Raw genomic sequence first — 57671 nt, 5'->3', positions numbered from 1 at the left:
GCATAGAACCTGGCGCGTTTACCGATAAAAGAGAATGTGTAGAAATTACGTTTAAAGATGATAAAGTCATTGCCGTAAGACCTTATCAAAAAGAAATAACTTTCGATAATGAAAAATAATAAATCTATACTATATATTGTCGTTATTATTGTTGGACTCGTTGTTGTGAATGCGATTTCAAGTTCAGTGTATCAACGTTTCGATTTAACAAAAGACCATCGCTATACGCTTTCGGATGCTTCAAAATCATTAGTCAACGACTTAGATTCTCCGTTAATTATAGATGTTTTTTTAGAAGGTGATTTTCCATCTGAATTCAGATTACTTCAAACTGAAGTCAAACAGATTGTAGATGAATTTCAATTAGCATCTAACCAAATATTTGTCAATTATATTGATCCTGTTAAAGATGAAACCACACGCCAACAATATATTGAACAACTTACAAATGCTGGCTTAGAGCCATATATTAATACAGATAATAGCACAGGCAAAGTCACTCAAGACATTATTTTTCCATGGGCTTTTGCGAGTTATAAAGATGAAACGCTTAAAATTCCACTTTTAAAACGAAGTATCACTCAAGGTTTACAAGAACAAATTAACAATTCTGTGCAGGCTTTAGAATATGCATTCGCAGACGGTTTTAGTAAACTGGTCAATGCAAAAGCTAAAAAGATTGCAATTTTAAAAGGTAACGGTCAGTTAGATGATTTATACATCGCTGATTTTCTAAAAACAGTAAAACCATATTATAATTTAGGGCAGTTTACCCTAGATAGCGTAGCAACCAATCCGCAAGGGACATTAGATAAGCTTAAATATTATGATTTAATAATTGCTGCTAAACCAAGCCTACCTTTTACCGAAAATGAAAAGTTAGTTTTAGACCAATATACCATGAACGGTGGTAAAAGTCTATGGCTCACAGAATCTGTTGCTATGGATAAAGACAGTTTGCTAAATGACGCTGGTACTGGAGTTTCAATTATGCGGGATTTACAACTGAATGATTTTTTCTTCAAGTACGGGGTAAGAGTGAATCCAACTTTAGTAAAAGACCTCTACTCTGCCCCAATTATGTTGTCGATTGGTGAAGGTAGTCAAGCCCAAATGCAACCTGTACAATGGCAATATTCGCCTCTAGCAGCATCTAATCCTAACCATTCAATTACCAAAAATTTAAACTTGGTGAAATTTGATTTTGCGAGTCCGATTGACACTTTAAAAAATAATATTAAAAAATCAATCTTATTACAAAGTTCACCAAAATCGAAACTAGAAGGTGCACCAACTACGATCTCCTTAGCAAATGTGACTAACTCACCAAATGAAGAAAGTTATAGTCTTGGTCCACAAAATTTAGCCGTTCTTTTAGAAGGTGAATTTTCTTCGGTATATGATCAACGTGTTTTACCTTTTAAGGTGAAGAATTTTAAATCTAAAAGTACTGCTACTAAAATGGTAGTAATTTCGGATGGAGACATTATAAAAAATGAAGTCATTAGAAACAGACCACAAGAATTAGGCTTTGATCAACTCACAGGAAAATCATTCGGAAATAAAGAATTTTTGCTAAATTCGGTGAATTACCTCTTGGACGATTCTGGACTTATAAACATAAGATCTAAAGAAATAAATGTAGCTTTTTTAGATGCTGAAAAAATTAAAGATAATAAATCGACATGGCAATTTATTAATATTGCTTTGCCACTCATACTTTTAGGGCTGTTTGGTTTTGCGTTTAACTATTTAAGAAAACGTAAATATGCCGCTTAAACTTCGTTGATTTTTATCATTGATTTCAGACCTTAAAGTACATAATTTGTTAATAAGTTTGTTTTAAAAAACCCTTCTATTAGGATATATTTGTAATACCAATTAGAAGTATAAAACACATCTATTCAGCATGAAACATCTTACCAAATGAGGTCAGATTTTATCTTAAACCTTCATTAAGTTGTTCTTTATGTCGAATACAAAATAATTAAGATATAACACATGAAATTCATTGTTTCAAGCACCTATTTATTAAAACAACTCCAAGTATTAGGAGGGGTTATTAATAACAGTAACACACTACCTATTTTAGATAATTTCTTATTTGAACTAAGCCTATCAAAATTAACGATTTCGGCTAGTGATTTAGAAACGACGATGTCTGCAACGATAGATGTTGAAAGTGATTCTGAAGGCAGCATTGCGTTACCTGCAAGATTACTTTTAGATACTTTAAAGACATTCCCTGAGCAACCATTAACCTTTGTTGTTGAAGAAAACAATACGGTAGAAATCAGCTCTAATCATGGTAAATATGCTTTAGCTTATGCTGATGGCGCAGAATTCCCAAATGCAGTTTCTATTGAAGATGCAAGTACAACAACTATTATGGGGGATATCTTAGCAACGGCAATTAGCAAAACGATCTTTGCTGCTGGTAATGATGACTTAAGACCTGTAATGAGTGGTGTATTCTTTCAGTTTTCTCAAGACAATTTAACCTTTGTAGCAACTGATGCTCACAAATTGGTAAAATATACGAGAAATGATGTTAGTGCAACTGAAACAGCGGAATTCATTATGCCTAAAAAACCTTTAAATCTATTAAAAGGTATTTTATCAGGAAGTGATGATGATGTATTAGTAGAATACAATGAATCTAATGCCAAGTTTACTTTTGAAAATTCGGTATTAATTTGTCGTTTAATCGACGGAAAATATCCTAATTACGAAGCGGTAATCCCTAAAGAGAATCCAAATAAGTTAGTAATAGACAGAACACAATTTTTAAACTCTGTACGTCGTGTTAGTATTTTCTCTAACAAAACAACGCATCAAATTCGTTTAAAAATTGCAGGTGCAGAATTAAACATCTCTGCAGAAGATATTGATTACTCAAACAAAGCTGAAGAGCGTTTAACTTGTGATTATCAAGGTGATGATATGCAAATTGGTTTTAACTCGCGCTTCTTAACAGAAATGATAAATAACTTAAACTCAGACAACGTACAATTAGAAATGAGTTTACCAAATAGAGCTGGTATCCTAACACCAATTGATGGTTTAGATGAAGGTGAGCATGTTACAATGCTTGTTATGCCAGTGATGTTGAATAACTAAATAAATTCCTGAGAAGGCAGGAATCTCATTTTAGGAAAATCGTAATAATATTAAACACACCTATTTCACATAAGTGTGTTTTTTTTGAAACTAATAATACCATAAGATTCCTGCTTTCGCAGGAATGCTGAGTTTACCAAATAGAGCTGGTATTCCTAACACCAATTGATGGTTTAGATGAAGGTGAGCATGTTACAATGCTTGTTATGCCTGTAATGCTAAACAATTAAGAATTTCTTGCAAATTTAATTCAATAAAAAAAGGCTCACCAAATTTAGGTGAGCCTTTTCAATTCCATATCATTTTAATTCCTAACTAATAAAATTAATAGACATTGGATAGCTAGGTAATTCTCCATTACTAGCTTTTACTGCATTTATAATCGGCATAATAAATGCCAAGATGGCAACTAATATTAAAGTTAAGATTCCCAATCCAACTACAAAGATTAACGGAATACTGATTATAGAATAGATAAGCATGCTTAATTGAAAATTCAAAATCGATTTTCCATGAGCATCCATTCCATCAACTTGATCTTTTTGTGTTGCCCAAATTATTAAAGGTGCTAAGACCCCTCCAAAACCTGTAACATAAGTTAATAATTGCGATAGATGTGTTATAACTAATAATTGATTGTCTGTGCGTTTAAGCGTGTGATAATTTGATTCCATGATTGATTATTTTACACTTATGTGACGCAAAATGTTAAAAAATGTTACAGAATATTATTTAATTCTCTTTATTCACAATTTTATGTCTTGTTTTTAATGAATTAAATAAAACACCCCTTAAGTCCCCTCAAGGGGACAATTCTTCAAATCAAATACTAACAAGATGAACAACTTCCACCCTCTTTCTTAACCCCTAACTTTACTAAAATAGTTTCTAGTAAACACCACTTAGTGAATGCTGATTGAATTAAATTCACTCCAATAAATACCGTAAACCACATCCAATTTGGACTCACGTAAACGGAAAGCACCACACTTAATAATACCATGGTGCCAACGATGACTCTAAAATATGTATTTAACATTTTAATTAATTTTTAAGTTTATATAAATCTTTCAATAGGAACCACAATCGCTTTGATAGGATTGTTCGTTTCTAAATTTTCATTGAATTCTTTTATGACTTTGAATAAAGCATCAATATGTTCGTCATCTGTAAACGAAAAGAACAGACTAGATTCGTTTCCTCATTTTTCTGCAGGAAACCAATTAGAAGTCATTAATAATGATGATCCGTTCTTATGACCATCAATATCTGAACTACTAAAATTTTTGATATTTGCTTTTTTAAAAAGCTTCAATACTGCTTTTTGATACTGTTCTACGGCTGTAACTATGACTAATTTCATGATATTAGTTTTGATGTCGGTTCGAGCGCTGTCGAGAACTATTTAAAATTCTCAAAGCTAAAGGTCTCGACTGCGCTCGACCAGACAAATTATTTATAATTCTTCTTTTCTATCATGTAATACACCAATGGAACAACCAACAAGGTTAACACCGTTGACACTATTGTACCACCCATTAATGAAATAGCTAATCCTTGGAAAATTGGGTCAAATAAGATGACAAATGCTCCAATAACAACCGTTCCTGCTGTTAATAAAATTGGTGTGGTTCTAACGGCTCCTGCTTCAATTGCTGCTTGTTTTAATGGAACACCTTCTGCTGTTCTTAAGTTGATAAAATCAATGAGTAATACTGAGTTCCTAACCATAATTCCGGCTAAAGCGATCATTCCAATAAATGATGTTGCAGTAAAGAATGCTCCCATGAGCCAATGTCCAAGAATAATCCCGATTAAGGATAATGGTATCGCAACCATCATAACGATTGGCGCTTTAAAGTTTTGAAACCATCCTACGATTAAGATATATATTAAAATAATGGCTCCTAAAAAGGCAATACCTAAATCTCTAAAGACTTCTAAAGTAATTTGCCATTCACCATCCCATTTTACCGTATAGTTATCTTCAAACTCTGGCTGACCTAAGTACATTTCATTGATCTCAAAACCTTGTGGTAATGGAATTTCTTTCAATTTTTCTTCCATACCGAGAATTGCATACGCAGGACTCTCTAAGTCTCCAGCCATATCTGCCATAACATAAACCACACGTTTTTGATTTTTATGGTAAATGCTTTTTGCGGCAATATTTTGAGAAATATCAACCAAATCTGAAATCGGTACCATATTACCTTGTTTCGATTTCACCTTTAATTGTGAAATATCGGAAATAGTTGATTTCTCTTTTTCATCCAATGCTAGTACTATACCTATTTGGTTAACGGCATTTTCATCGTACAAATTTGTAATTGCTCTGTTTGATAAAGCCATATTCATGGTGTATGCAATTTGCTGTGGAGTAACACCATATAACATGGCTTTCTCTTTATTAATATCAAACTGATACTCGATTTGATCGTCTTCAACCATCCAATCAATATCGACCACATCAGCTGTATTCTTTAAAATATCTTGAACGTGGTTTGCAACTTTAATTTGTTCTTCATAATCAGGTCCATAAATTTCAGCAACAATAGTTGATAATACAGGTGGTCCTGGTGGTACTTCAACCAACTTCACATTGGCATTATACTTCGCTGCAATTTTCTGAATATCTGGACGCATTAGTTTTGCGATATCATGACTCTGCGCTGAACGCTCTTCTTTGGCTAATAAATTCACTTGAATATCCGCCATATTAGATCCTCCACGTAAATCATAGTGGCGCACTAAACCATTAAATGTAATTGGTGCAGATGTCCCAACATAGTTTTGATAATTAACCACTTCTGGTCTGTTAGATAAGTATTGAGAAATCTCTTGCGCTACAACTCCTGTACGTTCTAAGGTGGTACCTTCTGGCATATCAATTACGACTTGAAATTCATTCTTGTTATCAAAAGGCAACATTTTTACGGCTACCGAATTGGTGAAAAACAGAACCATTGTTCCCATTAAAATCACAAATGTCCCACCTAAAAACAACCAACGTTTTGCTTTACTTTCTAAAAGGGGCCGTTCAAACTTGTTGTAAATTCTATAGATAAGGGTATCCTCTACCGCTTTTTCAGGCTTCTCTTCTGCTCCTTTTTTATCTTTTTCTCTTAAGAAAATATAACCTAAATAAGGTGTAATCGTTAAGGCTACAAACAAAGACAATATCATAGCAATAGACGCTCCAATTGGCATTGGTGCCATATATGGTCCCATTAACCCAGAAACAAATGCCATTGGTAATACTGAAGCAATTACTGTAAATGTTGCCAAAATGGTTGGGTTACCAACTTCGTTAATGGCATACAAAGCCGCTTGTTTAAATGGCAAGCGTTTCATTTTAAAATGCCTATGCATGTTTTCGGCAATAATAATGGAGTCATCGACGACAATTCCTGTTACAAATACCAATGCGAATAATGTGATTCGGTTTAACGTGTAATCCATCATATAATAACTCAACAACGTTAAAGCAAACGTAATTGGTACTGATAAGAACACCACTAATCCGCCTCGCCAACCCATAGCTAACATTACCACAATAGTAACTGCGAAGATTGAACCTATAAGGTGTAATAATAATTCTGACACTTTATGAGACGCTGTTTCTCCGTAGTTTCTTGTAATTTCTACGTGAACATCATCAGGAATTAAAGTACTACGTAAATGGTCTACTTTATCAATAATGACTTCTGCGATTTTCATAGCATCTGCTCCTTTTCTTTTGGCAACAGAAATGGTAACTGCAGGATATTCAGATTTATATTCAGCGGATTTTTCGCCTCCTTTTCCAAAACCTAAACTCACGTAATTTTGTGGTACTTCTGGACCATCAATAATCTTAGCCACTTGTTTTAAATAAATCGGCTGATTTTGTTGCACACCAACCACTAAATTTTCAACATCTGTTACAGATGCTAAGAATTTACCAGTATTCACCAAGAACTCAGTATCTCCTTTATCAAAACTTCCAGCACTTAATTGGCTGTTGTTTGCCTTAATCATTTCAGAAACCGACAAGAAATCTAAGCCACTCGCAGCCAATTTATCCTTATCTAAAACCACACGTAACTGACGGTCTCTTCCTCCTATTTTATGCGTAATTGCTACATCATTTACCTTTTTAATCTCAGCTTCTAACTCTTGAGCCATTTGGTTTAATTGGTAATCGTCGTAGTTTTCACTCCATAAGGTTAAACCTAACATTGGCACATCATCAATCGCACGTGTTTTCACTAACGGAAACGTAACACCATCTGGCATTTGGTCCATGTGTTTATTGATTTCGTTGTACATTTTCACAAACGAACGCTCAATATCTTCGCCTACATAAAACTGAACAATCACCATTCCTTGTTCTTTCATTGACGTTGAATACACATATTCGACACCTTTAATATTCGAAATTAATTGCTCTAAAGGCTTAATGACTCGCGATTCTACTTCCGTAGGACTTGCGCCAGGATAACCCACAAAAATGTCTGCCATTGGCACGTCTATTTGTGGTTCTTCTTCACGCGGAATTAAAAACGAACTATATACACCAACCACCATAAATACAATCATCAAAAGCACTGTAAGCTTCGATTGCATAAAGACTTTGGCGATTTTACCTGCGATTCCTTCTTTCATTTTATATTTTATTTTGGCGTTACCTTTCACTCACACCTGTCAGGTTTTAAAAACCTTACAGGATCGCAAAAAGTCAGGCTATGCATTGCAATCTTTTTACTTGTTCTCGATACAAATTTGCTAAGGCAAATTCACTCGAACTGACGTAAAAAGGATTTCCATTACAAATGTTTTTACATTCATGAGTTCATTAACTTGAAATAATAAACCACGAATAATCCTTAACGCACTTAATTTTCTGCTATTTACTCTTCTTTATATTATACCTACAAGGTTTTTGAAACCTTGCAGGATACTGAAAACAGTGACTGAATACTGCCTACTGAATACTGATTTTTGCTCCATTGTAAAGTTTTCCCTCAGCAGAAACGATATAAGCTTCATCTGTATTTAAACCCGATAAAACTTCTACTTGCTCTCCAAAAGTTCTACCCAAACGCAACCAACGTAACAGCGCTGTACTACTTTGGCTTACGGTATACACACCAGATAATTGACCGTTTGTTATAATAGCATCAGTTGGCACCAAAACCATTTCTGATTTTGCTTTTCGTTCTACCGGAAATTGTACTGTTGTAAACATGCCTGATAAAATATTCGCCTCTGTTTTATCTAAATCTATTTTTACTAAATATTGTCCACCTGTGTTTTTGGCAGATGTGCTTACTTCGGCTACTTTTCCCTTTATCGTTTGGTTAATAGATTTTACTAAAACATCAACCGCTGATCCGTTTTTAATTTCAGAAATTTCAGATTCTGGTACCATGGCCATCACTTCAAAATGTCCTGGTGTTTCTATACTTATTAATGCTTCTCCTGGATTTGCCATATTTCCTGCTTCCACATTTTTACTTGTAACTGTCCCGCTAAAAGGTGCCGTAATATTGCTGTAGGTAAATTGTGCATTGACTTCATTTTTCATTTGGTTAGCCGACTCTAAACGCGCTTTAGCCATTTGAAAATTAGCCGTCATATCATCCATTTCTTTTTGAGATGCACTTTGGTCTGCAAATAAATTCTTATAACGATTGTAATCTTTTTGTGCATTAGTAAAAGCTGCAGTTGCTTCTGATATGTCGGCATTGACTTGTGCACGTTTGGCTTGTAAATCAGCATTATTAATAGATACCAATAATTGACCTTTACGCACGTTATCTCCAACGTTAACATGAACTTTATCAACGTAACCCATCATTCTTGTGCTTAAATCAGCACTATTTACGGATTGAATTTTTCCACTTACAGCCAAAAACGGATTATTAGTATTAGCTTCTACCTGACTCGTTTTTACAACAATCGCTGGCGAATTATCCTCAATCGCTTTTTTGTCTTCGCTTCCACAACTTGCTAATAACAAGGCTAAAGAAAATGCTACAATGGTATATATTTTTCTATTCATTTTATATCTTTTTTAAAGCAAGCTTATTAGTCTTTGCTCTTGGTTCTTCTATCTTGGTTCTTCTATCTTGGTTCTCTTCTATTCTTTAGTTAAAAATTGTAAGTAGGCTTGCGCGTAATTATATTCGAAAATAGTTTGGTAATATTCTAATTGCTTTTGAGCGAATTGTGTATCTGCCATCAATAAATCAGATGTTTTTTCTAGTCCTTCTTTAAATCTGTTGGTTCTAATTCTTAAAGATTCTTCAGATTGTTCTAAGGCTAAACTTGTTAATTTCAATTTATTCTCCGCGTCTAAAAAGGCACGTTTCGCTTTGTTTAATTCCAAATTACTTTGAGACACATATTGTTTGTATTCTAATTTTGATTTTTCGAATTTAGATTTACTTTTTTGTGCTTTCCCAAAACGTTTAGAGCCTTGAAAAATATCCCAACTTAGCTGTGCACCAAATAAATAACCACTAGCGTCGGCTTGAAAAATTTGGTCGTCATACAACTCATAACTTCCAAAAGCATTTAATCTTGGTAAGAATGCCATTTTATCAGCCTTGTTCATCGCTTCATAAGCTTTTGAAGCTAATTGCATCGCTTTAATATCTGAACGGTTTTCAGAAATTGTTTTATCCACCATTTGAAAAGTTGAAACCGTTAATTCGTCCGTTGGTGAGTAAATCACATAGGTGTCATCATTCATTAAAAATGACAAATAATTTGAGGCATTTTGCACATTACTTTTAGCGGATTGTAATTGATTTTGAACTTCGGTAACTCGTACTTCAACATTTAACACATCTGCACGTTGCAAATAGCCTTGTTTAAAACTATTATCTGCCAATTTTTTATTGGCATTTGCAGCTTCTAAAGCCATTTCTAAAACATCCACTGCTTTATAAGCCAATTGTAATTGCATATATGCTTTTTCGACCTCAAAGGCTAAATACTCTTGTGTACGTTCTGTTTTTAATGCCATTGCTTCCATTTTAGATTTGGCTGCTTTGCGCTGGTACATGCCATCAAAATTTAATAATGGTTGTTGAATTTCGAACTTTGTTGCAAAGTTTTCAATCTGCGAAGGGTCATTCAACAATGCAGGACTAAAATCGTTTGACGTTAAAATTTCTTGATTCAATTTAGAACCAAAAGCCATTAGCGGATTTGTCGTTGCCATTGCTGTATGACTTGCCGTAATATTTGGTAAGAACACCGCATTAGTTTGTCTAAAATCGGCTTTAGCTTGTTTAAACTCTTCTTCAGAAATCTTAATACTTGTATTATTTTCTGAAACCCGACTTAAGACCTCTATTTTTGTTATAGACACTGCATCTTGTGCCTTCACTGACATCGTAAAAGCTAAAAGTAATAGTGGTATATAAATATGTTTTTTTCATTTATTATTAAATTATAATACAAATGTACATTAGGCAAAATGAGAAGTTAGTAACAAAGGTTACCAACGAAAAAGGCATTTATAAATACTTATAAATGCCTTTTTACTAACCAACAAAAAAAACTAATATACCACATCAGCTAACTTTCCTTGTGTCTTTATGTGCTCTAGCTTCAACATGTATTAGAGTTCTATTAAAATTGAACAAAAAACTACTTTATATATCAAAAATAAGTCACCCCATAATAACACTCAGTAACTATTGTTACTCAATGAAATGAATGATTATTACATCTGACTTTAGAATAAATAAACACCATATTTGTTACGTCTTCGTTCTTCGAGTGACAAAATATCCTTAAATTTATTCACTTTAATTTTTTAAAATTCTCAACAAGACATCTTTTCATTTAGGATATCTTGTGAAAGTATAATCCAGATTATCATGAATATTACAGCGGCATATACCGATCTCTATCAAATAACAATGGCTCAAGTCTATTTTGGCACTAAACCCGATGGACGAGCGGTCTTCGATTATTATTTTCGACATAATCCCTTTAAGAGTGGGTATTCCATTTTTGCAGGGTTAGAAGATGTATTGGAAATTCTTGAAACCCTTGAGTTTTCATCATCAGACATTTCATATTTGAAACAAAAAGGATTTGAAAGTGATTTTTTAGACTATTTAAAGAACTTTCGTTTTAAAGGGAACATTTATTCAAGTAAAGAAGGTGATGTGGTGTTTCCTAACCGACCAATCTTACAGGTGGAAGCGAATATTATAGAAGCTCAGATTATTGAGACGCTTTTACTGAACATTCTTAATTTTCAAACCTTAATTGCTACAAAAGCTAGTAGAATAAGATTTAGCGCTAAAGATGGAATTCTATTAGATATGGGCTTACGTCGTGCACATGCTACTGGAGGCTATTATGCATCTAGAGCAGCTGCAATTGGTGGGTTTGACAGTACAAGTAATGTAAAAGCCGCCGAAGATTATAATATTCCTTCGTCTGGTACCATGGCACACTCGTTTATACAAAGTTATGAAGACGAATTGCAAGCTTTTCGAGATTTCGCTAAAATGAGACCTGAGAATTGTGTGCTCTTGATTGATACTTACAATACGCTTAAAAGTGGACTACCAAATGCCATTACGGTAGCCAAAGAAATGGAAAAACGAGGCGACCGTCTGTTAGGTGTGCGTTTAGACAGTGGCGATTTAGCTTATTTATCTAAAAAAACGCGCGCGATACTCGATGATGCTGATTTGGATTATGTAAAAATTGTAGCGTCAAACCAATTGGATGAATATGTCATAAAAAGTTTGAAAGAACAAGGTGCACCTATTGATATTTTTGGTGTTGGCACAAACCTAGTCACCGGAAAACCAGATGCTGCGTTGGATGGCGTTTATAAATTAGCAGAATATAATGATACACCAAGAATCAAACTTTCTGAAAATATTATTAAAACATCACTTCCTTACAAAAAGCAAGTGTATCGAATGATAGACGATAATGGCATGTTTTACGGAGCAGATACCATTACACGTTTTTCTGAAAATAAGATTGCGCTAATGGAACATCCTTTTGATACGACTAAAAGTTTAGATCTCAGCTCTTTTAAACATGAACCGTTGCTTCAACAAGTAATGAAAAATGGAAAACGAATAGTTCCATCTCGAACTGTGACTGAAATTTCGAAATATTCTCAGTCGCGTTTAGAACAACTTCCTAATGAATACAAACGTTTTCAAAATCCACATATTTACAAAATTGGACTTAGCTCAACACTTAAGAAAGAACGAGATACTTTAATAAAAAAACATAAATTCTAATTTAGCCTAAAAAATAAAAATTCTACGGATGAAAACGCTACTGATAATTGATGTACAGAATGATTTTATGCCAAGTGGATCGCTTCCTGTTCCCAATGGAGATGAAATTGTACCTGTAATTAATAAGATTCAAGGTAAATTTGATTTGGTAATTGGCACACAAGATTGGCATCCAAAAGATCATATCAGTTTTGCTAGCAATCACGAAGGAAAATCTAATTTTGATGTGATTAAACTTCATGGTCAACCACAAACCTTATGGCCAAATCACTGTGTACAAGGCACAGACGGAGCGGAATTTCATCCGGATTTAAATACTGAAAAATTTGAAGCTATTTTTAGAAAAGGAACCGATAAAACTATTGATAGTTACAGTGCCTTTTATGACAACGGCCATTTAAAATCGACCGGCTTGGCAGGTTATTTAAAGGAAAAAGGAACTTCCCAATTGTATGTCTGTGGTTTAGCTGCAGATATTTGTGTTTACTTTTCAATGATTGATGCTTTAAACGAAGGTTTTGATTGCTATTTTATTGATGATACCTCTAAAGCATTAGATACCAAAGAATTTAAAACGCTTAAAAAGGAAATGATTACAAAAGGAATTCAAATCGTAACATCGGAATCTTTATAATAGTAACAGCAACATTAGTTCTCTAATTTTTTATTCATCTTCAGGTAAATCCATTTTGCAAATACAAGTCCTAAAAGACCTCCCAATGCAGATACTACTATATTAATCAATAATCGAAGACCATCAAAATCCCCGTTGTTCATTATAGACCAAGGATCAAAACCTAATCTACCAAAAGACTTGATTAATAAAACACTTCCAAAAACGCCAATTAAAGTATTTCCCTTAAATCCAAAAGTATATTTTTTATTAAAATAGCCAAATAGATTGGCACTAATAATTCCTATAAGAATACTAATTAGAGAAATTAATGTACCTGTCATAATAGCATTGTTTTATTAATGTCCATAATCCATGTGATCTATTTTTCCACCCATTATTTTTTTTGAATAATCATGTAAACAAAAAGAAGAATAAAACCAATGATTCCCCAATACATAGCTACGGACAAACCATATTCTGAAGCCGCTGTATTGTATATGGTTAAATGTTCGTGAGTATCATTAATTGATGGCAATATCACGGGAAATAATGATGCCAATGACGATGTGATTCCGCCTAATATTAATAAGGTTGACAATACAAACGCATGACTGTCTTTTTTGATTTTTTTATGAAAAATAACCCGACCAACCCTGTTAAATATATAAGTGGAAACACTAATAAATAAGGTTTATGAATAAAATTATCTAATGAATTAGCATTCACCATTTGCCATACATATAGAGAGAATAATGTCAGCGCAGCAAGCACAATATTCAACTTAAAAATAACGCCTTTTAGTTTTGTGTTTATAGAGGAATTCGTTTTTAAAATTACCCAATTCGCTCCATGAATTGCTAACGTCACTACAGCTATTAATCCTATAATTATGGTAAACCAATCTATAACTCCAGGGTGCTCTGTTAAAGGGCTAAAACTACTATTCCATAGTGGCAAGAAAAAATAATGGCCTTCGTAAGCAGAAACTCCATTTTCGACACTTCCTAAATTGACACCTCTAACAATATTACCTAAAGCGATACCGAAAAATAAGGCTAATAATAAGCTGGAAATACCAAAGGATTTATCCCAAATGTCTTTCCACATTTGATATTTAAATTGTCCTCTAAACTCTAAGCCAATCGCTCTAAAAATAATTAACCATAAAACGATTATCAATGGCAAATAAAAACCACTAAAAACGGACGCATAAAATGTAGGAAAGGCCATAAAAAGCATACCACCAGCAGCCACTAACCATACCTCATTAGAATCCCAAAATAAACCTGCCGATTTTGTTATCACCTCTTTATCTTCTTCTTTTTTAGCAAAGAACAAATGAATGATGCCGGCACCAAAATCATAGCCATCCAAAATAAAAATACAGTTAAAACAATTCCTATTGCTATGTACCAAAATATTTCCATAATTAATGTGTTTTAGGCGTTGGACCTTCGTTAATCGTTTTACCAACTAAGACTAAAAATAATAAGCCGAGTAACATATATAAAGCTACAAAACCTAATAAGGTGAATAAAGTGTTACCAGATGACACTGTAGGTGAAATACCATCGCTTGTTCTTAATAACCCGTAAACTAAATACGGCTGCCTGCCTAGTTCTGCGGTGTACCAACCCGTAATGTTTGCGATATAGGGAAACGGCACTAAAAACATGATTGTCCAAAGTAATGGTTTTATGTTGTATAGTTTTTTTCGCCATAAAAGGAAAAGCGCTAAAGCCATAACACCAATAAATATAGTACCTAAGCCAACCATGATATGATACGAATAATATAAGGCAGGTATATTATCGGGTAATTCATCGTCTTCAAACTGATCCATACCAGGAATTTGTTTATCCCATTCTTGATAAGTTAAAAAGCTTAAAATATTAGGCACTGCAATTTTATTGTCTAATTTTTTAGCCACCATATTCGGTTGGCCAATAAGAACAATTTCAGCTCCCGCTTCTTCAGTTTCAAAAATACCTTCCATAGCAGCAAATGTTCCTGGTTGGTATTTTGCTACATTTTTAGCATTCCAATCTCCTGTTGGAAAGGCTACCAAAACACTAGAAATTAATCCGAATACCACACCTGTTTTTAAAAACAGTTTTCCATATTCTGAATGTTTATTTCTTAAAATATAAAATGCACCTATACTTGCCATCACAAAAGCAGACGTCACAACCGATGCCATTTGATTATGCAGAAAAGCAGGCAATAACCAAGGATTTGTAAAAAGAGCAGAAAAGTTTTCTAATACAAATTTACCATTGTCTAAAATTTCATAGCCAACAGGATGTTGCATCCAAGCATTCGTAGCTAAAATAAACCAACCACTTGCCCAAGAGCCCAAGAATACTAAAAAGCCAGTTAGAAAGTGTAGTTTTTGTCCCATTAGTTTTTCACCAAAAATAAATAAGGCTAAAAAGGAAGATTCTAGAAAGAATGAGAACATACCTTCCATGGCTAAAGTTTGGCCAATAATACCTCCTGTTAACTCAGAAAACTTAGCCCAATTGGTTCCGAATTGAAATTCCATTGGAATTCCCGTTACTACACCCATGGTAAAATTAATAGCAAAGATTTTCATGAAAAACTTTGCAGCATTGTTAAATTTATCAATTTTAGTTCTAAGATATTTCCATTTAAAGTAGACGATCATCAACGATAGTCCCATGGTTAATTGCGGAAAAATGTAGTGAAATGTGATAGTAAATGCAAATTGCAATCTATCGTAAAAGATCATGTCTTCCATATCTGGATTTTAGACTATAAAAATACGAATGAAAAGCCAAAAACTACGTAACTTTTACTACATAAAAAGGCTATCTAAATAACTTTAGACAGCCTCAATTTTCCAAAACTATAGTTTTAAAAATTATCTTTCTATTGAATCTTCATCTTTAGGTTTTTCACTCATCATCATTCTAACTACTACTCCGACTAAAGCTAGACATACTAATGCAAAAATCGCTATCATTACGACTCCATTGTTCCAATTACTAACAAGTGCTACTACTGTATTAATCATAATTATGTGTTTAAATTATCACAATAAAAATACATTAAGCATTAAAAATAATTTATGATATTTATCAGCAAATAAAATATTTACTTAATGTGTATTGATTACATTAATAATCTCACTTTCTTGAAGCACTCCAGATTGTCTCCAAACTTGTTCGCCATTTTTAAATAATAGCATTGTTGGCACTCCCCTTACTTGATATTTTGAAGCTAAAGCTTGATTTTTATCAACATCTATTTTTAAAATAGTAATACCATCTCCCAATTTGTCTTTTACTTGTTTTAAAATTGGACTCAACATTTTACAAGGGCCACACCAATCTGCAAAAAAATCAACTAAAACGGGTTGATCTTGATTTATTATTTCTGAAAATTTACTCATATCTGACTAGATTTTTATTTATAAACAGTATATAAAATACTTAAGACTAAATTAAGCCTATTATTTCTTCTATGGTAGGGTTTGGATAGAAAGCTATACTATCGTTATTAATATCATTCGTTGTTATGGCTAATGATCCTATATGGTTTTCGTTTAATTCGAAACTTGTAACTCTTACGTTTTTAAAATTACAGACCAAGAAACTCGATATATTATGAAAACCATCAGTAACAGGAAGTCTAATTAACCCCTCATCAATACCTGTACCTATGGCTTTAACAATGGCTTCTTTTCTTGTCCAAAACTTATAAAACATAGGTCTACTTTGCTCACTACTATGAATAGCTTCAATTTCAATAGCACTAAATACAACCGGAATAATTTCAGAATAATTAAAGTGATCATCTACTTTTTCAATATCAATTCCTAATTCACAATTTCCGATGGCAATAATTGCAAAATCACCTGCGTGTGACACATTAAAAAACAGCGTTTTATCTAATGGAAAATACGGTTTATGATTATCTCCTTTTTCAAAATAAACTTGTGAAACATCTATCTTATTTTGTTGAGCAATTAAAATTTTAAGAAAACTTCTACAGATAATAAATCTATTCGAATCTCTCAATTGATGATATCTTTTGGCTCTTAGAACTTCTTGTGGCGATAAATATTTTAATAAAACATCTATGATATTGCTATATTGAGATAATTCTATTTTAAATAATTTAATCTCTGGTTGTTTATTTCCCAAAGCCTCTTTGCTTATCTGCAAGAAATTAGAAGATCCACAAAACAAACTACTTTCTGAATTTTTAATCTTCATTATCTAAAAGTATTTGTAACTTTTTACCGAATTCTTCAACGACAGGAGATAAAAACATTTCAGAATGATTGCCAGGTAATATATGTTTATTAATTCCTTGCAAACTTATATTTTTCCAACCTAAATAATTATAATCATGAGTAAAATATAATTTCTTGCTCGACCAGAATAAATTTACTCTTATATTTTGTGGAATTATATGATACCTAATATAAGCCAAACTGTGTAACTCATCAATTTTTGAAGAGCGACTAAACTGCAACTGATATTGTTGTTCACGACCATACTTTAATTTTAAAAGCAAGCCTTGAAATTTTAGTTTCAATAAATAAACCCTACGTTTAAAATTAGCGATACTGCTAAACATGTTAAGCCCCATAAAACTTAACTGTCCTATATTATATAGGATGGAAACTACTTTCTTCTTAGAAGGATCTGAACAGTAATACGTAGGATAAACATAACTATCAAATAGAAATAAACCTTTTACATTTATCTCAGAGTCTTTTAACTGTTTAACCATTTCAAAAGCAATGATCCCACCAAATGAAAAGCCTGCCAAAGCAAATGGTTTTTCTTGATTTATATATTTGATTTCTGAAATATAACTAGAGGCCATCTCCTCTACTGTTTCATGAGGACGTACATCTCCTTTGATTCCTCTAGCTTGCAAAGCATAGACGGGTTGATCTGCATCTAAATTTTTAGCTAGATTATTAAATTTTGAAACATTATAATCGGCTCCATGAACTATAAAAAGTGGAGCTTTATGGCCTTTCGGTTGTAAAGGAACTAAAGAATAGAAAGTAACCTCATCATCACAATAAGGAATATCTGAAGCTTTCAATAAGTTATATTCTTCAGATGTTTTCATATCAACTATCTAATATATTTTGTAAGATCCGACCTAATTTTTTATCGTTTGGTGGTGAAAGCATGTTGATATGATTTCCTGGTATTTCATGCTTATTAACACCTTTGGTGGCTATTGGTCGCCAACCTAACAACTCTGTATCATGTGCGTAAAAAATGTCATTCTCAGCTACTCTCAATAAATCTACTTTAATATCTAGTGGTAGAATTTGATAACTATCTACGGCTTTGTTGTGCATCTGATCTAATTTATATGGCCAACTATTCACAAGCTTATGCTGATTTTCTTTTCCTAATTTTAGCTTTAAATAGGTGTTTTTAATACCATCTTTAAACAATTGAATTCTTCGATCAAAATTTGCCTTACTACTAAACATTGTTTTAGTCATAAAAACAACCATTGCCATTCTATATTTAGTCTTAGCTATTTTCTTTGCAGTAATATTAGAACTGTAATAATTTGGATATACATAACTATCTAATAATACGACTCGTTTAACGTCTTTATTTTGTGCTAATAATTGTCTTGCCATTTCAAAAGCAATCACACCACCAAAGGAATAACCCGCTAAAGTATAAGGTCCTTTAGGATTAGATTTAAGGATTTCTGAAATATAATGTGCTGCCATTTCTTCAACTGTACCTAGTGGTTCATCTATTCCATTAAGACCTTTAGCTTGAAGACCATATACAGGTTGATCCGCATCTAAATTATTAGATAACAATTTAAATATCATCACATTATGATCTGCTCCATGCACCAAGTACAATGGTTCTTTTTTCCTTTTGGCTGTATAGGTACTAATGAATTCCATGTTATAGAATTTTGATCCATATCTAGATAAAGCGCCAATTTCTCAATTGTAGAATGTGTCATTAACGCTGCTAGTGGTAATCTTTTTCCTGTTTCCTTTTCTAAAAGTGACATTACCCGTACCGCAATTAATGAATGTCCCCCAAGCTCAAAAAAGTTACTATAAATACTAATGTTTTTAATCTTTAAACAGTCTTCCCATATATCCGCAACTAATTGCTCAACAATTGTTCTGGGAGCCGTATGTTGATGTGAGTTATCTAAAGATCGTGTTGAATTTTTTAATAAAGTTTTACGATCAATTTTACCGTTTAATGTTGTAGGAAACTCATCAATAAGGATAATTATCTGAGGAACCATATGTGACGGTAACAACCCTTTTAAATTGGCTTTCCATTTTTGATCTGAATTCTCTGAAGGATTAAAGGATTCATTTGCTACAACAAATGCTTTTAATTGTTCTCCATCCATCATTACAACCGAAGATTCTATATCTTCTAATGTATTCATAACCTCCTCTATTTCGCCTAACTCAATACGATGTCCTCTTATTTTTACTTGATCGTCTATACGTCCTAAACACAAAATCTCTCCAGTATGAAGTAATTTTCCTAAATCTCCTGTACGATATAATATTTTATTTGAAGTCGTTTCAAATGGATTTGGAATAAATTTTTCCGCTGTTAAATCTGATCGCTTCCAATACCCCATAGAAACACCATCTCCTGCAATACATAACTCTCCAATCGCACCAGGACTTACTAACATGTTTTGGTCATTAAGTAAATACAGTTGCGTATTAGCTATAGGTTTACCGATAGTAATTAAATCATCATCCGCTTTAATTTGTTTTACGGCAGACCAAATTGTAGTTTCCGTTGGGCCATACACATTCCAAAGTTCATCAACCTTGTTTAGAAGCTTTTTTGCTAAAGCCAGAGGTAAAGATTCTCCTCCACATAATGCCTTTAAAGGAAAAGCAGTTTCCCATCCAGAATCTAATAGCATTTGCCATGTTGTAGGTGTTGCCTGCATCATGGTAATATTTTCTTTTTTAAGAAGATCTAACATTAAACGACCATCCTTTGCTGTATCATCATCAGAAATAATTAATTCAGCTCCTTTAAAAAGTGGAAGAAATAATTCTAAACCGGCAATATCAAAGGAAATAGTTGTTATTGATAATAATCTATCAGATTCCTTAATGCCAGGCTCTTTGGCCATGCTACTTAAGAAATTAACTAAATTTTTATGAGAAACTTGTACTCCCTTTGGTTTTCCTGTAGAACCAGATGTATAAAGTAAGTATGCTATATCATTTTGATTAACCTCAACATTTAATAAATCTTCCGAGAATTCATTTAAATTTGAAAATAAGTCTTCTATTAATAGTGTTAATGCTGTTGTTTCTAATTTTGAAGAAAATGCTTGTGTTGTTATTAAAACTTTGGCTTCAGAGTCGTTTATCATAAAATTTAAACGATCATTAGGATAATTTGGATCTAACGGCAGGTACGCTGCTCCGCATTTCATAATAGCCAACAAGGTTACCACAAGTTCTATAGAACGCGGTAAACAAACACCTACGAAATCACCTTTAGCTATTCCTTTTGACTTTAGACTGTGTGCTAATTGATTTACTTGTAGCTCTAAATCTCTATATGAAATCTCAGTATCTGTAAATTTTAAAGCCTTTTTATTATGAAATTTTTGAGCTTGTTTTATCAGTAACTCATGTAATGGTAAATCAGAATATGAGCTAACTGTAGCATTTAGTTTTTTATAATCAGTGTCATCCGTTTTAATTATATCCGAAATAGAGTTTTCTGGATTTTCTACAATTTTTTCTATGATATCCTCTAGAGAATTCATCATTTTTTTAATTGTAGCCCCTGTAAAAAGAGATGCATTATATTGCCATTCTAAAACAAAATCATCTTCTGAACCACTCGCATTTAAAAATATTTCAAAAGCTTCATACGTTCTAGGGTTAGCCTTTAATTTAAACGTCAAATTTTTAAAAAAACTTGATTGCTCATCCCCATATCAATATTAAAGACAACGGGTACTAATGGAATACGAGAAGGGTCTCTTGCAATAGGCAATTTTTGAAGTAGTTGACCAAAACTTAATTGTTGATGATCGTAGGCATCAAACATTAAAGATTTGCGATTTTTTAGATAGGCATTAAATGGCTGATCTAAAACAACTTTACTTCGTAATGGTAATAAATTAACACAATGTCCTATTAATTGTGTTTTCCCTGTGACTGCTTGTCCGGCTGCAGGCAAACCTAAAACAATATCACTCTGCCCTGTTTGTTTACATAGAAACAATTCAAAAGCAGTCATTAAAGTAGTTACAAAACTACTGCCAACTCGTACACCTGTTTTTTTAAGCTTAGCTAATAAATCACTATTTAAAGGAAAATCTAGACGATCACTTTTATAATTCCGTACCTCAGGTCTTGGAAAATCCGTTGGCATATTTAGCTCTGGTACATTAGGCTGATACTGCTTTAGCCAAAATTGTTCTGTGTCACGAAATGCCTCACTAATTAAAAACTGCTGGTGTTCATCTGCATAGTCACTATATGGTATGGGATCTGGAATTTTTAGATTCTCGCTAGATACATTTGAAGAATACAACAACCCCAATTCTTCGATCATAATACCAGTAGACCAACCATCGCATATTATATGATGTGCGGTTAATACTAATTGATATTCATTTTTGTTTAATCTAATCAATCCTGCTCTCAATAATGGTCCACTTACTAAATCAAAAACTTTATTAGCATCTGCTAAAATATACTGAGCAACTTTATTCTTTTTTTCGGAATCAGTAAGATGAGAAATATCATTAAAATCTAAAGGAATAGTCACCTCTTCTAAGACAGTCATAAAACGTCCATCAGTACTAAATATAGCACGCAAGGACTCATGCCTCTTAACCAACTGGCTAATAGCGTCCTCTAATGCTGAACTATCTAACTCACCATTTAAAACTATAGAAACAGACTCGTTATAGGATCTATTAGCATCCTCACCTCCCAATCTGCAACCAATCCAAATTTCAGCTTGCGATTGGGTAGCGTAGATGACCTTTTCAACTTTTGGTCCATCAAAAGGATTGAATGCTTTTTTATTTATAGTATCAGTTGGTTGTAAAATCATTTTTTATAAAACGGGTTGGGCGTATTATTTAAATTCTATCTCTTATAATTCTATACGAAGAAATTCTCCTTCATTCTTTTCATCTTTAACAAACCAGGCTGGGTTACCATTATCATCAATTCCTAAACGCGCGTTAGAAACTGGAGGATTATTTAATTCTATAGTCGAATAATTATGAGCATCTACCTTAGCACCATTATGACCACTTAACTCGGAGTGAAAAATTCCAACAGCAATAAGCTCTTCGATACTTAAAACGATATTCCTAATTAACTTATCGATATCATCTTCAGAAAATGCTTCTGTCATATAACATGGAAAGCCATCCCAAATATGGAATCCTTTTTCCCTCATTAGTACAAAAAACAACTCAGAATAAGGAATCTCTTCTAAAAATTTAAGCCTCCACAAAGAACGATAATAGGTTATTTCTATAGGAAGACTATTATTTTTGAAGTATCCATTAAGTTCTGTAGCTAAGCGCTCTGTTAATGCTGCCAAACCGTCTTGAAGCGCAATTCCTTTATTTTTAAAGTGATTTAATGATGCTCTTGCTGCAGCTAAAGCCAAAGGATGACGCACAAATGTACCTGCGAAATAAGTGACTCCTATTTCGGGGAAAGAATCGTCTCCAAATTTCCAGAAACCACCATCTAATGCATCCATGTACTTTCTTTTACCACATATAGCACCTATAGACATTCCGCCACCGATAACTTTACCGTAAGTTGCTACATCTGCCCTAATACCAAATATCGCTTGCGCTCCACCTGGATGCATCCTAAATCCGGTTATAATTTCATCAAAAATTAGAACTGTCTCAGATGCTGTAGTAATTTCTCTTACTTCTTTTAAGAAATCAATCGGTTGAAATTCTGGTCTACGACTTTGTACTGGCTCTACAAGTACTGCTGCTATTTCGTGAGCACGCTCTTTGATGATCGCTAAACTTTCTTCAGTTCCATAATCTAAGATTAACATATTCTGAACAGCACCTGGAAGAATCCCTGGAGCTGCTGGGAATGTTCTTAATTTTTTGGACCCTCTCACAATAACCTCATCATTAATACCATGATAAGAACTAGAAAACGCTACAATAAGTGAGCGACCTGTTACAGTTCTTGCAATACGCATGGCACCTAATACCGCTTCTGAGCCTGTGTTACATAAAGCTGCACGATCATGACCTGTAAATTCACAAAGCAATTCACAAACCTCACCAGCTAATGGATGTTGAGGACCAACCTCAAAACCTTGTTCAATTTGGTGGTGTAAAGCTTCTTTTATAAAATCGGGTTGATGACCAAATAAACAGGCCCCAAAACCATTTAAGATATCCATATATTCATTGCCATCTAAATCCCAAAGTTTATTGCCTGACGATTTTTCGATAACCAACGGATAAACCAACTCTTTAGTTAATGGTTTAAAACCAGAGACAACTCTTGGATCAGCCATTTTGGAACGATGGTGTTGAGCATAAGCTTTACTCTTGGCCGTTTTAGCATTATAACTCGTCGTTAAGTTCTTTAAAAACAAACTTTGCTCTTTACTTAATCCTGAAGATTGTTTATCTATTTTAGGAGATGCTCCAAAAGGTTTTTGATGTTCTTTCTTTTCTTCTTCTGTTCTAATATCATCGTTAGAGCTAACTAAAGGCGATACAGTCGTGGTCGTACTTTTTACTTCAGCCCTAGGTGTATTTAAAAGAGCTGGTGCCGGCGCAGGAATATTATTTCCATCTCCCTGAAGTAATTGCAGTTGTTGACCTAAAAGCTGCAATTGTTGCGCAATAAGGTTCAATGCCGGATTTTGACCTGCTTGAGGTGCCACATAAGTATTTTGTATGGTATTGGCACTTGGTGCTGACTGTTGAATTGGTGCTTGCTGCTGTACTTGTTGTTGTTGTTGTTGTTGTTGTACTGGCGCATAAGCTTCCGCTGGCAATACGTTATCTAAATGTTCCGCCAGTAAATTAGGTGACCCAAATTCATCATTAAGTTGTCTGAATGTTATAGGTACATTAAATTCATTTTTGCACGTTATAGCCATTTGTGTTAGAACGAGTGAATCGAGACCAAGTTCTAAAAAGCTCTGATTTGCTTCATTATCTTCAATTTCAATTCCTGAGTTATCTTCAATGATATCTGCTATTCTTTTAAGAAGTAAAGGCTTTCTCATAATCTTAGTATTGATATTCGGTATGGGGTCAATAATTATATTTTCTTCAATTTCGATATTACTTGTAACGGTATTAATATCTGTAACAGCATTAACCGTAGTATCTACCACTGGAGGGTCTAACCAACAAGGCTTACGATCAAACACATAAGAAGGCAACCAAACTTTTTGTCTAGCTTGGCCATCATAAAAAGATTTCCAATTAGGTTCTATACCATTCAACCATAAATCCCCTAACGCAGATAATACGGTATGGTAAGCGTTTTCGCCTTCCTTTGGAATAGTTAAACTAGCGATAGAAGCTAAGGATTTTAACCCTTTCTTTTGCATAGACAAGGTTGTTAATGCACGACCAGGCCCCATCTCTAATAAAACAGGATCTTCTAAGCCTAAAACCGTTTCCATAGCGCCAGAAAAGTTTACAGCTTCTCTTAAATGGTTCGTCCAATATGTAGAACTTGTTGCTTCTGCATCGGTAAGCCAATCTCCTGTTACCGTAGATACAATTGGTAAACGCGGCACGCTTAAAGTCACCTTTTTCACCTCTTCCTCAAAAGCTCCTAAAACAGGGTCCATCATTGTAGAATGAAAAGCATGACTTGTTAGTAAAAGCATATTTGCAATACTTTTATCATTTAAGACTTTTGCAAAATCCTCTACATCTTTATCAGGTCCTGAAATAACAATTAAGCGATCGGAGTTTATAGCTGCAATTGATAATGTATCTGGAATTAAACCTTCGAGACTTTCAATATTTGTACGTACCGATAACATACTTCCGCCAGGTAACTCACTTACCAATTTTCCACGAACGGTTATTAAGTGTAATGCATCTTCCAAAGTGAAAATACCCGCTAAATGAGCCGCAACAAATTCGCCAATACTATGTCCACAAAGTAATGTCGGTTTAATTCCCCAACTCATCCAAAGTTGTGAAAGTGCATATTCTATAACAAATAATGCAGGTTGGGTAAATTTAGTATCCTTTAATTGTAATTCGGCATCACTACTATTGACATCTGGATATATAATTTTCCTTATGTCTAATTTTAATTCTTTTTCTAGAAGCTCAGCACAATGATCTACAGCTTCTCTAAAAACAGTTTCCCTATCATAAAGCGCTTTACCCATTTGCAAGTATTGTGAACCTTGACCTGGAAATAAAAATGCTACTTCACCAGGAATAACCTTCAATGTATTGCTTTTAACAGCTTTAGAATCCTCGGAACTCAACAAATTACTAGCTTTGATAGCATCATTACCTGCTATAGCAAAACTGCGATGTTGAAAGACATCTCTTGTTTCATTTAAAGAATATGCTATATCAGCAAGCGCTATTTCTGGATTCGTTTTTACATAATCACCTAACGCCTTTTGGTAGCCCTCTTGACTGTTTTGTGATTTAGCAGACCATGTCAGTAGTTGCAAAGGCCTGCCTGAGTCTGTTTCTTTTTCTTTGGCTTCATATTCTTCTAGAACAATATGCACATTTGTACCACCAACTCCAAAAGAGCTCACTCCTGCAATTCTTGGAGTTTCAGATTCCCAAGGTCTCAGTTTATTATTAACAAAAAATGGGCTGTTTTCAAATTCTATGGATGGATTAGGATTCTCAAACCCTAAAGAAGCAGGAATCTGACGATACTTCATTGCTAAAATCGTCTTAATTATTCCTGCTACACCAGCCGCTGCAGTAAGGTGTCCTATATTACTTTTAATTGAACCTACTGCGCAATAGCCATCGGATTCTTGATCTCCAAAAGCTAAACGAAGACCTTCAATCTCAATAGGGTCACCTAAAGGAGTCGCTGTTCCGTGTGCTTCTATATAACTTACCTGAGAAGGTTTAACATCAGCATCTAGTAGCGCACTGTTTATTGCACCTGCTTGCCCTTCTACACTTGGAGCTGTAAAACTCCCTTTATCACTTCCATCGTTATTAACACCTATTCCTTTTATAACGCCATGGATTATATCTCCATCTCGTTTTGCATCCTCTAAGCTTTTAAGAAGTACCACACCAGCACCATCACAAAACATAGTTCCTGTACCATTGGCATCAAAAGATCTACACTGTCCGTTAGAACTTAACATTGAACCTTCTTGATATAAGTGTCCGCTATACATCGGAGACGTTACACTAGATCCACCAGCTAAAGCAACATCACATTGCCCGTTACGTATAGATTCTACAGCCTGAGCAATTGCTAATGAAGACGTGGAACATGCCGAATGCACACTTACCGCTGGTCCTTTTAAATTTAAATGGTATGCTGTACGTGTTGCAATGTAGTCTTTGTCATTAGTTGTATTGGCCTGTACTTCCCCGATTTGACTCATCAACTCTTTGTTCGGAAATACATTATTAAGAAAATATGTGTTGATATAAACACCTGCAAATACACCAATTTTACCATCATAAAGATTTGGCAAATATCCAGATTGTTCTAATGCTTCCCATGATATCTCTAGAAATAATCGCTGCTGAGGATCCATAGCAGATGCCAATTTAGGGTTGAGTCCAAAAAATTTAGCATCGAACGTTTTTGCTGAAGGCACAATACCTCTCGCACCAACGTAAAGTGGATTATTACGTATCGATTCCGGAATGCTTTTATCTAATTCTTCTGGTGTAAAAAATGAAATGGTTTCTTTGCCATCTCTCAAAACTTCCCATAATTCATTAATTGAAGAAGCTCCTGGAAATCTTCCTGACATACCAATAATTGCTATATCACTATTGGATTGTCTCTTATTTTTTCGCTTTGATTGTGCAAATGTTGATTTATTCTGGTCTAACTCAAAAAAATTAGCAAGTCCTGCAATGGTAGGGTATTGATAAATCTTTGTTACTGGTACTTTTATTTTAAGATTTTCTGCTATTAAAACGGCTACTTTTTGAGTTAAGAGGGAATTACCTCCCATTTCAAAAAAGTTATCGTCAATACCAATCTGTGGTATGTGCAAAGCTTTACTCCAAATTTTTGTAATATCCTTCTCTATTTTAGTTCTAGGTTTTCTTAAAAGTGGGGCATTCGCAGATCTTTGAAACTCAGGAAGTGGCAAGTTCTTTTTATCAACTTTACCATTTGTTGTTGTAGGAAAATCGTCTATCCACATAATGAGCGACGGTATCATATATTCTGGAAGAATTTCTGACAGTTGATGGCGTACACTATTAGAATCTTTTATCGTATTTTCAGATTCTATATACGCTACTAATTTTGCTTCGCCTGTATGATTACTAGAAATAACAGTGGCACGTTTAATATTTGGAAGTGTATTAATTGCCGCTTCTACTTCACCTAATTCTAAACGATAACCGTTAATTTTAACTTGGTCATCTTTTCTTCCTATAAATTCTATAGTACCACTAGGAAGCCATTTAGCTAAATCACCCGTTTTATACATCCGACCATTTTTCTCAAATGGATTTTCAATAAAGCTTTTTGTAGTCAGTTCTGGCAAGTTTAGATATCCTTTTGCCAAACCAATACCTGACATGTATAAATCACCTGCAGTGCCTACAGGTAACATTTCCATATCTTTAGACAAGATGTAAACTTTTGTGTTTTGTATGGGTTTTCCTATTGTTAATACAGTATTATGGTTATCAGTGGAAGAATATTTGTATAACATCGAGGTTACAGTAGTTTCTGTAAGACCATACGCATTGTAAAAATCACATATTGTGCTTAATTTTTGCGCTAAGGTTAACGAGCATGTCTCACCACCTGCGACAATTCTTTTAAGTGATTTTATTTCAGATAAGCCTTCAATAGTTTCGAGATAACTTGGTGTACTATTAAGATGTGTTATAGAATGTTTTTTTATAAAATCTGTAACGGCGTGATCTTTTATGGTTTGCTTATCAACAATTACCGTTGTAGCACCATTAAATAATGCTAAGAATATTTGTTCTATTGAGGCATCAAAAAAATAGTTAGAAAATTGTAATATTCTATCTGTACTATCTAAACCATAATTTTGAGTTTCTCCGAGTATAAGACTAACAACAGATATTTGCTTAATCATTACACCTTTGGGGTTACCTGTGGTACCTGAAGTGTACATAACATAGGCAAGATCATCAGATGTAGATCCTACGTTTGCTTGAAGTTTATCACTATACTTCTCTTTTGAGTTGATAAAATCTTCAATAATTGAATCATCAATAGTAAATTTACAATTACTATCTTTTTTAATAAATTCTTTCCTAACAAGAGGAGCTTCAATATCAATTGGAACATAAGCTGCACCTGCTTTAAGTATACTAAGAATACTTATTACAATCCATTCGCTTCGCTCAATCATTAGACCGACAAAGTCATTTAAACTTATATTGTGATTAGCTATTAAGTATTTTGCGAATTGGTTAGAAATAGCATCTAATTCTTTAAAACTTATTTCTTTAGGACCAAAAACAACTGCTATGTTGTTAGGAGTACTCTTAGCTTGTATTAAAAATAAGTCTACAATTGTTTTGTCTGCAGGAAACTTAGCGTCCGTATTATTAAACTCCCTTAATGACTCAATTATCTCTGGTTTGGTTAAATCCATAGTATAAAGTTATAACTTTTAAGAATAAACATTTAGCTTATACTTTAATTTCAATTTATATAAAAATAGAGGGATTTACTAGGGAAGAATAAAACTAATGCTATTATTCATTTAAACGAAAACTTTTAGCCATAAAACATTTTTCTCAGTTAAATAACACCCCAAATAATTCATGTAAAGTTAATTTATTTAAAAAAAAGATAATTGACATTAAAACTTATTAACCTACTGACTAATAAAGTCCTAATATAAACTTTTTTTATTAACACAGTATTTTTAATTGTAGTATTCTTACGACAAATAGTGATGATAATTTACCATCATAACACCATGATACAAATCGTAAGTAAATTTTAGCCTTTCTTAAGATAAATTGAGGTAATAATACATTAGGTACAATTATATAATTTGCACTTAGACGTATACTTTATGAATAAATTTAGAATTTAACAACCGAGCAACGGCTATATAGTTTAGTTTAAATTTTATTTTATCACCAACCCTATACTTTGTTTTATTAGCTTCCGTTTTATTATTACCCACATCAATAACTACCATATCTGAAGTTGCTCCTACAAATAAAAAGTCATCCTCAGCTTCTAAATCGTCTCTATCAACATCTAATAAACCGAAGTCTAAAATAGCCTTATAAGATTTAAGCGTAGTACGATCGTCATCATTATTAATTGCCTGACCATTGTTAGAATCTGTTGTGATACCTCCTGGCACAACATTTTTTTCAATGAGCTCTATAATATTTGCATAAAATTCAAACGTGTCTTTATGTAAGCCTTTAAATTGTTGTCCTTCTAATGGGCAAATACCTAAAAAAGCAGCTTCACCTATCCTAAAGTGATTAATATCTTTTGGCACTAAATCATCTTCTATCAACGGAAGGGTAATAGATGTACCACCAGATATAAGTTTTAGGTTTTTATTAAATGTTGTAGAAATAAGCTCTTTAGTAAGCGACAATTGCATTAACTTATTATAAGTTGGTTCTACACCGAACATACAACCCAAATTTGAGCCAATACCTACAACTTCAATATGAGGTAGGTTGAAAACACTTTGATAAAATGCTATGACATCATCATTATTTATACCCTCTCGCAATTCACCTAACTCAATCATTATAATGATTTTATGAATTAGATTTTTTTCTTTGCAGACGCGTTTAGAGCTTTAATTGTAGAAATTGACGTGTTCAATGAAATATCGGCATAATCTATGACATCATCGACATGGGCCAATACTGGCGGATTAATATAAATGGTTTCTAAATTAGGATATACTGCTTTCAGGGTTTTTAAACTGCTTAATTTTGAATCACTAACCGATTTTATTTTTTCAATAACACCTTTAGTTAAAATCATTTTAATGAAAGTTTTATCTCCAGAAAACACTTTGGTAACTAAACTCCATTCTATATTATGAGTTTCAAAATAATGACTTAAAAACTTAATATTCTCTTTTATTTTTTCTGAATGTATAATTAACTCTGCCATTGCAATTTGTTTTTGTCTATAATATTGAAAAGCGCAAAATATTCAATTGATAAGCTATTAAGCAATTTTTAGTTACCTCAGCTTTTACTTTTCTAATCGCATTTCCAAATACTTATTAGTAAACCCTAACTTTTCATATAACATTTTGGCAGGATTATCTTTTTCACAATGCAACGCTATACTACCTTCACAATTGTCAATAGCATACTCCATTAATTTTTTTCCAAACCCTTTTCTCCTATGGTCTTTATGGGTTGCAATGTAGACCAAAATATTCTCTGGTATGTATTCATCCATTCCTGTTTTATTGATAACAACAGCACCAATAATCTTATCATCCTCCTCTTCCATTATAAATACATAACCGCCTAAACTAGGACGATCTTTTACGGCATAGTCTATAGCTTTCTTTATGGCACTTATCGGATCACCGTATTCTTCTAAATGCGTAAATATAAAATCTGCAACGCGTTCTCTTTCTAAAACAGTTATTTTATTAAAAGCATCATAAGTGGTTGTCTTCATTTTCTAATTATTATTTTATTATTTTAAAACCTCTAAAAAACGGTCATTCAAAATGATTAAATGAAAATTATTATTAAAAATTTTTTGCCCCAACAATTTTTATAATATAAGGGTGCCCTGACTCACTTTTTTCATCTGAATACCAAATTTTGAATCCAGTATCTTTAAAAAGCTTTACGTAATTATGAGAAAAAGACCCTTCTACTCCATATATTTTGGAATTTGGATATGTCTCATAATTATGTACGGAATCAGTTGGTTCTATAGCAAAGAATATAATATTACCTAATGCATATAATTTTTCAAAAAAACTAATGAGCTGTTGTTGTGTAAAATATTCTAAAACACCTCTAAAGGTTAAAAATACAAGATTACCTTGTTGCTGATTTTCTAACCAATCAAGCACATCACCATCGATAAACTCTATTTTAGAATTATCTTTATAGTTAATTTGATTAATTTTAGTTTGTTCTTCACTTAGATCTATTCCTATAAAATCTTTTATATCAGTATAGTTTAATGACAGATAATTTAAAACACTACCATTACCTGTTCCTATCTCTACGAGTTTCTCAAATGCCACTGGTGCATTTGAAATTTCTCTATTAAGAGCCTCCAGTACATCCTTATAAGCTGGTAAGTGAATATTCTTTAGATTATCTTCAGTGTTGTTTACAAAATTATCTCCTTGCTTGGCCCAATACGTCTTATGCAACTGCGCTAACTTATCATGATCTTCATTTTTTTCAATTTTATTAAGAATTGCTCTACGCATTAAACGCTCAGAGGAACTTAAATTACCCCCCATCACAAGCGTCAGTCCTTTGTCTGACAACTGCTTAACTTTTTTTGGACGTAAAACAATTAGCATACGACCTACTGTATTTGTAAGAAACCCTACTAAAACAGACCTTATTTTTCCTTTCATAACTAAATCAAAAACTTAAACATTAATAGTAGACATTATTTATGGGCGCTTTAATAGAAGCTTCTTCTTTTTATTATTTTTCAGAAGATAATCACCTCCCCATAAGGCTAACATTGTTAAAAAATAAATAATACCAAAGGTCGTATATGTAGGTGCACCTCCATTTGTTGGAGCAATTGGGAATGATACCAAAGTCAAATTCACCATAGACTGTAAGAGAAGTACACAAATACCACTTTTAGTATGGGTATAAATAAATGCACACATACCCGCGATACCGAACATAAAAATAAATGCCGATACTATCGGGATTTCAGGTAATATTCCTTCACCCAAAAGAATTACAGGAATAAACCATAGGGTCCAAAAAACAGCAACTATTTGACCTGCATAGAATGGTTTTACAGTTTTTGATAATTCACGTATACAATAGCTAACCCATACAACCTCACCCAGAAAAGCCCAAACAAAAAAAGCGAGATAAGCTCTAACAGTTGTGGTTTTAATACTAATGAACGCATCAACCTCAACATCATAATAGAGACTTTTTAATACCAATGTAATAATAGCTATTGTGGATGGAAAAACGAAACTTAAAAGATACCACTTAGGGTGAACCTTCCAAGTTAGCATAGGCTTAAACAAATTAAATACACCTTTAATTCCTCTAGTGTAGAGCAATAAACAAATTAAAATAAATAATAGAATGCAAAAGCGACCTGTATTGTATATGGATTCTGAAATAAGGCCTTCGATTCTTGCCTGAACAAAAGGCACGTTTACCACAGGACAAAGAATTAAGAATATCCAAACCTCATACTTTTTAAAAAAATCCCTCATACGTTATTTACAATAATTAGTGCTTATATATTAGTACTTCTTGTTATTAATATTTGTGATTTATTAGAAAGATCACCACTAGTTTCAAAACTATTGCGAGTGATTATACCTCATCAAAATAGAAACCGTTACTCTCTTTCTGAAATTCTTCCAAATTTAAAACAAATAAATCAAACTGAAGTCAAACAACTAAAAATCAAAAACTTAAACACAAGTCACACATAGACGGTGAAAGTTCAAAAAAAGTTTAACACCACAATACATATCCTATGAAAAGCGAAAATTTAAGCTGAGTGACTAAGAATCAATTAGCTCATAAAAATCTCATCTTTTTTCAATACACAATCAAAACAATAACTTCCTTCTTCTATAAATTTAAAACAACGAATACCAAATTCTCGTTTACGTATTAATTCGTTTTAATCTTATTATCTTTCGAAAAATTATCTTTGAAGCTATTATGGATTCACTCACACAAATCGTTTTAGGAGCTGCCGTAGGCGAAGTTGTCTTAGGTAGAAAGGTTGGTAATAAAGCCATTTTATACGGAGCTATTGCTGGTACAATTCCTGATTTAGATATTTTTGCTTCGTATTTTACGGACACCGTATCTGCATTGGCCATTCATCGTGGCTTTACCCACTCTATTATATTCTCATTGCTCTTTGCCCCTCTTTTCGGTTGGCTCGTCTCACGCTATGAAAGCTACAAAGATTTTAAAGGTTGGTCTTGGCTGTTTTTCTGGGCTTTAATTACACATCCTATTTTAGATGCACATACAACTTGGGGAACACAACTCTTTTGGCCTTTGGATTTAAGATTGGCGTTTAAAACCATTTTTGTAATTGACCCACTATATACATTGCCCTTTTTAGTGTTTGTGATTTTGGCAATGTTTCAAAAACGTACTTCAAAAAAACGACGTTTGTATAATGGTATCGGCCTTACGATAAGCACCGCATATTTAGCCTTAACGTTCATATTAAAAGACGTTGCATTAACGCAATTTGAAGACGAATTACTAATGCAAAATATTGACTACAAGCAAATAGACACGCGACCATCTCCACTTAACACCATATTATGGAATGCGAATGTAGAAACTAAAAAAGCCTATTTATTAGGTACCTATTCCTTTTTTGACACCAAAGATATTACGTTTGAAACCTACCCTAAGAATCATGAATTATTGGGTAACTTAATCCAAAATGAAAAAGTTAAACGTATGATTTCTATTTCTGAAGGTTGGTATACTATAAATAAAATAGATGACAAATTATACTTTAACGATCTTCGTTTTGGGCTATTAAGCATGGAGCCTCAGTCTCAAAATTTTGTGTTTAAATATTTAATAGATGAAGATGACTTGGGAAACGTGAGTTTTATTGAACAAGTAAAAACACAACGAGACGGTAAACAACTCATGTTAGATTTATGGAAACGCGTTAAAGGAAATTAACTAGCTTTTTATTTACTTTTTACTACCGTTAAACCACCTAAATTCATTAGTCCTAATAACATAACCTAATCTAATCATACTTTGGGATTGCTGATAATTGAGCAAACCTTCAGCTTGTCCGACATACCATTCTAACATTAAGTATTGATTAGAGATATTATTACCAAATGGATTATAATAAACTCGTGCTCTAACAGATCCTTTGCCTTCAAAATTTAAACCTTTACGTAACCTTAAATCAAAGATTAACTTATCGGGTTGATATGTATGAGACACGTTAATTTGTCCTAATCCAACATATTCTAAAATATCAGGATTACCTTCTTTATATGAAAATGGTAACCATGCTTTAAAACTAGCTACTGTATTTTTAAAAATACCCGCTGTGTATTCTACATTTATACGGTTCCAACTACGAGACGCAATACTATCCCTTCCATTGGACTCATGTTCAAAAGACAACGTCCCTACTCCTTTTAAACGATCCTCTTTGTCATAAAAAAACTTACCCAAAGCAATAGAAGGATTAAAATTTACATCCTTAAACGGAAAAGAATCTTCATATATATTCCAAAATGATTTTTGAGTGTAGGTTAAATACAAATACGTGTCTAATGGTAACTTACTTCGCGTTAGAATTTGTTTAAAACTTATTTGATATTTCGCATTAGCTGTCGCACTATTAATTGCCTTATTTGTAGGGACACCTGTAACTAAAAAATTGTCTTTGTGTATGGAGAAATAAGGTTGCTTAGCAATAGAGTCTTGAAGACTTTCCTTCGTATAGGCTTGCGAATGTACTGTCGTTGTCAAAAAAGCCACTAAAATAATGAAGATTGCTGTTTTAAGCACTTTAAGGTTGTGTATCAATTTAATCATAGGAAGTTAAAATATTTCAGATCGTATTAAATTTAGAAAAAACAAAGATGATTAATTCTAATCAACTTAATTAACTCATATACAGTTTACACTAATCTAGAACGAAAAAGAAAGGTCACATTTTTTTAGATTGTAATCAAAGCAATCAAAATTCTAAATGAGCACCTCTTCTATTTTTTCTGTAATTAAATTTAGATTTTATCTAAAAAATCTATGGAGCTCTCAATAATTTTAGTCTTTATCATCATTGGTGTAAGCATTATACTTTTTATCACAGAGCTATTTCCTGTAGATAAAATTTCATTTTTTATTATAGTAGCATTGGTTTTATTACAACTAACGACTCCTGAGGAAGCGATTAGTGGCTTTGCCAATCCGGCAACTATAACCGTTTTAGCATTAATGATCTTAGCCGTTGGGCTCGAAGAAAATGGAGTGATTCAGTTACTTTCAGACGGTATTAAAAAGCTAAAAATATTACCTCTTATTTTATTAACGCCTGCTTTTATGATCATATCTGCTAGTATCTCTGCCTTTATTAGCACTACTGCAGTCGTTATTATATTTATAAAAATCATAACCAGATTATCAGAAAAATATGGGTTTTCATCTTCACGCTTATTAATGCCCATTTCATTTGCGGGCATACTTGGTGGTAGTTGCACTTTAATGGGAACCTCTACCAACTTAATTGTAAATGCTATTGCGAAAAAACAAGGTGTTGAGGCTTTTAGTTTTTTTGAATTCACTTGGTATGGTCTCATTTTTTTCGTAATTGGTTTAGTTATAATGACTTTTGCATCACGATTTTTACCTAAGAATAAAAATAGAAACCTATCTAGTGATTATCAAATTGAATCTTATGTTTTTACCGTTAAAGTTACTGAAGACTCACCCTTGATTGGTAAAAGGTTTGGTGAAATTGAATTTTTAAATCAAGAGGATTCTAAGTTGCTCAAATTAATTAGAGACAATCAAGTTATTAATGATCCCGGAAAGTACATAAAGCTCATGGCAAAAGATAATTTAGTACTGATGAGTAATTTAGATAATTTTCAATCCTTTATGAAGGAAAATGGCTTTGTGTTGAATGAGGAACGACAAAAACAACAACTTGAAAACATAGGTAAAATTGATGGTGATAAAGACTTAACCTACATTGAAACGCTTATATTACCTGGATCCAATCTTATAGGAAAGACACTAAAAAGTTTGCGTCGTATGTCTTTTGAAGGTGCTTTCCCTATAGCTATTAAAAAACGAAGAAACCTAAGAAACACGCAAGAGCGATTATTACGTAAAAATATAGATGATATTAACCTAAAACCAGGCGACCGTGTATTACTAGAAATGCAAGAGCACAAGATTTCGGACCTATATAACATTGAAAATATTGCCATTTTAAACGAGCATGAGTTTAAGCCTAACGTCTCAAAATCGAAAAGAATGTTAGCTCTGTTGATTCTGCTAGGTGTAATTTCGCTAGCTGCAACTAGTGTAATTACCATATTAACAGCATCGCTTGTTGGCGTTTCAGCTATGCTACTTACCAATATTATTCAGCTAGAAAGTGTGTATCAAAAAGTGAATTGGCAAATCATATTTTTACTTGCCGGTATGATTCCATTAGGAGTTGCCATGACTAATAGTGGCGCAGATATTTGGTTATCAAATCATTTACTGAATATAATGAGTAACCAAGATCCAACCATTGTTTTAGGATTACTATTTGGAATCACTATAATTTTGTCAGGCGTCATATCTAATAACGCTACTGCAATTATTATGGCACCTATTGCTATCGCCGTTGCAAGTGGTCTAAACCTAGATATCAAACCATTTTTACTGGCTGTAATGTTTGGCTCTAATTTTAGCTTTTTTACACCTGTTGGTTACCAAACGAATACGTTGATTTATGGTACTGGTGCTTATAAGTTTAAGCACTTCTTAATCATTGGGGGTATTTTATCTATAACGCTTTGGATTGTTGGCACACTCTTATTATCAAGTAATCTGTAAAGTGTTAAGCAGTCAGAAATTCACGTATACAGACTATTATTTCTCAACACTATTTCCTTTGGCCATCTCTTTCCTCATTTGTTTAATCGTTAATGTACTTCCATCATGACTCCAACCTGGAGGTCCAAATATATACATCAACTTGTGATACCAATTTTTAGATTTTTTCATATCCTCCCAAATGTTCTTGTATTCGTGAGTAAGAATAACGTATAAGTTATAGGAATTTGGCGGAGTAGACACTCCATATTCAATCTCAATAGTTTCGTCTAATTCTTTCCAAGTTCCAAAAATTCTATCAAAAACATTTAGAAAACCACCGTGGTTTTTGTCCATATATTCGATATTTCTAGCATGATGTACTTGGTGCATTGTATGAGTATTAACGAATTTCTCAATAAAACCCATTTTCTTAACATACTGTGTATGCAACTGAAATTGCCATAAGGCCTCAATACCTAAACAAACCACAAGCATTTCTGGTGGAAAACCTATCATTACAATCCAAACATAGAAAAATGGTTTATAAAAAATAGTAAACCAACCGTTTCTAACTGCAGTTCCTAAATTAAAATTATCTGAAGAATGGTGCACAATATGTGCTGCCCAGAAAAACCGAACCATATGATTTTGACGGTGAAACCAATAATATGTAAAATCGTCTAAAAGCATGCAAATCACCCAAATATACCAAACATAACCGAATGATTCATACCCCATAATATTCGTACGAACACCATCAACTAAAGGATTAAAAATATCATAGGCAAATTTAAAAATCACGACTATAGAAACCGTTTTTATCAACGCAGCAACTACAGCTGACCCAACACCAAGTGAAACACTAGATATTAAATCTTTCCATTTGTAAAGTTCCTTATTATCTAAAACCTTGCTATACGTAAGCTCTAAAGCAATAAGACCTAAAAAGCACGGAACACCGTAAACTAGAGGGTTTGTAAAATCCATTTACTACTAATTTTGAAAAATTGGGTTGTTTATATCAGTTAAATTTCCGAAGAAAATAATTCACTAAACCTTTCATTAAAACCTGATAAAAATCACTAATAAAAAAATTCAACGTCTTGATACTAAATTTAAATTGCGAAATATACGCCAACATGACTAAAAATCCGAATTTTTCAATCTTGGTTTTTAAATTTTAAGAATAATCGCAAAAAATCATTACTAATCTACTGTGTTAACTGTTTTAATCGGTTTTTATTTTATATAAATGAATAGAGTTGTGTTCAACATAATAACATTTATAATTTCACTAATGCAGCTGACCTCAGCAAATAGAATATAAATTATACTACAACAACTATAATCCTATTATTTGAGAACATACAAAAAGCCCTAAAAAGGGCTTCAATCTTTAGAATCTCGTATTAATGATTCTAGCGTTTTATTTAAGCTGTTTAATCAACAGACTGATTCATTCCCATATCATGATCGTATTTACAACAACCAGGTAAACCCTCATACGCTTCTAAATCACCAGCCACTTTTTCCGTATCATAACCCGAAGCTGCAATGGCGTTATGAATTGCCATAGCATCCGTTTTTGTGTCATCAAAAGACACCTCCATTTTCTTTTTATCTACATCCCAAATAGCATTTGAAACACCTTCTACTCCATTAGCAGCTTTTTCAATGGTAGACTTACACATGCCACAGTTACCTCTTACACCAAAAGAAATATCTGCCATAGCCATATCGTTAGATACTTCTGTCGTTGAAGTTTCTGTGTCTTGTTTGGTTTCGTTTTTACAGCTTGTGAAACCTAAAGCAAAAATTACAGCGACACTTAAAATTGTTTTCTTCATTTTTAAAAATTTAATTGTTATTAATTGATTTCTGTTTAATCTATTATTTGTTTCACTTCTCCGCAAGTCAGCATAGCTCCTCCAAAATAGGGATTGATGACGTTTTCTTCTCTACTCAACCAATACGCTCCGTTGTTATTATCTCCCATTGGGCAAAATTGATGATACACTTTTTCATTGATTCCAAATACTTCAATGGCATTTGCTAAGTGTGCAGAAAGACTTTTAAAATAGCGACGTTGCTCTTCTATTTTAGAGCTCGTTGATAGTGAAGTCGCATCAGTTTTTATCTTTTTTTCAATGGCCATCCAATGCTTATGCGTCTCGTTATCTGTTAATAATGCCATATCTACTTTAGATAAATCATCCAATATTTGTTTTGACGCTGCTACCACATTCTTTAGATCATCTTTCACCAAAGCATCTTTCAATTTTATATAACCATCAAAAACTACTTTTAATTGCTTTTGAAAATCTTTCGCCACTGATAGTCTTTCATTGATATTAAAAGGTTTGTCTTCATTTACAGAAGCAGTAGCTTCCATGCCAAGATGCCCCTCGTGACCCGTAGTCGTTTTACCTCCTGTTTTATTCATCATCGATTTTTTGCCTTGCAATTGTGCTGCTGCATCAATAGTAAACGTACCGTTTGTAACAATCTCGTCTCCATCATTTAAACCTTCTAAAACTTCATAATTATCTCCAATAGAATTGCCTAGAGTTATTTGTCGCATTTCAAAAACTGGTTCATTCGGGTCTGCTTTTATATACACAACTGAGCGTTTTCCTGTCCATAAAACAGCAGGGGCTGGTATTACTAATACAGTTTCTTTATTGATAGAACTATTGCTTTTAACTTTACCTTCAACAAACATTCCCGGTTTTAATACATCATCTGAATTATTGAGCACGACTCTTAATTTTACAGTTCGTGTGTTAGTATCTAAAATAGGATCTATAAAATCGACTTTCCCATTAAATGCTTTATCTGGATAAGCTTTCGTAGAAACCATGACCTCTTGACCTGTTTTAAATTGACCAATTTGATTTTCATACACATCAAAATTTGCCCAAACGGTATTTAAGTTCGACACTTTAAAAATGGGTTTCCCATCCATAATATGAGACCCTTCATTTATCGAAATTTCTGTAACCACACCAGAAACATGCGAGTAGATTGTAAAACTTGTTTTTACCTGCCCAGTTTGCTCAACCTCATCTAGCTGGTTTCCATGAATCATCCAATTCTTAAACTTATTTCTCACTGCATTATAAAGCTGCGGTTGCGACGCTTTTAATTTATAGGCTACAATTAATTCTTGTTGTGCTGCTATAAGTTCTGGTGAATATATCTTAGCAATAGCTTGTCCTTTATTGACCTTTTCTCCTAATGAATTGACATACAACTTCTCTACTCTACCATTAAAATGAGCCGGCATGGTTGCTGTTTCATTTTCATTCTCGGTAATTTTTCCAGATAAAACAAAACCTGCATCTCTATCTAAATTACCATTACTAACCGTAAACGTTTGGATATTTGCTAAGGCCAGAGCGTTTTCTGACAACTTAAATTGATCTGCCATTAAACCAACAGCACTACTTTCCGCAGGAATTAAATCCATGCCACAAATAGGACAATCACCAGCTTCGGGCTGCATAATTTGAGGATGCATGGAACAGGTCCACATTTGATTGGTTTCTGCTACAGCATTGTGATTATGAACCGGTTCTTTAGTTGTATTACCTCCAAATAATAACCATCCTAATAAAACACCTACAGCAAGAATACCTACGTATATAATTATCTTATTATTTTTCATTTTCTAATCGTTTTATCATGGCTTTCATATCTTCTATTTCTTTACGTTGTGCTTTAATAATATCTTCCGCAAGTTGTTTTACTTCTGGGTCTTGAATATTTGCACGTTCACTTGTTAATATGGCTATAGAATGATGTGGTATCATTCCTTTTAACCAAAGTACATCTCCAACAATTGGTGCCTGTGCTCTTACCAAACTTAACGCGCTAATAAAAAGCACTAAGCTTCCAACGAGTATTGCTGTGTTCTTCTTTTTATTTTTATACATTTTTAGCATAAATAAAAGCATTATCACTGCCATTGCTGAAATACCTAAGCAGACCATATAAAAACGTGTCATACTAAAATACACGTGATCTATGGCATAAGTGTTTAAGTACATTGTAACGTACATAGCGACAAATGATAGCCCTAACATTAAAAAAAAGGTATTGTAATTTCCTTTGTTTGAATGTTGATTTGAATGTTCCATAATTTTATAATTAAATTTTAATTCTTCGTAAGCGTAAGGCGTTCGTAATAACAGAAACCGAACTAAAACTCATGGCTAAAGCGGCAATCATCGGCGACAATAAAATTCCGAAAAACGGAAACAAAACACCTGCCGCTATCGGAATACCTACAGTATTATAAATAAGCGCAAAAAATAGGTTTTGCTTAATATTTTTCATCACAGCATGACTTAAATTTTTGGCTTTTACAATACCATGTAAATCCCCTTTTACTAAAGTGATCATTGCACTCTCAATGGCAACATCTGTTCCTGTACCCATGGCAATCCCTACATCACTTTTTGCTAAAGCTGGCGCATCGTTAATACCATCACCTGCCATGGCAACGACCTTACCTTGTTTTTGTAGTTGCTCTACTTCTTTCATTTTATCTTCAGGTAACATACTCGCCTTAAAATCGGCTAGATTCAATTCTGAAGCCACCGCTTGTGCCGTATCATAATTGTCACCTGTAAGCATCACAACAGCAATCCCTTTATCTTGAAGTGCTTTAATCGCTTTTGCACTTGTCTTTTTGATTTTATCTCCAATAACAACGTAACCAACAACAGAATTGTCTATTGATAAATAAGATACCGTTTTACCTTGTTTTTGGTAGGTTTTAGCTTCTTCCTCCATTTGGGATGAAATTTCTGCATTCGCATGTGCCATCATTTCAGGATTTCCTAAGGCTACGTTTTTACCATTTACGTTGCCTTCAACGCCTTTACCTGTAACGGCACTAAATCCATCCGATTTTAAAACTTCTGTTTTTTGCGCTTTACCATATTTAACAGTTGCTTCTGCTAAAGGATGTTCACTATGAGAGTTAAGCGACACAATATATTGTAGAATCTCATTATTACTAAAATCATCATTAAAAGCCCCAACAGTTTCTACCGTAGGTTTCCCTTCAGTTATGGTTCCTGTTTTGTCAATAATAAGCGTATCTACCTTATCTAATTTCTCAAGGGCTTCAGCGTTTTTAATCAAAACTCCATTCTGAGCTCCTTTACCCACACCAACCATTACTGACATTGGTGTCGCCAATCCAAGTGCACAAGGACAAGCAATAATTAAAACAGCTATCGCATTGACTAATGCATAAACATACGCTGGTTCTGGTCCCCAAATGGCCCAAACAGCAAAGGTTATTAATGAGACAATAACAACGACAGGCACAAAGTATCCTGAAACTTTATCGGCTAAATTCTGAATTGGTGCACGACTTCGACTAGCATCATTCACCATATGAATAATTTGAGACAATAAAGTATCACTACCCACTTTCTCTGCTTTCATTAAAAACGATTGATTACCATTGATGGTGCCACTACTCACTTTATCGCCTTCCGATTTGTTAACAGGAATAGGTTCTCCTGTAATCATAGATTCATCAATACTTGTATCTCCTTCGGTTATTGAGCCATCAACTGGTATTTTCTCACCTGGTTTTACTTTTAAAATATCGTTGAGTTCAATCTTATCAATACTGACTTCAATCTCTTCTTCATCTACAATTTTTATAGCTTTGTTTGGCGCTAATTTTAAGAGCTCTTTTACTGCGGAATTGGTTTTACTATGTGCTCGCGCTTCTAAAAGTTGTCCGAGTAATACCAATGTAAGAATTACAGCTGCGGCTTCAAAATACACATGAACAGCACCAGATTCAGTTTTAAATTGACTTGGAAAAAAGTCGGGAACAAACATTCCAAATACAGAAAATAACCAAGCCACTCCTGCTCCAATTCCAATAAGCGTAAACATATTGAGATTCCATGTTTTTATACTATTGTAAGCACGTTCAAAGAACATCCACGTTGCATAAAATACGACAGGAATGGATAGTCCAAATTGAATCCAATTCCAGTTTTTTTGTTCTAAAACATCGTATAATGGATTGTTCGGAATCATTTCACTCATGGCTATTAAAAATATTGGCAGTGTGAATATCACGGCAATCCAAAACTTTTTCACGAGCTTTTTATAGGTTTTCTCTTCTGAAGAGATATCGGGTTGCATAGGGACTAAATCCATACCGCATATAGGACACGGACCAGACTCATCTTTTACGACTTCTGGATGCATAGGGCAAGTCCATTGCTCTGAAGTGTAGGTGGACAGGTTCTGTTCTTCCACCAAATCCATACCACAAACTGGACAATCTCCTGCTTTATCATAGGTTTTATCGCCTTCACAGTGCATCGGACAATAAAAGGTTCCTGTACCTTTTCCTTTCTTAATTCCCGCGGAAGTAGTAATCTCATCCTTCACATGATGATGCTCACCGAGTTTATGAATACTATAACGTCCACCATCCTTTTTTAAAGCGTCTTGAAACTTTTCTATAGGAATATGGGATTCCATTTCAATAGTCGCTTCTGCGGTTTCTAAATTGACGGTTGCCTGGGAAACACCTTCAACTTTTGAAAGTATGTCTTCAACATGACTGCGACAACCGTTGCAAGTCATTCCGTGTATGTGATAGGTATGTTTCATTCCCTTTCCTACGGAAGTGGGAATCTCATCCTTCATATCATGATGTTCACCTAGTTTATGAATACTATAGCGTCCACCATCGTTTTTTAATGCGTCTTGAAACTTTTCTATAGGAATATGGGATTCCATTTCAATAGTAGCTTCTGCGGTTTCTAAATTAACTGAGGCTTGCGAAACACCTTCAATTTTTGAAAGTACGTCTTCAACATGACTGCGACAACCGTTGCAAGTCATTCCGTGTATGTGGTATGTGTGTTTCATTTTATTTGTTCTTTATAATTTAATAACAAATGTATTACCGTTTTAAAGCATACGTTTTTCTAATTCTGATTCTTATTTATACAATTTGGTCAAATGGTTTTCTGTCCCAATCTTGCAAGCTTTTATAGTCAGACATCGACATTCCCGTAATCGCTTTAAACTGCCTTGCCAAATGGCTACTTGTTTTATAGTTTAAGGTATAGGCTATTTCAGAAAAATTTAATTGTCCGAGTTGTATTAATTCTTTTACTTTTTCAATTTTTAAATTGATAGTATATTTCTCTAGTGTAAGCCCTTCATGTTTACTAAATAACTTACTTAAAGCGGTTTCAGTTTTTCCAAATTCTTCAGCTAAAATTTTAAATAAATCCTCTGTCTCGCCTAATTGAATTTTATGAATAAGCTTCACTTTTATATGTTCAATCAAAGTATCTGTTTCATTTTCTATAATTTCAAAACCGGTACTTAAAAGTGTTCTCTTTAAATTTTCAGCATTACTATTTACACCTTTTACGACGACAACTTTACCTAACTCTACAGATTCTACATCATAGTTTTCAGAATTAAAAATTGCTAAAACCGAAGCGATACAACGGTTACAAACCATGTTTTTTATGTAGATTATTTCTTTCATTTTTAAAGATTAGTCTTTAATTGTGTCATCCATTGAATGATTGTTATTTTATCTTCTTCTGAAAATTCAGCATCTTTATGAATCAATGTATAAGAGTCTAAAGGCATCTCTCCACTTTCAATTTGCTTTATAATTGACCGAAGTTTACTTGCTTTTCTGCGGTTTGATAATAAATCCCATTCACTAAAATTTAATTCAGATTTCCCTTCTGTTATATGATCTTCTAAAAACCAAGCTGCAGGTTGTATTTTGTTATACCAAGGATATTGGGTATTGTTACTATGACAATCATAACATGATGTTTTGAGCTTATTTTCAATGTTTTTAGGAATATCATTAACTAGCATAAAATCAGTAGCAGGAACACTTTCATTTTGATTGCGCTCTGTAGGCACAAACTGTATGCCTACAAACGCTACCAATAATACTAATGCTATGATTTTAACAATTCTCATTTAGTTAATCTCTTTTTGCACTTTTCCGCAAGTCAACATTTTACTCCCATAATAAGGATTCTTAACATCTTTACTCATACTCAACCAAGCACTTCCTTTATCATACATTGGGCAAAACTGCTCATATAATGTGTTTTCTGTTCCTGTAATTGCAACCATATCCGTGACATCTTTACTCAAAATTTTAAAATGTTCACGTTGGTGCTCCATTGGACTCTCTGAAATATGTTCTGCATGTTCCGTTGCATCTACAATAATGTCATTTAGCTCTGATTTTTGATCATCCGTATATTTTGAAACATCTAGATTATCCAAACTTTCTACTAAGATTGCACCTAATTCTTTTCCTTTAGACTCATCATCTGCTACCAACGCGTCCTTCAGATTAAAATAATCTTTTAATATATTCTCAGAGCTTCCATTTTGATCGTCGCTCATAGCCATTTCATTTTCTTCTCCATCGTGATGTCCATCACTGTTATCATGGTTCATTTCAGAGTGCATCTCATCATTTGATACTTCTTTTTTACCGTCTTTGCAAGACATTGCAGTAAAGCCTATAAAAGCTATTACTAAAATTGCTGTTGTTACTTTTAAATTTTTCATTGTTTTTTATGTGTTTATTAATATGTGATTAAAATCGAACTGATAAGCCTCCTCCAGTTCCAAAACGGTTATCATGACTTCCCATAAGTGAAAAGTTTTTTGATAAAAAATATTCTATTCCAACACTCCAAGTCACTTCATTGTTAAAGTTATCTCCTGAAGGCAGATCGTTTACCCAACCAAAATCAGCTTGATATTCGTAGTTTCCAAAAATGGCAGTTCTTGGAAAAATCATTATTTCTCTGCTTAAGCTTATTTGTGGTCTTAATTTACTATCCATACGGACATCGAGGTTAAATAAATAAGGTGTTAAAAAACGGATTCCTGCAATAGCTGTAGTTTCAATATCGTCAATTGAATCTTCCATTTTATTTTCAATGTTAACACCAACAAACACTCTTAAATAATCGTGCAAGTAACGCTCGTAAGTTACTTCGGCTTCAAGGTTTTGATTCCAACCATATTCTGCCGAAACATTGAATTGGTTACGTAGGTTTGATGCCACAAAACTAAACTCTGTCATATGCGAAGCAGCGTCTAACATTGACCATGAGTAAAACTGGTCTGCTTCATGAATTAGGTTTGAAACTGGATATGGCTCCATACGCTCATCACGAGGTGTATCATAACTGACAATTCTTGCCATACCGCTCATCATATGGTATAATATGTGACAATGAAAGAACCAATCTCCATACTCATCTCCATAAAACTCAATAGTAATTTCTTGCATTGGTGGAACGTTTACCGTGTGCTTTAATGGTGAGTATTCGCCATTTTTATTGATAACTCTAAAGAAATGACCATGAAGATGCATAGGATGATGCATCATTGTAAGGTTATTAAAAGTCATCCGTGTTACTTCACCACCTTTTATTTTAATATTATCTGCTTCACTTAAGGGCACACCGTTCATACTCCAAATGTAGCGGTTCATATTACCTGTAAGATTTAATAGAATTTCTTTAACTGGAACGTCTTTTTTGTACGTTGTTTTATCTGGTGATTTTAAGTAATCATAATTATACTCCGAAAACATGTCCATACTTTGCATCGCGTCCATTTTCATATCCTTATCCTCCATATCCATTTTAGAATGCTGCATATTACTATCCATAACTTCTTTTTGAGGTTCATCCATAGTCATTTTACTATGATCCATTTTTGAATGATCCATCTTTTTAGGCGTCATTGAATCTTTATACTTATCCATGTTCATTTCAGCATGGTTCATTTTTGAATGATCCATTTGCATACCGTACTCCTCCTTTATTTCGTGGCGCTCATCTTTATTAGGTTGAAACTTTAAAGCGTGAGCTCCCATTTTCATATCCATCTTCGCCATTTGTTGCATCATAGCAATTTTATCTGGTCTAGGAACTTCCATAGCAGGCAGTATGTCGCCATTACCAAAAAACGCAGATGCTGTACCTGAGCCATCTTGAGCCGTAATTTTAAATTCTAATTTCCCATTATCTGGAATTGTTACTATAAAATCGTAAGTTTCAGCAACACCAATAAAGGTTTTGTTCTTTTTAACAGGAACAACATCGAGTCCATCTGCAGACACTAAAGTTGGCATTTCGCCGCCAAAAGTCATCCAAAATGAAGAGGATGCAGCACCATCGATAATTCGTAACCTAACTTTTTCTCCAGGTTTAAACTCTAGATATTCTATTCGTTCTTCCCCATTAATCAAAAATGCAGGATAATATACATCTGCAATGTCAGCTCCTTCCATTCGTTGTCTCCAAAAATCTAACTGCGCTCCAAGTGCACCTTTGGCTATCACTTGATTTAAAGGTGTAGCAGTTCCTTTTTTCATACTATACCATTCATTACCTCGCTTTAAATTTTTTAAAACATTCATCGGTTTTTCATTCGTCCAATCCGATAATAGTAATACCATTTCCTTATCATACTCCAATGTTTGCTCTTTAGGCTTAATTACAAAAGACCCATAAACACCACTTTGTTCTTGTAACATCGTGTGCGAGTGATACCAATAGGTTCCGGACTGTTTTAAAGGAAACTCATACTTAAAAGTTGTTCCAGGTGCAATAGGTGGTGTGGTTAAATAAGGAACTCCATCATAAAAATTAGGCAGTAGCAGTCCATGCCAATGAATAGACGTTTCAACATCCATATTATTTTTAACATAAATTACCGCATATTCTCCTTCTGTGAATTCTAAAACCGGACCAGGAATGGTACCATTAACAGTCATTCCCATCACATCTTTACCCGCTTTGTTAACCGTTTTTTTATCTATGGTTAGTGTATATTCTTTTACAGGTAGATTGTCACTGTTTCCTTCTTTGGATTGTGCGAATGAAAATTGCGTGGTAATTAACAGTAGTAGTAGTATTATATATTTTAATTTTTCCATGTTTTAGTTGCTTAAATAATTAATAATGGTCGACTGTACATAATAGTTTTTAATCGACTCTATTTGATTCATTTGAAACTTCAACTGTAATTCCTGAATATCTAATACATCATTAAAATCAATAGTTCCTGTTTCATAACTTTTTACTAAAATTGATTCCGCGTCCTTTGCTTGCTTTAAATTTTTAGTTTGAGTATCATAAGAGATTCTAGATGAAATTCTATCGTTTATAGCTTTATCTAAAAGCGTTTCTAAAATATTATAACGTTCTAATTTTTGAAACTCAATTTCTTGTTGTTGCAATTGGTTTTGCTTGGTCTGCGATTTATATTTTTTATTAAATATTGGAATAGATAAAGAAACCATTGGCATTACGATATCCTTTCCGTTATCACTAAAATCCATATTTGGCATTTCTGTAATAGCGATATAATCTAACCCAAAACCAATCATTGGACTGCTTTCTTTCTGATTTAATAATTCAGATTGTGCCACTGACTCATATAACTTATCATATTTTAGTAATTCTGGATGTAATGCTAAATCTTCAGTAATAACTTCGATATCTTCGGAAGGCATGAGTAATGAATCGCTTACTTTAATTTCAATTGATTTATCACGGTTTAAGAGCTTATTAAAAGTAGTCTGATCTGCGTAGAATTGTTGACGTAAAACCGCTAATAATTGTTCCATTTCATTCTGTCGCATTTGCAATCGTAATACATCTACGGCTGATGCTTTACCAACTTCAACGGAAGTTAAAGCTAGTGTTTCGTATGTTTCAAGCAGTTTTATATTTTCCTCTAACACCTTTTGCTTTGCGCTATTTTCATACAAATTATAATACGATTGTGACACTGACGTCATTAATTTTCGTTTAGCGATTACGATGTCTTCATATTTAGCATCTGCTAATGCACTTACATAATTTTCGCGAGACGTAATCGTACCAAACCAAGGCAGCATTTGTTTTGCTGAAATTTTAAAACGTTGTGCACCTGTGCGTGTTTCTGGCTCACTTACAAAATAGCCTGCGCTAAAATCAGTATTTGGAAGCGTATTAACTTCATTCACTTTCTCTGAAGCAATGCTATACTGCACCTCGAATTTTTGAATTTCAGGATTGTTTTCTAAAGCCTCGTTTATATAGGTTTCTAGTTCTTGACTTTGAGCTGGAAGAGCAAAGAGTAAAGAGCCAAGAACAAAAACTGTTCTGAGTATGATATGATAATTGTAGTTTCTCATTAGTGTTTCTTTTAAAGTCTATATTCTATTCTCTTTTTTCTCTAATCTTTTTAATCGAAACTCTTCTCTCCAACTATATAAAACAGGCACAATAAAGTAAGATGTAATATCAATCACCATACCTCCAAAAATTGGGATGGCCATCGGAATCATAATATCACTCCCTTTTCCTGTGGACGTTAATACCGGAAGCAAAGCCAAAATGGTAGTCACGGTGGTCATTAAACATGGACGAATTCGTTTTTCAGCAGCTTGTAAAGCGGAAGCTCTAATGCTCATTTTATCAGAAGGTTTTTCACGATCAAAGGTTTGAGTTAAGTAAGTTGCCATCACCACACCATCATCCGTAGCAATTCCAAATAGTGCTATAAATCCAACCCAAACTGCCACACTTAAGTTGATGGTTTTCATGTTGAAAAGATCTCGCATATTCTCACCAAAGAGACTAAAATTGAAAAACCAATCTTGTCCATACAACCAAATCATAATAAAACCACCTGCGAAAGCCACCGTGATTCCTGTAAACACCATTAACGATGTGCTTATCGATTTAAACTGAAAATAGAGAATTATAAAAATAATGGCTAATGCCAATGGCACCACAACAGCCAATGTTTTTTCTGCGCGTAATTGGTTCTCATAGGTACCTGTGAATTTATAACTGATCCCTTTTGGAACTATTAATTCACCAGAATCTATGTTCTCTTGAAACAAGGCTTGTGCATTTTCTACAACATCAACTTCTGCAAATCCGTCTATTTTATCGAACAGAACATAACCGACTAAAAAGGTATCTTCACTTTTTATCACTTGCGGACCTTGCTCATAACGAATCGTCGCCAATTCACTTAAGGGTACAGGGCTACCTTTCTCAACGGGAATGTAAATATCTTTTATATCTTCTGGATTGCCACGCAACTCTCTTGGATAACGCACACGAACTCCGTAACGCTCTCTCCCTTCTACCGTTTGCGTTAATGCCATGCCGCCAATAGCAACTTTTAACACACTTTGAACATCTTCAATAGAAATTCCATAACGCGCTATTTTTTCTCTATCAATATCGATGAGTAAATACGGTTTCCCTACAATTCTGTCAGCAAAAACGGCTTCAACTTTAACACCCTCAGCTTGCTTTAAAAGTGTTTCTAATTGCAATCCGAACGCTTCAATTTGTTTTAAATCTTGCCCCTTCACTTTAATTCCCATTGGGGCACGCATTCCTGTTTGTAGCATTACCAATCGGGTTTCAATAGGTTGTAATTTTGGCGCCGACGTCACTCCTGGTAATTTGGTGACTTTTACGATTTCATTCCAAATATCATCTGGACTGTTAATTTCTGGTCGCCAGTTACGATAGTATTCACCATCAGCATCTTCTATGAGATGATTGCTTGCCACACTAAGTGCCGTTGAAATGTTTTCCGCTTTGTTCTCGACTGCGCTCGAACTGACAGCTAAATTTTTATTATAAAACAGTCGTCCATCTTTCAATTCAAACAACCCATCGTCATTAACTTTATAACGTTGTCGTTTCCCTTCTGCATTTCGCATGTATTCAGATTTATACTGAATCATATTTTCGTACATGGATAAAGGTGCCGGATCTAAAGCAGATTCTGTTCTACCAGCTTTTCCGACAACGGTTTCAATCTCTGGAATCGTCGCTACAGCCATATCTAATTGCTGTAGCACACGCTTGTTTTCTTCCACGCCAGAATGTGGTAATGAAGTTGGCATCAGCAGAAAAGAACCTTCGTTTAAGGATGGCATAAATTCTTTTCCAGTGTTATTCATAATCCACACTCCAGAAACCAATACGAGTGTCGGAATTAATAAAAACAACAATTTATTCGCTAAAGCCCATGCTAAAATTTGACCATAAAAACGTCTTAACACAGAGAATATTCCTAATATTCCGAAGCAGATAATGGCCACGAAAACCAAGTTGATAAGGATGCTACGATCAAAACCTAAAGGCCTCCAATAGTCGGCAAGAAGAAATACAATAGCTGCTGAAGACATGATGATGTTAATGAGATTCCCTTTTTTCGTATCTAATTTTCCTAATAGCGTTAGTAATCCTGTGACTCCAAACGCCATCAGAACAATGCCTAACCAATAACCGCTTATGACGATAGCAAGTCCAGCCACAATTAAGACACCATTTAAGATATGTCTAAATGATGTTTTAAGCGTCGTTTTTCTAAATAAATAGGCTGCGAAAGGTGGAATTAAAAATAAGGCAATCACTAAGGAAGCCGTTAACGCCATTGTTTTAGTAAAGGCTAAAGGTCTAAACAATTTTCCTTCGGCACCGATCATAGTAAAGACAGGCACAAAACTGATAATTGTGGTTAATACGGCTGTTAAAATGGCACCAGAAACTTCTGAAGTGGCGTTGTAAACAACTTCGTTTATGGTGTATTCTGAACCATCATCTCGCAGTCGCAATTTTTTATCATCGAGGTGCCGAATCATATTCTCAGCCAGAATCACTCCGACATCTACCATCGTTCCTATGGCAATCGCAATACCAGAAAGTGCCACGATATTGGCATCCACATCAAATAATTTCATGGCCACAAAAACCATTAAAACAGCCACAGGTAATAATCCGGAAATTAAAATGGAAGCACGCAGATTAAAGACCATCACAATGATGACTAAAATTGTAATTAATATTTCGAGGGTTAAAGCTTCATTTAAGGTGTCTAATGTTTCTACAATAAGCTCGGTACGATCGTAAAAAGGCACGACTGTTAATTGAGAGGTACGGCCGTCTGCCAAAACTTTGCTTGGCAAACCTCCTTTAAGTTCTGCTATTTTTCTTTAACATTGGTAATCACTTCCATCGGATTCGCCCCATAACGTGCTACGACAACTCCACCAACAACTTCAGCTCCTTCTTTGTCTAGAATACCACGTCGTGCTGCAGGACCTAATGAAACGTTTGCTATATCTTTAATTTTAATAGAGGTGTAATCTTCGGAAGTCACAACAGCGTTTTCAATATCGTCTACCGACTTTACATAACCCAATCCACGAACTAAATATTCCGCCTGATTAATCTCTAAAGTCTGTGCTCCTATATCTTGATTACTTTCTTTGACCGCTTTTACAACTTGGCTTAAACCGATGTTGTATTGACGCATCAATTCCGGATTCACATCAATTTGATATTCCTGCACATAACCACCAATAGAAGCGACTTCAGAAACACCACTTGCAGACGATAACGCATATTTTACGTAGTAATCTTGAATGCTTCGCAGTTCGTGCAAATCCCAACCACCAGTAACGTTTCCGTTTTCATCGCGTCCTTCAAGGGTGTACCAATATATTTGTCCTAAACCTGTGGCGTCTGGTCCTAAAGCAGGATTAACATCTTGCGGTAATAAGCCACTTGGTAATGAATTCAGTTTTTCTAAAATTCGGCTACGCGACCAATAGAATTCAATATCTTCTTCAAAAATGATATAGATGCTTGAAAAGCCAAACATAGACGAACTACGAATGGTTTTTACGCCAGGAATACCGAGTAAAGACGTGGTTAATGGATAGGTAATTTGGTCTTCTATATCTTGTGGGGAACGACCATCCCATTTGGTGAAAACGATTTGTTGATTTTCGCCAATATCTGGAATAGCATCTACAGCGACAGAATCACTTGGCAAAAAGCCAGTATCCCAATCAAAAGGTGCATTTACGGTTCCCCATCCTACAAAAAGGACGAGCAATAAAACGGGTACGAGTTTATTCTCTATTAAGAATTTGATGCTCTTATTTAGCATGACGTTTGATATTTAAACAATTAGATATAGGTATTAGGAAAACACCGCATACAGAAAATCATCCTAATGAATTACATCACCGGATAATACAGTCTATTGTTTTAAAATCAAATTAAATACGTCTCGTCGAGCTTGAAGAGTTGCTTGCGGACGAGTGGCGGTTTATAGTCTTCATAAGACGATGTATTGTCATCTAAACTTTCGAAAAGATTGATATACGTATACACAAATGATGCTATAAAAACCTGCTGTTCTATAGAAATTTTATCGAATGCCAATTGGAGTTCATCTTGACCATCAACTACGGATTGTTCGTTTTTACAACAATCCTTTTTGGTAATTGTACAACCTTCCGTTGAAGGCTTTGCCATTTCCATACCACAGCCTTTGGCTTTGGTAAAGACAGCTGATTCTACTAAAGTGTCTCCACAATAATGCATATTGATTGTGAACGATAGTGTAGAAAATAAAACTACAAACGCCATCACTAAAGACATTATTTTATGAGAGACTTCTTTCATATGAGTTGCGAAGTTACAAAAATTGAACAACTTATTTTTTTATTTAACAGAAGTTTAAATGATGTAACGCGCTTTAAGGACATCTTGAAACGTTTAAAGGTATAAAAACGCTGCAACACTCCCTTTTAAACTTATGACGTGATTCTAATAAATACGAACCTGGTTACAAATCACTAACTATCAAAACACTACGTAAAGTTACGTATATAAAAATCGAAAGGATGTTGTAACTTTATAAACTTATAATAGCGTGTTAAACCATATCTTATCCGTAACGCATAAAGGGATGTGAAATGGAATTGAGTTGATATAACACGTTGTAAAACATTTACGAAAAACCTCAAATTTGAAATTTATATTGAAAATAATTTTAGTAGCAGTAGTTATGTTCGTAGTTGGAATAACTGTTTTTCTCATTGCATTTGGAGACCATACAAATAGAACGAATTTTAAAATTTACTCTGCTGACAAAAAACAATGTGTGACTATCATTACGCAAGGAAAAATGAGATATTTTATAAATGGAGAACACAATTCAGTTCCAAAAACGGAATATATAAAAATTGACAAAAGCGGAATTCCTCTTATTGGAGACGAAATCGGAATTTGTTGGAAAAATGAAAATTACGAATGGGAAATCGTAAATCACCAATCAAAAATCATCGATGTGAAATTAGACACTTTGAAATTTAAATTCAACACGAGTTGGGAGAAAGATAAATTTGGAATTCCAAGAACAACTAAATATACTCAACCGAATTGTGGAACAATAGGACTTTTGAATATGAAAACGTACGATGAAACTATAATATTGGAAAATTGAATTGAATAAAAAACGTTTTACAACACCGTGTATAATTAATTGCTTTGGCAAGTGCTTATTTGGAAAATTCCTTCGGAATTTTCTCGCGTTCGTTTTTGTTTACTAAATTAGTTGCTTAAACACGCAACTAACCATACACAAAACCGTAGGCAATATCGCTACCACTTTGAAAAATAATTACTAAATTTAAACAATGGAAATCATGAACAAAAAATTAAAAGCATTTTAAAAATTATATCACTACTTATAGTAGCTTCTTTAATTCTAATCAACTGTCAAAAAGAAGATGATGAGATTTCACCAGTATCTCTAGAAAAATTAAGTCTTAAGACTGTTTCGGTAGATAAAGCCAAGCAAATCTTTTTAAATTTCAATAATACAAAAACACAATCTGGTTTTTAGAATAGAACTAATGAGCAAGAGTTCTTAGTTACACCACAATGGGAAACTGTAACACAAAACGAATTAGAAAACACCGACGCATTAATGACCGAAGTAGAGACAGATATAAATAGAGAAGGAAACTATTCTACCAAAGCAATATTTATAGAGGTTAATGGTATAATGGTTTCTGTTTTGGAAACCTATTACGCAAATAGTACTTATGAAGATGGTGTTATAAAAAATGGAATAGTATATTACAACGACCTCGATGGAAATTTTATTGACGCCTATAAAGTTGAAACAGGTATACCGACAAAGCGTTATATTCCAAGTCCATTGGTACAGCAAGCGGGTTTTTTTATGTTTATTCTTTTACAAGATTTTAGTGATATCGACTGTTGGAATACTGATAATCTTCCTGGAGATGGGCAATTAGACGAAGTGGTAGTTGTAGCACCACCACAAGGTCATAATCACAATTCTGTACAGGTTATTTTTATTAATAACTATATCATTCCGACTACAGGAAGTGGTTCCAGCGGAGGTTCTGGTGGTGGCGGTGGAAGTAATGGCAATAGCAATCCGCGTGGTTGTGGCACTACTAATGAAGTAACCTGTTATCCTATGGTTAAATATCCACCTGCTTTATCTACTCAGTACAAAGAAGATTATCCTAAATTAACAGAGTATTTAAAAAATCAGTTGCCAACCATTAAAGATAATAGTACAATTGTAAACGCGATTAAGGCTTATACTGATTTAACAACAGCGCAGATAGAACAACACTTAGAATGGGGAGAAGGTCCAATAGTTGAAATTGTTCAGCTTGATAGTTTTTGTACTACTTGTAACTCTGATACTTATGGTTTATTTCAAAGTTCATCTAATCCAGATACTCTTTATATAGATATTGATTTAGTTAATGACCTAGAAAACTCAACACCAAACTCAGTTTTAGCAAATTCCTTTGCTTTTCTAGTTGGAGTTACAATTTTGCATGAATATGTTCATTATGGTGATAACCTTGATGGCACAGATTATCCTGGGGAAGAAGGTCAGTTATTCGAAGAAGATGTATATGGTCAAACTGTGTGGAGAAGTAATGCTCAAACAATTTTAACTAGTAATTAAAAAATTATGAAAAATAACATTTTAGTTTTTCTTATTCTTATAAGTTTCACATCTTGTAAAGCGCAAATAAATTCAGCAGATAAGTCCAATATAATTTCAGAAACAATTGAATACTCAGATTTCAAAAATTATCTTCATTTAGAAATAAAAAATAGGGAGAATTTAATTCTAGTGGAGAATGATATAGTTAAAGCGGGCTTAAAGATTAATGTTAAGAATTTAAATATTAAAATAAAGAAAAAATCTGATATTCTAACTAAAAATTATATTGAGATAAAAAAAATTGAAGTTTTTACTAAAAAAGCTGAACTTATTTTTTATTATGCTATTGAGAATATAGAAGTAAAAACATATTTGTTTAAAGAAGATAGTTGGAAGGTGAAAAAAATGGAAATTATTGAATTATAAATACTACCTACAACACGGTATATAAAAAATAGCAGTTAGGAGCAAAATCAAAGGTTTAAGTCTTTTCTGCTATCTTTTTTATAATTTAAAAATTAGCAGCATATCAATCTGCTACTTTCCATATACCAACACGTTGGCGGTAATTTAAAAAAACATATATAATTGAAAAAAATTGATTTCCATATTCACACCGTTCAATCTGTAAGCGACAGACATTTTGAATTTGACATAGAATCACTTAAGGAATATGTAGATCTTCTTAAAATTGATTGTATTGCTATTACTAATCATAATTTATTTGACAAAATTCAATTTGAAGAAATATGTAAAAAACTTGAAATTAAAGTTTTTAGACCTTTTATTTTATTTAACATATAAGAAAATGATAGATGTACCGCCTTCTAAGCATCCAAAATATTGGGCATCCAAAGATGCTTTCGAACCTCTTTACAAAAAGTATTTTGACCCAAAATTTAATCCAAAAATAAAAGCAACCGACCCTAATGCACCTAATATTGACACCTTGAATGAAAACGATTTAAAAGAGTTTTTAAATTTTATGGACGAGGCTAATATTGGGGCGCATCTTTTTGAAACTGATGCTACCTTTAACACCTTTTCAAAACTAAGTTTAAAAAATAACGAACCACATAGAGAAACTTCTTGTAACTAAAACATTTAACATTATGAAAACAACATTTTATATATTATTAATTACTTTATTTTTTTCTTGTAAAGTACAACAAGTATATGCACAAGACCCGAATAATGCACCTTTTGTAGGAACTTGGGAACATCAAAATGGTAATGATATCTTTAGAGTTACCATTTGGGAAGATGGGAATGATTTAAAAGGTGATTATTGGTTTATTCAAACTAACAATGGTGTTGAGACTATAATTTGTGCTTCTAATTACATTATCCCAAATTCAAATACAAATTACCGTCACGTTATCTTTGGTGGTTCTAAAGATGGAATTATAATGGGAGCCTTATTAGATGATAATTCTATCAATTGCCAAAATGGAGCCGCAGAAAGAGAACGAATGTCGGGTAATGCAAGTTTAACAATTCAATCAGGCTGTTTAGGTTGTCCTATAACCGCTGAATGGAAGGTAGAGCGACTTAGAGGTATTAGAATACAAGGAGACCCCACAGAATTTAGCGTGCCAACTGATGTTATTATGACCAAGGTGAATTAAAACTAACCACAACACGGTATAAACTTAATAAGGGCTAAAGGCGATAACTAAACATAGTTTTGTGTTTGCCTAAGTAGTTTACAAACCTAAATTAATAGCATTCAAAACCCTTACTAAGTTTATACCCAACCGTTGTGTGCAATTTTGACTTGTACGGAATAAAGG

46 protein-coding genes and 2 pseudogenes (1 of these 48 running past the window's edge) are annotated in these 57671 nt (G+C 33.6%); 12 read left to right on the top strand and 36 right to left on the bottom strand.

What is annotated here, in order from left to right; translation table 11 throughout:
- From ADIWIN_RS04420 to dnaN, 3 genes are all read left to right on the top strand, one after another.
- A protein-coding gene (locus ADIWIN_RS04420; protein WP_020896603.1) for a hypothetical protein crosses the window boundary here: on the top strand, positions 1-119 show its 3' portion. It extends 376 nt beyond the left edge of the window; only the last 119 of its 495 coding nucleotides appear in the window; its start codon lies off the left edge, out of view; the stop codon is at positions 117-119.
- On the top strand, positions 109-1779 hold the full coding sequence (gene gldG / locus ADIWIN_RS04415; protein WP_020896602.1) for a gliding motility-associated ABC transporter substrate-binding protein GldG: 1671 nt from the start codon (positions 109-111) through the stop codon (positions 1777-1779). Before ADIWIN_RS04420 ends, gldG begins: the two co-directional genes overlap by 11 nt.
- Positions 1780-2001: 222 nt before the next feature.
- Complete coding sequence (gene dnaN, locus ADIWIN_RS04410; protein ID WP_020896601.1) at positions 2002-3120, top strand: DNA polymerase III subunit beta; 1119 nt, start codon at positions 2002-2004, stop codon at positions 3118-3120.
- Positions 3121-3431: 311 nt separating this feature from the next.
- On the opposite strand, the gene ADIWIN_RS04405 is transcribed toward dnaN, so the two are convergent.
- The 6 genes and pseudogenes from ADIWIN_RS04405 to ADIWIN_RS04380 all read right to left on the bottom strand — a co-directional run bounded on the left by ADIWIN_RS04405 (position 3432) and on the right by ADIWIN_RS04380 (position 10507).
- Positions 3432-3794 (bottom strand): DUF4870 domain-containing protein, encoded by a 363-nt coding sequence (locus ADIWIN_RS04405; RefSeq protein WP_020896600.1) that lies wholly within the window; start codon positions 3792-3794, stop codon positions 3432-3434.
- A 155-nt stretch (positions 3795-3949) separates the two neighbouring features.
- Positions 3950-4159 carry a YgaP family membrane protein gene (locus ADIWIN_RS04400; protein ID WP_020896599.1) on the bottom strand — a complete coding sequence of 70 codons (210 nt, stop codon included), beginning with the start codon at positions 4157-4159 and terminating at the stop codon, positions 3950-3952.
- 18 nt (positions 4160-4177) lie between these two features.
- A pseudogene (locus tag ADIWIN_RS04395) lies at positions 4178-4483 on the bottom strand (hypothetical protein).
- An 89-nt stretch (positions 4484-4572) separates the two neighbouring features.
- Positions 4573-7767, bottom strand: a complete 3195-nt coding sequence (locus tag ADIWIN_RS04390) for an efflux RND transporter permease subunit (RefSeq protein WP_020896597.1) — start codon at positions 7765-7767, stop codon at positions 4573-4575.
- 319 nt (positions 7768-8086) lie between these two features.
- Entirely contained in the window at positions 8087-9166 is a 1080-nt protein-coding gene (locus ADIWIN_RS04385; RefSeq protein ID WP_020896596.1) for an efflux RND transporter periplasmic adaptor subunit, read from the bottom strand.
- A 78-nt stretch (positions 9167-9244) separates the two neighbouring features.
- Positions 9245-10507 (bottom strand): TolC family protein, encoded by a 1263-nt coding sequence (locus tag ADIWIN_RS04380; RefSeq protein WP_020896595.1) that lies wholly within the window; start codon positions 10505-10507, stop codon positions 9245-9247.
- A 487-nt stretch (positions 10508-10994) separates the two neighbouring features.
- On the opposite strand from ADIWIN_RS04380, the gene ADIWIN_RS04375 reads away from it, so the two are divergent.
- Both ADIWIN_RS04375 and pncA read left to right on the top strand, forming a co-directional pair.
- Positions 10995-12395 (top strand): nicotinate phosphoribosyltransferase, encoded by a 1401-nt coding sequence (locus tag ADIWIN_RS04375; protein WP_040756546.1) that lies wholly within the window; start codon positions 10995-10997, stop codon positions 12393-12395.
- 28 nt (positions 12396-12423) lie between these two features.
- Complete coding sequence (gene pncA / locus ADIWIN_RS04370) at positions 12424-13029, top strand: bifunctional nicotinamidase/pyrazinamidase (protein ID WP_020896593.1); 606 nt, start codon at positions 12424-12426, stop codon at positions 13027-13029.
- A 14-nt stretch (positions 13030-13043) separates the two neighbouring features.
- Here pncA and ADIWIN_RS04365 read toward each other — a convergent pair whose 3' ends face one another.
- The 16 genes and pseudogenes from ADIWIN_RS04365 to ADIWIN_RS04310 form a co-directional block, all read right to left on the bottom strand.
- Positions 13044-13352, bottom strand: a complete 309-nt coding sequence (locus ADIWIN_RS04365) for a hypothetical protein (RefSeq protein WP_020896592.1) — start codon at positions 13350-13352, stop codon at positions 13044-13046.
- A 15-nt stretch (positions 13353-13367) separates the two neighbouring features.
- Positions 13368-14438, bottom strand: a pseudogene (gene cydB / locus ADIWIN_RS04360) (cytochrome d ubiquinol oxidase subunit II).
- A gap of 2 nt (positions 14439-14440) precedes the next feature.
- Positions 14441-15772: a cytochrome ubiquinol oxidase subunit I gene (locus tag ADIWIN_RS04355; RefSeq protein WP_040756544.1), complete on the bottom strand. Its 1332-nt coding sequence runs from the start codon at positions 15770-15772 to the stop codon at positions 14441-14443.
- 123 nt (positions 15773-15895) lie between these two features.
- A complete protein-coding gene (locus ADIWIN_RS20795; protein WP_020896588.1) occupies positions 15896-16048 on the bottom strand; it encodes a hypothetical protein in 153 nt (50 codons plus the stop codon).
- 84 nt (positions 16049-16132) lie between these two features.
- The gene (trxA, locus tag ADIWIN_RS04350; RefSeq protein WP_020896587.1) at positions 16133-16426 is read right to left on the bottom strand and encodes a thioredoxin; all 294 of its coding nucleotides are present in this window, start codon (positions 16424-16426) and stop codon (positions 16133-16135) included.
- A gap of 46 nt (positions 16427-16472) precedes the next feature.
- Positions 16473-17252: a 4'-phosphopantetheinyl transferase family protein gene (locus tag ADIWIN_RS04345; protein ID WP_040756542.1), complete on the bottom strand. Its 780-nt coding sequence runs from the start codon at positions 17250-17252 to the stop codon at positions 16473-16475.
- Entirely contained in the window at positions 17242-18126 is an 885-nt protein-coding gene (locus ADIWIN_RS04340) for a thioesterase domain-containing protein (RefSeq protein WP_020896585.1), read from the bottom strand. Before ADIWIN_RS04340 ends, ADIWIN_RS04345 begins: the two co-directional genes overlap by 11 nt.
- 1 nt (position 18127) lies before the next feature.
- The gene (locus ADIWIN_RS19420; protein ID WP_081669525.1) at positions 18128-18940 is read right to left on the bottom strand and encodes a thioesterase domain-containing protein; all 813 of its coding nucleotides are present in this window, start codon (positions 18938-18940) and stop codon (positions 18128-18130) included.
- Positions 18862-20952, bottom strand: coding sequence for a non-ribosomal peptide synthetase (locus ADIWIN_RS19415; RefSeq protein WP_020896583.1), 2091 nt, complete (start codon positions 20950-20952; stop codon positions 18862-18864). Before ADIWIN_RS19415 ends, ADIWIN_RS19420 begins: the two co-directional genes overlap by 79 nt.
- Positions 20949-22115, bottom strand: a complete 1167-nt coding sequence (locus tag ADIWIN_RS19410; protein ID WP_020896582.1) for a condensation domain-containing protein — start codon at positions 22113-22115, stop codon at positions 20949-20951. Before ADIWIN_RS19410 ends, ADIWIN_RS19415 begins: the two co-directional genes overlap by 4 nt.
- 42 nt (positions 22116-22157) lie before the next feature.
- Complete coding sequence (locus tag ADIWIN_RS04330; protein WP_020896581.1) at positions 22158-28856, bottom strand: type I polyketide synthase; 6699 nt, start codon at positions 28854-28856, stop codon at positions 22158-22160.
- A 414-nt stretch (positions 28857-29270) separates the two neighbouring features.
- A complete protein-coding gene (locus tag ADIWIN_RS04325; RefSeq protein WP_020896580.1) occupies positions 29271-29990 on the bottom strand; it encodes a hypothetical protein in 720 nt (239 codons plus the stop codon).
- 17 nt (positions 29991-30007) lie between these two features.
- Positions 30008-30364: a type III PLP-dependent enzyme domain-containing protein gene (locus ADIWIN_RS19405; protein ID WP_020896579.1), complete on the bottom strand. Its 357-nt coding sequence runs from the start codon at positions 30362-30364 to the stop codon at positions 30008-30010.
- An 84-nt stretch (positions 30365-30448) separates the two neighbouring features.
- The gene (locus tag ADIWIN_RS04320; protein WP_020896578.1) at positions 30449-30889 is read right to left on the bottom strand and encodes a GNAT family N-acetyltransferase; all 441 of its coding nucleotides are present in this window, start codon (positions 30887-30889) and stop codon (positions 30449-30451) included.
- Between the two features lie 73 nt (positions 30890-30962).
- The gene (locus tag ADIWIN_RS04315) at positions 30963-31817 is read right to left on the bottom strand and encodes a class I SAM-dependent methyltransferase (protein ID WP_020896577.1); all 855 of its coding nucleotides are present in this window, start codon (positions 31815-31817) and stop codon (positions 30963-30965) included.
- A 39-nt stretch (positions 31818-31856) separates the two neighbouring features.
- Complete coding sequence (locus tag ADIWIN_RS04310) at positions 31857-32657, bottom strand: hypothetical protein (protein WP_020896576.1); 801 nt, start codon at positions 32655-32657, stop codon at positions 31857-31859.
- Between the two features lie 460 nt (positions 32658-33117).
- Here ADIWIN_RS04310 and ADIWIN_RS04305 point away from each other — a divergent pair, with 460 nt between their 5' ends.
- The gene (locus tag ADIWIN_RS04305) at positions 33118-34116 is read left to right on the top strand and encodes a metal-dependent hydrolase (RefSeq protein ID WP_020896575.1); all 999 of its coding nucleotides are present in this window, start codon (positions 33118-33120) and stop codon (positions 34114-34116) included.
- Between the two features lie 12 nt (positions 34117-34128).
- On the opposite strand, the gene ADIWIN_RS04300 is transcribed toward ADIWIN_RS04305, so the two are convergent.
- Positions 34129-34938 (bottom strand): phospholipase A, encoded by an 810-nt coding sequence (locus ADIWIN_RS04300; RefSeq protein ID WP_316929627.1) that lies wholly within the window; start codon positions 34936-34938, stop codon positions 34129-34131.
- Between the two features lie 270 nt (positions 34939-35208).
- Here ADIWIN_RS04300 and ADIWIN_RS04295 point away from each other — a divergent pair, with 270 nt between their 5' ends.
- A complete protein-coding gene (locus ADIWIN_RS04295; RefSeq protein WP_020896573.1) occupies positions 35209-37014 on the top strand; it encodes an SLC13 family permease in 1806 nt (601 codons plus the stop codon).
- Between the two features lie 36 nt (positions 37015-37050).
- Here ADIWIN_RS04295 and ADIWIN_RS04290 read toward each other — a convergent pair whose 3' ends face one another.
- The 13 genes from ADIWIN_RS04290 to ADIWIN_RS04235 all read right to left on the bottom strand — a co-directional run bounded on the left by ADIWIN_RS04290 (position 37051) and on the right by ADIWIN_RS04235 (position 53558).
- Positions 37051-37983, bottom strand: a complete 933-nt coding sequence (locus tag ADIWIN_RS04290) for a sterol desaturase family protein (RefSeq protein WP_020896572.1) — start codon at positions 37981-37983, stop codon at positions 37051-37053.
- A gap of 452 nt (positions 37984-38435) precedes the next feature.
- Positions 38436-38843: a heavy-metal-associated domain-containing protein gene (locus ADIWIN_RS04285; protein WP_020896571.1), complete on the bottom strand. Its 408-nt coding sequence runs from the start codon at positions 38841-38843 to the stop codon at positions 38436-38438.
- 35 nt (positions 38844-38878) lie between these two features.
- On the bottom strand, positions 38879-40663 hold the full coding sequence (locus ADIWIN_RS04280) for an efflux RND transporter periplasmic adaptor subunit (protein ID WP_020896570.1): 1785 nt from the start codon (positions 40661-40663) through the stop codon (positions 38879-38881).
- Entirely contained in the window at positions 40653-41135 is a 483-nt protein-coding gene (locus tag ADIWIN_RS04275; RefSeq protein ID WP_040756538.1) for a DUF305 domain-containing protein, read from the bottom strand. Before ADIWIN_RS04275 ends, ADIWIN_RS04280 begins: the two co-directional genes overlap by 11 nt.
- Before the next feature lie 10 nt (positions 41136-41145).
- Positions 41146-43914: a heavy metal translocating P-type ATPase gene (locus ADIWIN_RS04270; RefSeq protein ID WP_040756537.1), complete on the bottom strand. Its 2769-nt coding sequence runs from the start codon at positions 43912-43914 to the stop codon at positions 41146-41148.
- 76 nt (positions 43915-43990) lie between these two features.
- Positions 43991-44548, bottom strand: a complete 558-nt coding sequence (locus tag ADIWIN_RS04265; protein WP_040756536.1) for a helix-turn-helix domain-containing protein — start codon at positions 44546-44548, stop codon at positions 43991-43993.
- A gap of 2 nt (positions 44549-44550) precedes the next feature.
- Positions 44551-45003 carry a heme-binding domain-containing protein gene (locus ADIWIN_RS04260; protein ID WP_020896566.1) on the bottom strand — a complete coding sequence of 151 codons (453 nt, stop codon included), beginning with the start codon at positions 45001-45003 and terminating at the stop codon, positions 44551-44553.
- Positions 45004-45609 carry a DUF3347 domain-containing protein gene (locus tag ADIWIN_RS04255; RefSeq protein ID WP_020896565.1) on the bottom strand — a complete coding sequence of 202 codons (606 nt, stop codon included), beginning with the start codon at positions 45607-45609 and terminating at the stop codon, positions 45004-45006.
- Between the two features lie 28 nt (positions 45610-45637).
- The gene (locus tag ADIWIN_RS04250) at positions 45638-47998 is read right to left on the bottom strand and encodes a multicopper oxidase domain-containing protein (protein ID WP_020896564.1); all 2361 of its coding nucleotides are present in this window, start codon (positions 47996-47998) and stop codon (positions 45638-45640) included.
- A gap of 3 nt (positions 47999-48001) precedes the next feature.
- Positions 48002-49243, bottom strand: coding sequence for a TolC family protein (locus ADIWIN_RS04245; protein ID WP_020896563.1), 1242 nt, complete (start codon positions 49241-49243; stop codon positions 48002-48004).
- Between the two features lie 18 nt (positions 49244-49261).
- Entirely contained in the window at positions 49262-52000 is a 2739-nt protein-coding gene (locus ADIWIN_RS04240) for an efflux RND transporter permease subunit (protein ID WP_020896562.1), read from the bottom strand.
- 65 nt (positions 52001-52065) lie between these two features.
- On the bottom strand, positions 52066-53037 hold the full coding sequence (locus tag ADIWIN_RS22315; RefSeq protein WP_020896561.1) for an efflux RND transporter permease subunit: 972 nt from the start codon (positions 53035-53037) through the stop codon (positions 52066-52068).
- A gap of 107 nt (positions 53038-53144) precedes the next feature.
- Entirely contained in the window at positions 53145-53558 is a 414-nt protein-coding gene (locus ADIWIN_RS04235) for an HYC_CC_PP family protein (protein ID WP_040756534.1), read from the bottom strand.
- Positions 53559-53904: 346 nt separating this feature from the next.
- On the opposite strand from ADIWIN_RS04235, the gene ADIWIN_RS04230 reads away from it, so the two are divergent.
- The 5 genes from ADIWIN_RS04230 (at position 53905) to ADIWIN_RS04205 (ending at position 57506) form a co-directional block, all read left to right on the top strand.
- Positions 53905-54381, top strand: a complete 477-nt coding sequence (locus ADIWIN_RS04230; protein WP_152487213.1) for a hypothetical protein — start codon at positions 53905-53907, stop codon at positions 54379-54381.
- 486 nt (positions 54382-54867) lie between these two features.
- Complete coding sequence (locus ADIWIN_RS04225) at positions 54868-55896, top strand: hypothetical protein (RefSeq protein ID WP_040756533.1); 1029 nt, start codon at positions 54868-54870, stop codon at positions 55894-55896.
- Between the two features lie 6 nt (positions 55897-55902).
- Entirely contained in the window at positions 55903-56304 is a 402-nt protein-coding gene (locus tag ADIWIN_RS04220) for a hypothetical protein (protein WP_040756532.1), read from the top strand.
- Positions 56305-56686: 382 nt separating this feature from the next.
- Positions 56687-56977 carry a hypothetical protein gene (locus tag ADIWIN_RS04210; RefSeq protein ID WP_020896555.1) on the top strand — a complete coding sequence of 97 codons (291 nt, stop codon included), beginning with the start codon at positions 56687-56689 and terminating at the stop codon, positions 56975-56977.
- Positions 56978-56990: 13 nt separating this feature from the next.
- Entirely contained in the window at positions 56991-57506 is a 516-nt protein-coding gene (locus ADIWIN_RS04205) for a DUF6705 family protein (RefSeq protein ID WP_020896554.1), read from the top strand.
- Positions 57507-57671: the final 165 nt, after the last annotated feature.

This window comes from Winogradskyella psychrotolerans RS-3 (assembly GCF_000427335.1).
GTDB lineage: Bacteria > Bacteroidota > Bacteroidia > Flavobacteriales > Flavobacteriaceae > Winogradskyella > Winogradskyella psychrotolerans.
This window is presented reverse-complemented; position numbering and strand designations above follow the sequence as displayed.

Coding starts and splice junctions, on each gene's coding strand:
- ADIWIN_RS04255 (WP_020896565.1), bottom strand. CDS start 45,609: ATGAAAAATTTAAAAGTAACAACAGCAATTTTAGTAATAGCTTTTATA.
- ADIWIN_RS04245 (WP_020896563.1), bottom strand. CDS start 49,243: ATGAGAAACTACAATTATCATATCATACTCAGAACAGTTTTTGTTCTT.
- trxA (WP_020896587.1), bottom strand. CDS start 16,426: ATGAGTAAATTTTCAGAAATAATAAATCAAGATCAACCCGTTTTAGTT.
- ADIWIN_RS04285 (WP_020896571.1), bottom strand. CDS start 38,843: ATGAAGAAAACAATTTTAAGTGTCGCTGTAATTTTTGCTTTAGGTTTC.
- ADIWIN_RS04355 (WP_040756544.1), bottom strand. CDS start 15,772: ATGGAAGACATGATCTTTTACGATAGATTGCAATTTGCATTTACTATC.
- ADIWIN_RS04220 (WP_040756532.1), top strand. CDS start 55,903: ATGAAAAATAACATTTTAGTTTTTCTTATTCTTATAAGTTTCACATCT.
- ADIWIN_RS04320 (WP_020896578.1), bottom strand. CDS start 30,889: ATGAAGACAACCACTTATGATGCTTTTAATAAAATAACTGTTTTAGAA.
- ADIWIN_RS04290 (WP_020896572.1), bottom strand. CDS start 37,983: ATGGATTTTACAAACCCTCTAGTTTACGGTGTTCCGTGCTTTTTAGGT.
- ADIWIN_RS04390 (WP_020896597.1), bottom strand. CDS start 7,767: ATGAAAGAAGGAATCGCAGGTAAAATCGCCAAAGTCTTTATGCAATCG.
- ADIWIN_RS04330 (WP_020896581.1), bottom strand. CDS start 28,856: ATGGATTTAACCAAACCAGAGATAATTGAGTCATTAAGGGAGTTTAAT.
- ADIWIN_RS04280 (WP_020896570.1), bottom strand. CDS start 40,663: ATGAAAAATAATAAGATAATTATATACGTAGGTATTCTTGCTGTAGGT.
- ADIWIN_RS04270 (WP_040756537.1), bottom strand. CDS start 43,914: ATGAAACACACATACCACATACACGGAATGACTTGCAACGGTTGTCGC.
- ADIWIN_RS04325 (WP_020896580.1), bottom strand. CDS start 29,990: ATGATTGAGTTAGGTGAATTGCGAGAGGGTATAAATAATGATGATGTC.
- ADIWIN_RS04225 (WP_040756533.1), top strand. CDS start 54,868: ATGACCGAAGTAGAGACAGATATAAATAGAGAAGGAAACTATTCTACC.
- ADIWIN_RS04305 (WP_020896575.1), top strand. CDS start 33,118: ATGGATTCACTCACACAAATCGTTTTAGGAGCTGCCGTAGGCGAAGTT.
- ADIWIN_RS04365 (WP_020896592.1), bottom strand. CDS start 13,352: ATGACAGGTACATTAATTTCTCTAATTAGTATTCTTATAGGAATTATT.
- ADIWIN_RS19405 (WP_020896579.1), bottom strand. CDS start 30,364: ATGGCAGAGTTAATTATACATTCAGAAAAAATAAAAGAGAATATTAAG.
- gldG (WP_020896602.1), top strand. CDS start 109: ATGAAAAATAATAAATCTATACTATATATTGTCGTTATTATTGTTGGA.
- ADIWIN_RS22315 (WP_020896561.1), bottom strand. CDS start 53,037: ATGCTAAATAAGAGCATCAAATTCTTAATAGAGAATAAACTCGTACCC.
- ADIWIN_RS04310 (WP_020896576.1), bottom strand. CDS start 32,657: ATGAGGGATTTTTTTAAAAAGTATGAGGTTTGGATATTCTTAATTCTT.
- ADIWIN_RS20795 (WP_020896588.1), bottom strand. CDS start 16,048: ATGATTAATACAGTAGTAGCACTTGTTAGTAATTGGAACAATGGAGTC.
- ADIWIN_RS04340 (WP_020896585.1), bottom strand. CDS start 18,126: ATGAAAACATCTGAAGAATATAACTTATTGAAAGCTTCAGATATTCCT.
- ADIWIN_RS04295 (WP_020896573.1), top strand. CDS start 35,209: ATGGAGCTCTCAATAATTTTAGTCTTTATCATCATTGGTGTAAGCATT.
- ADIWIN_RS04210 (WP_020896555.1), top strand. CDS start 56,687: ATGATAGATGTACCGCCTTCTAAGCATCCAAAATATTGGGCATCCAAA.
- ADIWIN_RS04400 (WP_020896599.1), bottom strand. CDS start 4,159: ATGTTAAATACATATTTTAGAGTCATCGTTGGCACCATGGTATTATTA.
- ADIWIN_RS04205 (WP_020896554.1), top strand. CDS start 56,991: ATGAAAACAACATTTTATATATTATTAATTACTTTATTTTTTTCTTGT.
- ADIWIN_RS04315 (WP_020896577.1), bottom strand. CDS start 31,817: ATGAAAGGAAAAATAAGGTCTGTTTTAGTAGGGTTTCTTACAAATACA.
- ADIWIN_RS04260 (WP_020896566.1), bottom strand. CDS start 45,003: ATGAGAATTGTTAAAATCATAGCATTAGTATTATTGGTAGCGTTTGTA.
- ADIWIN_RS04345 (WP_040756542.1), bottom strand. CDS start 17,252: ATGAAGATTAAAAATTCAGAAAGTAGTTTGTTTTGTGGATCTTCTAAT.
- ADIWIN_RS04385 (WP_020896596.1), bottom strand. CDS start 9,166: ATGAATAGAAAAATATATACCATTGTAGCATTTTCTTTAGCCTTGTTA.
- ADIWIN_RS19410 (WP_020896582.1), bottom strand. CDS start 22,115: ATGATTTTACAACCAACTGATACTATAAATAAAAAAGCATTCAATCCT.
- ADIWIN_RS04405 (WP_020896600.1), bottom strand. CDS start 3,794: ATGGAATCAAATTATCACACGCTTAAACGCACAGACAATCAATTATTA.
- dnaN (WP_020896601.1), top strand. CDS start 2,002: ATGAAATTCATTGTTTCAAGCACCTATTTATTAAAACAACTCCAAGTA.
- ADIWIN_RS04250 (WP_020896564.1), bottom strand. CDS start 47,998: ATGGAAAAATTAAAATATATAATACTACTACTACTGTTAATTACCACG.
- ADIWIN_RS04235 (WP_040756534.1), bottom strand. CDS start 53,558: ATGAAAGAAGTCTCTCATAAAATAATGTCTTTAGTGATGGCGTTTGTA.
- ADIWIN_RS04265 (WP_040756536.1), bottom strand. CDS start 44,548: ATGAAAGAAATAATCTACATAAAAAACATGGTTTGTAACCGTTGTATC.
- ADIWIN_RS19420 (WP_081669525.1), bottom strand. CDS start 18,940: ATGGAATTCATTAGTACCTATACAGCCAAAAGGAAAAAAGAACCATTG.
- ADIWIN_RS04380 (WP_020896595.1), bottom strand. CDS start 10,507: ATGTCAGTGAAGGCACAAGATGCAGTGTCTATAACAAAAATAGAGGTC.
- pncA (WP_020896593.1), top strand. CDS start 12,424: ATGAAAACGCTACTGATAATTGATGTACAGAATGATTTTATGCCAAGT.
- ADIWIN_RS04275 (WP_040756538.1), bottom strand. CDS start 41,135: ATGGAACATTCAAATCAACATTCAAACAAAGGAAATTACAATACCTTT.